The following is a 56,660-nucleotide window of genomic DNA, read 5'->3' on the forward strand; positions in this document are numbered from 1 at the left end:
GACGTTTTTGGGGCGGTAAGGGGAGAGGGTCAGCGAACCGTCGCTTTTGGTGCAATGCCACCTACCCTCGGCAATTGTCTCCACCCCGGCGAACGTCGGGGTCCAGTTAGGTGACCGGCGTGGGTCCCACGACGGCTTTCGCAACTGGGCCCCGGCGTTCGCCGGGGCGACGTAGTAGGTAAGCCCGACGTGAACTTAGCGCCTCTTCTCGTTCGCCCCTCACTTCAGCGGGACGATCACCTCGTCGGGATGCGCGACGTTGAGTTCCTTGCGCACCAGCTCGTCGACCATGTCGGGATTGGCGTGGCGCGGGTCGAGCAGCGCGACGCGATTGCGCAGCATCTCGCGGCGCGCGTCGAGCGCGGAGAACTGCCGCTCGCGCGCCGCCAGCTGGCGCTTGTAATCGCCCAGCGCGAGCACGCCGTTCGGCCCCAGGATCGCATAGGCGCCGAAGAACAGCATGATCGTCACCGCCAGCGCGGGCAGCGCGGCGGAGCGGAGCGTGGTCCGGAGACGATCGGGTTTGCGGGCGGGCATGGCGGCGCGATCCTCGCGCGCCGACACGTCCTTGGCAAGCCCCCTCAGCGCAGGCGGAGCACGTCGCGTCCGGCGTAGCGCGCCACGTCGCCCAGCTCCTCCTCGATGCGGATCAGCTGGTTGTACTTGGCGAGCCGGTCCGACCGGGCGAGGCTGCCGGTCTTGATCTGGCCGCAGTTGGTGGCGACGGCGAGATCGGCGATGGTCGAATCCTCGGTCTCGCCCGAGCGGTGCGACATCACCGCGGTATAGCCGGCGCGCTCGGCGACGCGGATCGCCTCCAGCGTCTCGCTCAACGTGCCGATCTGGTTGACCTTCACCAGCAGCGAGTTGGCCAGGCCCTGGCGGATGCCGTCGCGCAGCCGCTTCGGGTTGGTGACGAACAGATCGTCGCCGACCAGCTGCACCTTCTTGCCGATCGCGTCGGTCAGCGCCTTCCAGCCCTCGAAATCGTCCTCGGCCATGCCGTCCTCGATCGAGAAGATCGGGTAGCGCGCGGCGAGATCGGCGAGATAGTCCGCCATCGCGCCCGGCTCGAGCGTGAGGTTCTCACCCGAGATGACGTACTTGCCGTCCTTGAAGAACTCGGTCGCGGCGCAGTCGAGCGCCAGCATCACGTCCTCGCCCGGCGTGTAGCCGGCGCGCTCGATCGACGTCATGATGAAGTCGAGCGCGTCGGTGGTGCTGGCGAGGTTCGGCGCGAAGCCGCCCTCGTCGCCGACCGCGGTGGCGAGGCCCTTCTCGCTCAGCCCCTTCTTGAGCGTGTGGAAGATCTCCGAGCCGCAGCGCACCGCCTCGGCCAGCGACTCCGCGCCGACCGGCACGACCATGAACTCCTGGAAGTCGATCGGATTGTCGGCATGCTCGCCGCCGTTGATGATGTTCATCATCGGCACTGGCAGCACGTGCGCCGCGACACCGCCGACATAGCGATAGAGCGGCAATCCGCGCGCGTCCGCGGCCGCCTTGGCGACCGCGAGGCTGACGCCGAGGATCGCGTTGGCGCCGAGCCGGCCCTTGTTCTCGGTCCCGTCCAGCTCGATCATGGCGTGATCGACCTCGAGCTGGTCCTCGGCGTCGAGCCCGACGATCGCCTCGGCGATCTCGCCGTTGATCGCCTCGATCGCGCGCTCCACGCCCTTGCCCGACCAGCGCGCCGTGTCGCCGTCGCGCTTCTCCACCGCCTCGTGCGCGCCGGTCGAAGCGCCCGAGGGCACCGCGGCACGGCCGAAGCTGCCGTCGTCGAGCAGGACGTCGACCTCCACGGTCGGGTTGCCGCGGCTGTCGATGATCTGGCGGCCGTGCAGGTCGATGATTGCGGTCACGTAACGATCCTCTTAGCTTGCTGCCCCAACGGCGACGCCGCCGCGTGTAGCGATCACCGCGGCGGGCTGCAACGCGAGGGAACCCTCGGCCACCGGCGCCGGTTGTTCGACCTCGACCAGGGAAGGATGAATCATGGCCGACCAGCAGGACCGCGACACCGCGCAGCCGATCAGCGACGGCGATATCACGCCGCCGCCCGCCAACGCGAGCTTCACCCCCGCCGCGCCGCTCAAGGACGCCGGCGTCGACTTCTCGCCCGAGAGCGGCGCGGGCGGCGACACCGGCAGCACCGTCGCTGGCGCCAAGCAGGCGTTGCGCGACAATGTCGCCAAGGGCCGCGAGCAGGCCGCCGACAAGGCGCGCCTCTTCGCCGAGGACGGCAAGGCCAAGGCGAGCGACGCGCTCGGCCAGCTTTCGCAGCTGCTGCGCGACGCCGCGCAGCAGGTCGATGACAAGCTCGGTGAGCAGTATGGTCAATACGCCCGCGGCGCCGCCGATCGCGTGCAAGGCTTCACCAGCGCGATCGACGAGAAGAGCGTCGACGACCTGCTCGCCGACGCGCGCGAGCTGGTCCGCAAGAGCCCGGCAGCGGCGGTGGGCGTCGCCGCGGGCGTCGGCTTCGTCGTCGCGCGACTACTGAGCGCGGGCCTCGATCAGCGCGACGCCTGACCCGATGGACCTACGTGAACCGGTGATCGGGGAGCCAAGCATCCCCCATCTCGTTGCGCGGCTCACGCACGACGCGCGCGACGTGGCGCGGGCCGAGATCGCGCTGGCCAAGGCCAAGGCCGGCGCCGCCGCGACGCGCTACAAGAAAGCGGCGGTGCTGTTCGCCGTGGCAGGCGTGCTCGCACTCGCCGCTCTGATCACGTTGCTCATCGGGCTGGTGCTGACGTTGGCGACCCTGATCGGGCCCGGTCTCGCTACCGCCGCGGTGGTGGGCGCCGTGCTGGTCGTCTCGCTCGTGCTCGCGCTCGCGGGGCGCTCGCGCCTCACCGCGAGGCCCGGCGCATGAGCGGCGCCGACGTCACCGCCGCCGAGGCGCGGGCCGCCGAGGCACGCGCTCGGCTCAACGGCACGGTCGAGGCGTTACAGGCCGAGCTCGAGCCACGCCGGCTCGTCACGGTCGCCAAGGCCGAGGTGCTCGGCGGCGGCAATCGCGCCGCACGCGCCGGTCTCGAGGCGGCGCGGCGCAATCCCGCCACCGTCGCCGGCGCCGGCGCGCTGCTGCTCGCTTTCCTCAACCGGAAGCGGATCGCGCGCGTGCTGAGCAGGAAGAAATCGTGACATCAATGTCGTCCGCCAGGCCGAGAGGATAGAGACCATGACCGACCATCAGCAGCATGATCATGACGACACCCACGGCCGTCTGCGCGACGGCGTGGACCAGGCGCGCGACGCCGCGTCGCACGCTTACGAGAGCGCGCGCCACCGCGCCAGCGACGCGGCGCATGCCACCGCCGAGACGCTCGAGGCCAACCCGCTCGGGCTCGTCGTCGGCGGGCTCGCGCTCGGCGCGCTCGTCGCGGCAGTGATCCCGCGCGGCCAGCGGGAGCGCGAGTTGCTCGCGCCGGTGGGCAAGAAGGTCAGCGCCGCCGCGACCGCCGCCTTCGCCGCCGCCAAGGAGGCGGGGCGCAGCGAGATCGAGCAGCTCGGCCTCACCCCGGACGCCGCACGCGGTCAGGCGAAGTCGCTGTTCCAGGGCGTCGTCAAGGCGGCGGCGAGCGCGGGCACCGCTGCCGCCAAGGCGGGCAAGGAGCAGGTGAAGACCGCGAGCTGACCCCTTCTATCGCGCGGCAGGTGGCGCTAAGGCCGGTCTCACAACAGGTGATCGGCACCGCGGCACCGACAGCGCACGGGAATCAGGAGAGCAGTCGGGCGCACCGCGCCGGCTGCTCTCGCCTGTTCGGGTCACGTGGCGGCAACCGGTCACCGCTCACCCTCTCAGGAGCCGCCCCATGAGCAAGCTGCACCTCGTCTTCGGTGGACGCGTGACCGATCCGCGCACGCTCGACTTCGCCGACCTCTCCTCGATCGACATCGTCGGCGTGTTCCCCGATTATGCCAGCGCCGAGAAGGCGTGGCGCGCCGCCGCGCAGCGCACCGTCGACGACGCCGAGATGAAATATGTGGTGGTGCACCTGCATCGCCTGTTGGAGCCTGACCTGACGGCGTGAGAGCGATGCCGCGGGGCGTCGGATTGCTTGTCGCTCGCCGACCGTAGCTTACCCGCTTCGAAACGCCGCAGCAAAGGCGCGATCTTGGCGCCCCACCAATGTCGTCGCGGCCTTGTTCTGGAGTCGCAGAGCCACGCCTACGAAACAGGCGACTAACACGTCGCCTCCGCGACGGCCCACTTAGATCCTCTCCTGCAAGGGGAAGTGGCAGCGCGAAGCGCTGACAGAGGGGTGTTCCCGGTAATGAGTTACCCATACTCGCCCGCGGCGACACCCCTCCGTCGCGCTGCGGCGCCACCTCCCCTTGCAGGGGAGGTTCGGTAAGATGTCGTGCGGCTTGACCGCCCCCCTGCGCCTCAGCCCTTGCCCGGGAACAAGAGGAAACGTCACAGGAGATTCTTGGTACGGGCGGTCGGACTCGAACCGACAAGGATTGCTCCGGCGGATTTTGAGTCCGCTGCGTCTACCATTCCGCCACGCCCGCGTGACCGGCGCGCCTTGGCACGACCGATGCCCCCGCGTCTAGAGTGTGATCGACCGAGGCTGGTTCGTGCTCCTACGTAGCCGGAGCTCAGCGATGGGGAGCAAGCCGATAACGCTGACCTCCTGCTCGCGCGGGAGCGCGCGGCGCGCCGGACGAGCGCGCTGACCAGCTAATCGCTCGTCCGCTACGTCAGTGATGGATGATCGCGGCGGGGTCGATCAGCTCGTCGAACGCGATGCCCGCGCGACGGTCGATCTGCCACGCGATCCGCCCTGTCACCCAGCCCAGCCCCGCGAGCTCGATCTCGACCGCGCTGTCGGGCGCTAGCGGGTGCGGCAGCTCGGCCATCAACCCTCCGCCCGACACGTTGCGCACACTGACGTCGAACCCGTCCGCCTGCCCCGCGAGCCGCAGCCGCGCGAACATCGTGACCTCGTCACGGCCGCGCAGGTCACGGCGCTTGTCGGGCTGGCTGCCCAGCGCCCGGATGTCGTCGTCTCGCCCGCTCATACCACCCACCGTCGCCAGTCGCCCGAAATGCTCCATCCTGCCCACCGCCTGCTGAACCCCGCCGAGCCTAGCCGGCAAATAGTTAAGCAGGTATTAGCGCGCCGGGCCGAGCTGCGCGGTTCAATCGTCGCGCGAGACCTTCTCGTTGCGCTCGTGGCGCTCCTGCGCCTCGACCGTCATCGTCGCGATCGGGCGTGCCTCGAGCCGGCCGAGGCTGATCGGCTCGCCGGTGACCTCGCAATAGCCGTATTCGCCCTCGTCGATGCGACGCAGCGCGGCCTCGATCTTGGAGATCAGCTTGCGCTGCCGGTCGCGCGTGCGCAGTTCGAGCGACCAGTCGGTCTCGCTCGCGGCACGGTCGGTGAGATCGGCCTCGCGCAGCGAGTCCAGCTGCAGCTGCGACAGCGTGCCGAGCGATTCCCGCAGGATCGCGTCCTTCCAGTCGAGGAGCTTGCGGCGGAAATACGCCTGCTGCCGCGGGTTCATGAACGGTTCGTCGGGGCTCGGGCGATAGCCGTCGCTCGCCCCTCCGACATCAGCCTCGTCATTCGCCGCCGCCAGTTTGCCGGGCCCTTCACCGAAACGATTGATCGCCGTCGCCATCGACTTACTCCCGCTGCGCCCAGGATGTCGTTAGCACCGCTGTGCGCCCCCTCCGGGGCGCCTATAGTCGCGCGGGCCGGTCACCACAAGCGAACACGCGCGCCTAGCCGCTCCGCCCTGTCCTCGTCATGAACAGTTCGGCACGGCGTATGTGCGAGGATGGGACCACGCCGCGTCCGACGCCGGCCTGATCAGGCAGAGAGCAGCGCCTGTTCGATGTCCGGAATGGTGTGCCCGGTCAGGTCCTTGCTCAGCTCGCCGGTGAGCCGCTGGCTGACCTCCTTGTGATAATGTTTACGCAGCTCGCCCAGCGTCTTGGGCGGCGCGACCACGATCAGCGACTCGAAATCGTTGGCGAGCGCGCGGCGCTTGAGCAGGTCGGCGGCGTCGGCGGCGAACCGATCCTCCTCGAGCTGGTGGAAGTCGGTCTCCTCCATGCTGCCGCGCGACGGTGCGAACTGCGCGCCACCGCCCTGTGCGTGACCCGACCCGCCCTGCGCGACGCGCGGCGCGCCCGCGCCGCTCTGCGTCGACGAGCTGCCGCCCGCGGCGTCGGTCTTCTGATCACGGTTGGCGGGATTGGCGCGCTCCTCGGCGTGCTCGACCGTCAGATTGGGGTGAACATCGTCACCCTCGTTGCGCAGGAACAGCAGCTTGCGCCCGTCCGCCACCAGCACCACCGAGTCATGGGGTACCTGCATCGCTCATTCTCCTCTGTCCGTGCGGGTGTGGGGCGTGAACGCAGCGGACGTGCGCCGGGTTGCCTCGCCGCGGCGCCCCGGCCATAGCGCGGCGCATGCACGACATCCGCCTGATCCGCGACGCCCCCGACGCCTTCGACGCCGCGCTGGCGCGGCGCGGTGCCGCTCCCTCGGCCGCCGCGATCGTCGCGCTCGACAAGCGCCGGCGCGAGCTGATCACCGAGGCGCAAGGAGCGCAGGCGCGCCGCAACGAGGCGTCCAAGGCGATCGGCGCCGCTAAGGCGAGCCGCGACGAGGCGGCGGCGCAAGCGCTGATGGCCGAGGTGGCCACGCTGAAGCAGCGGCTGCCCGAGCTGGAAGCCGAGGAGGCGCGGCTCGGTACCGAGCTCGACACCGTGCTCGCGGCGCTGCCCAACCTGCCCTACGCGGACGTGCCCGACGGCGCCGACGAGGACGACAACCAGCTGGTGCACGAGCGCGGCACGCGCCCCGACCTCGGCTTCGCGGCGCGCGAGCATGACGCGATCGGCCCGGCGCTCGGGCTCGACTTCGAGACGGGAGCGGCGATCGCGGGCTCGCGCTTCACGCTGGTGCGCGGCCCCGCGGCGCGGCTGCAGCGCGCGCTCGGCCAGTTCATGCTCGATCGGCTGACGCGCGAGTACGGCTATGAGGAGGTCGCGCCGCCGCTGCTGGTGCGCGACGAGGCGGTGTTCGGCACGGGCCAGCTGCCCAAGTTCGCCGAGGACCTGTTCCGCACCACCGACGGGCGCTGGCTGATCCCCACCGCCGAGGTGTCGCTGACCAACATCGTGCGCGAGCAGATCCTGAGCGAGGAGGTGCTGCCGCTGCGCTTCGCCGCGCTCACGCCGTGCTTCCGCTCCGAGGCGGGCGCGGCGGGTCGCGACACGCGCGGCTATATCCGCCAGCACCAGTTCGACAAGGTCGAGATGGTGTCGATCGTCGCGCCCGAGGCGAGCGAGGCCGAGCACGAGCGGATGACCGCCTGTGCCGAGGGCGTGCTCGACGCGCTCGGACTGGCCTATCGGCGGATGAAATTGTGCTCGGGCGATATGGGCTTCACCGCGGCGCGGACGTATGACCTGGAGGTGTGGCTGCCGGGCCAGGCGCGCTACCGCGAGATCTCGAGTTGCTCGACCTGCACCGACTTCCAGGCGCGGCGGATGAACGCGCGCTATCGGCCGGAAGGCGAGAAGTTGACGCGTTTCGTCCACACGCTCAACGGCTCGGGGCTGGCGGTCGGACGGACGCTGGTGGCGGTGCTGGAGAATTACCAGCAGGAGAGCGGTGCGGTGGCGGTGCCCGAGGTGCTGCGGCCGTATCTCGGCGGGCTGACGCTGCTGGAGCCGCAGGCGTGAGGATAGCGCCGGGCGAACTTCTCCCCGCTCGAGGGCAGGATCTGAGCTGATGCGCGTCCTCCTCAGCAACGACGACGGCTATCACGCCCCCGGCCTCGCCGTGCTCGAGCGTATCGCCGCTCAGCTCTCCGACGACGTCTGGGTGTGCGCGCCCGCCGACGAACAGTCCGGCACCGGCCGCTCGCTCTCGCTCACCAAGCCGCTGCGCGTGCGGCGCTTCGACGCGCGCCGCTACGCCGTCGGCGGCACGCCGACCGACGCGGTGATGTTCGCGCTGGCCGAGGTGATGCGCGAGACGCCGCCCGACCTCATCCTCTCCGGGGTCAACCGCGGCGGCAATCTCGCCGAGGACGTGATGTACTCGGGCACCGTCGCGGCCGCGATGGAGGGCGCGCTCGCGGGGATCCGCTCGGTCGCGCTGAGCCAGAAATATGGCGTGCTCGCGCCGGGCGAGGACGTCTCCTTCGCCGCCGCGGAGGCATGGGGCGAGCGCGTACTGCGCCCGCTGCTCGACAGCGACTGGGCGCCGCGCTCGATGGTCAACGTCAACTTCCCCGCGCCGGACGTCGGTCCGGTGCGCGGCATCCGCATCGTGCCGCAGGGACTGCGCGACTACGGCCGCGCGCGCTTCGAGACGCGCACCGACCCGCGCGGCCACGACTATCACTGGCTCGCGCTCGGCAAGGTCGCCGTCGCGGCGCCAGGCGAGAGCGACCTCGCCTCGGTGGCGGAAGGCTGGATCACGGTGACCCCGCTCCAGCTCGACCTCACCCGCCACGCGTCGCTCGAGCCGCTCGCCCGCGCTTATGGCTGAGCCGGGTGCGTGACGCGGGCGTGACTCGCGCGGCGGCACTGGCGCTGCTGCTCGCGGGCTGCATCCCCGCCGTCGAGCGCCCCTCGCCCGCGCCGCCGGTTGACGCGCCCACTCCCGTCCCCGCGGATGAGCCCGCGCCCGAGCCGGCGTCACGCCCCGAGGATCAGGTGGCGTCCCCCACCGGCGCCAACCGCGACGTCGCCCAGCTCCCCGCGCCGCGCCCCGCCTGGGAGGCACGCCCGGTCGCACCCGACGCGCGCGCGGTCGCGGCGCAGCGCTACACCGTCCGCGCCGGCGACACGCTCGGCGCGATCGCGGCGCGCACCGGAGCGGGAGTCGACGCGATCGCGCGCGCCAACGCGTTGACCCCGCCCTACCCCGTCCGCGCCGGCCAGTCGCTCGCCATCCCCGGCGGGCGCTACCACCTCGTCCGCGCCGGTCAGACCGGCATCGCGATCGCGCGCGCCTATGGCGTACCGTGGAGCGAGGTGATCGCCGCCAACGCGTTGAACGAACCCTATCTGCTCCGCGCCGGCCAGCGCGTGCTGATCCCGCGCGCACCGGGCGCTCCGGTCAGCGCGGCCGAGCGCGCCGCCGCCTTCACGCTCGACGTCGACACGATCCTCACCGGCGGCGAGCCCGCGGTGGTGGCCGGTCAGGCGCCCGCGACACCGGTGGCGAGCGCGCGTCGCGTGCTGGCGCCGAGCGCCGCGACGGTGGCCCCTGCCGCGCTGCCCGGCCGCTTCGTCTGGCCGGTCGACGGCACGATCGTGCGCCGCTTCGGCCCCGGCGCGACCGGCGAGCGCAACGACGGGATCAAGATCGCGATCCCGCTCGACACGCCGGTGCGCGCGATCGCCGACGGCACGGTCGCTTACGTCGGCTCGGAGGTGCCCGCGCTCGGCGGGTTGGTCATCGTGCGCCACGGCGGGGGCTGGACCTCGGTCTACGGCCACGCCGGCACCTTGCTCGTCCAGCGCGGCCAGGCGGTGAGGAAGGGACAGGTGATCGCGCGGAGCGGCGAGAGCGGCTATGCCGACCGCCCAGAGCTCCACTTCGAGCTGCGCCGCGGCCGCACCCCGGTCGACCCGACGACGCAATTGCCGCACCGCTGACGCGCGTGTAACGCCCGCGGCACCATGACCGACTATCAGTCCGACCTGCTCCGCCTGCTGTCCGCGCGCGGCTATCTCCACCAGCTCACCGACGCCGCCGCGCTGGACGCGCTGGCGCGGCACGCGGTGGTGCCGGGCTATATCGGCTTCGACCCCACCGCGCCCTCGCTCCACGTCGGCAGCCTGGTGCAGATCATGCTGCTCCGCCGGCTCCAGCAGACAGGGCACAAGCCGGTGGTGCTGATGGGCGGCGGCACGGGCAAGATCGGCGACCCCAGCTTCAAGGACGAGGCGCGCAAGCTCGCCGGCGAGGACGTGATCGCCGCCAATATCGCGGGCATCCAGCGCATCTTCGAACGCTTCCTGAGGTTCGGCGACGGGCCGAGCGACGCGGTGATGGTCAACAATGCCGAGTGGCTCGACCGGCTCGAATACATCCCCTTCCTGCGCGAGGTGGGGCAGCATTTCAGCGTCAACCGCATGCTCAGCTTCGACTCGGTCAAGCTGCGGCTGGATCGCGAACAGTCGCTCAGCTTTCTCGAATTCAACTACATGATCCTGCAGGGCTATGACTTCCGCGAGCTGGCGCGGCGGCAGGGCGTGCGGCTGCAGATGGGCGGCAGCGACCAGTGGGGCAACATCGTCAACGGCGTCGAGCTGGCGCGGCGGATGGACGGCACCGAGGTCTATGGCGTCACCACGCCGCTGCTCACCACCGCCGACGGGCAGAAGATGGGCAAGACCGTGGCGGGCGCGGTGTGGCTCCACGAGGACCAGCTGCCGCACTTCGATTACTGGCAGTTCTGGCGCAACACCGACGACCGCGACGTCGGGCGCTTCCTGCGGCTGTTCACCGATCTGCCGCTCGACGAGATCGCCCGGCTGGAGGCACTGGAGGGCGCCGAGATCAACGAGGCCAAGAAGGTGCTCGCCAACGAGGCCACCGCGATGTGCCGCGGCCGCGCCGCCGCGGAGGAGGCCGCCGAGACCGCGCGCCGCACCTTCGAGGAGGGTGCGAGCGGCGCTGCTCTGCCGTCGATCAGCGCGAGCGGCACGCTGCCGCTGGTCGACGCGCTGATGGCGCTGGGGTTCGCCGCTTCCAAGGGCGAGGCGCGGCGGCTGATCAAGGGTGGCGGCGCCCGGGTTGACGGCGAGAAGGTCGGCGACGAGGCCGCGGTGATCGCGCTCGCGGGCGCGCCGGTACGGGTCTCGGCGGGCAAGAAGCACCACGGCATAGTGAATCCGAGCTAACCACGTTCCTTCGGTCCCCGCTCATCCGGCATTAACCGCCCGCCGATAAACCGCGACGCTGGTAGAGCGGGAGAAGCCGGATGGTCGCGCGTGCAGCGATGATGGCCTATGAGGATCGCGTCGAGCCGCGTGATGAGACGTTGTGCCGCACCTGGCTGTTCGACGCCGCGGGCGCACGCCACGCGGTGACGGTCGTGAACCTCTCGCTCAACGGTTTCATGGCGCGGACCGACGCGCCGCTGGTGGGGGGCGAACGGGTGGTGCTCACGCTGCCCGTGGTCGGCGACCGCACCGCCGAGATCCGCTGGTCGCTGGGCGGACGCGTCGGCGCGAAATTCGCGCAGGAGCTGCCCGCCGCGCTCTACCCCTGCGCCCTCGCGGCGATGCGCTGAGCTAGGCGGTTCGGCCCGCCGCATCTGCAGCGCGCGGCGAGCACCAGCGGGTCAGCGTCGGACCGCGCGGTGACAGCGGCTGCTGCCGAGCAGAGCCAGCCGAAAGGATCGGTCACCAACGCGGTGACGAGCGGGTGCGCGATCGCGATCGTGAGCGTTGCGGGCCAGAGCGTTGCGAACGCCAGCGCAGCGAGCAACGCCGCGCCGTAGCCACCACTGAGGCCCCCAACACGATCCGTCGCGCGAGGCACCGCGCGACGTCCGATCCGTCGCCCTTGCCACCGTCGGCGGCACCTTCACCGCAGTGTCATAAGACCTGAGCACGGCATCATGGGCTGGCTGTGTCGACATCCCGACACCAGCGCGGATGACGAGCGGGAACGGCAACGGACACCGCCTCCACCCAGAAGTCGCTACCCAAAGCGGCGAGCTTCCATTCGCACGCATTCGCGCGATAGATCATGTATTTACTCACGCGCCGGCGGCGAAGGGATAATACATATTGACACGATATCACTGCCTTACCTGATCTTTCCAAACACATCATCCTCATACGCGACCGCGCGCTTCGAACATACACACTTCTATATTGGAGCGGAGATTACTGGTATATCGCAAGGGAGAACGAAATGTGTGACGCCATTTACCGGCGGGGTCACCTGCGGACGCTCACGAGCCGCGGCAGCGCTCTCGCATTGATGGTGGCGCTTGCAGGCACGACACAGGCTCAGGCACAGGAATCCAACCCGCCGGCTTCGGCGCCCGCCGTGGACTCCCTCGGCAATCGCGGCGACATCACCTTCTCGAATGACGAGGACATCACGGTCGATCACGGCAAAGCGATCGTGCTTGGCACCACCGCCGGACAGATCACCGCCCGAAATGCCGGTACCGTGACGGGAGACGTTGGCTTTCAATCTTATACTGGCGAGGGCGACGCGGCCACCCATCCGGTGGGCGTGACGTTCGAGAATGTCGGATCGATCTCCAGTTCGTCGGACGAGATCGTCGACGTATCGGTGGGCGATCGAACGGGCGCGCCGGCCGTCCTCAATGTCACGAACAGCGGGTCCATCACCGCCTCTGCCGCCCGCGCGACGGCTTTGCACATCGAATATCCGTTCGAGGAAAGCGACACGGTTCCGAAAGACAGCCGCTTCATCAACATCAGCAACAGCGGGCGGATCAGCAGCAACTTTGGCGGCGAGGACGCCAGTAAGAATGGTAACGACGACAAGATCTCGTCGGCGATCAGGATCAACTCGGGCAGAGACTACACCGCCACTATCGATAACTCGCCCAGCGGCGTGATCGAGGCTACCGGCGATCGATCATCCGCCATCGTGTCGGGTGCGACCTTACGCCTGTCGAACGAAGGAACAATCCGCGGCAGCGCGGGAGGGCGCATTTGGCTCGACGAGGAAGAACGCCGTGCGCAAGGTGCTGACTATAACGACCTGCCCGGCGCCATTCTCGGCCTCGACGGAGACGACCAGATCGTCAACATCGGCAGCATCATCGGCGCGATCGATCTGCGCGGCGGTGACAATCGCATCGACAATGCCGGCCTGATCGACGGCGACGTCACGTTCGGCAAAGGCGACGACACCTTCACTGCCACGGGGCCGGGTCGCGTCACCGGGCTGATCGACGGCGGCGCCGGCACCAACCAGTTCCTCGTCAGCGGCGGCACCGCGGACGCGCCCGCCGCGCTTACCGCGGTCCAGAACTTCCAGTCGTTCGTGGTGAGCCAAGGCTTCGCGACGATCGCGCAGCGCGCGGACGTCGGACGGATCGAGCTCACCGGCGGTCGCCTCGTCGGCCTGTCGGGGTCGACGATCACCGCCAACGAGATCCTGGTCGGCAAGGACGCCACATTCGGCTCGGCCGGCGTGGTCAACGCCAACATCACCGTCGCTGGCACGCTCAGCCCGGGCGCCTCACCCGGCACGATGGTCGTGAACGGCGATGTCGCGCTCGGCAACGGCTCGGTCTCGCTGTTCGAGCTCGGGCCGGTCTCGGACAAGCTCCTGGTCAACGGCAAATTGTCGATCGTGCCGGGCGCGACGCTGAAGCTCGTCGCGGTGGGGCCGGTACGCCCCGGCCGCACTCTCGAGCTGATCAACGCGTCGGGCGGCACCACCGGCAGCTTTACCACGATCGACAAGGCCGCCGACGTCCCTGGCGCGCTGGTCCTCGGCCCGCAGGGGCTGGAACTGGTGACGCTGTTCCAGGCACCCAAGGGCGCGAGCCGTGCGGTGGGCGGCACGGTAGGTTACCTGAACGACCTGCTGGCGGATGGGGCAAGCGATGCTCTGCTCGATGGTATCTCGAAGCTGCTGACCGCGTCGGGCGAAGCGGATGCGGACGCGCTCGCGCGGCTCACTCCCGAACCCTACGCACAGGCGACGCAGATCGGCACCGACGACGCGCTGCTGCTGAGCCAGACGACGCGCGGCGCGGCGTTCGCGCCGTACGGCGGCGACGCTGGCCTGTTCACCTTCGGCCAGGCGATCGGCCAATGGCACACGCTGCGCGGCTACGCCCCGGCGGGTAGCGCCAATGCGGTGGGCCAAGCCTATGGCACGATCGGCGGGCTCGGCTTCGCCGACCATGGCTGGGTGATCGGCGCTTTCGGCGGCAATCTGACCAACCGCCAGCATGTCGTCGGTCGCGGCGCGCAGACGCGCGTCGAGAGCCTGATCACCGGCATCCACGGCCGCTATGCCAGCACGCAGGGCCTCGGCTTCTCCGCCGCGCTGGTCTTCGACGGGGGTCGTGCTCGCACCCATCGCTGGCTGCCCGACGATCGGCAGGTGTGGAGCCGGTACAAGCTCAATAGCATGACCAGCGACCTGTCCGCCTTCTACGCCGCCGACGTGGGGCATGACTGGACGCTCACTCCGCGCGTCGGTCTCACCTACGTCCGCACCGCGCGGGGCGCGCTGAAGGAGGACGGGGGAAGCGTCTTCGCGCTCGATGTCGCGCGCGAGCGTCACGTCGCCGGCTTCGCGGACGGCGCTCTCAGCTTCGCCCGGAGTGAGCGCTCGAACGAGGCGTGGCGCCCCTATGTGACGCTGGGCGCGCGCTATCAGTTGCAGGGGCAGCGCGTGCGAGCGGTCGGCGCGTTCGACGGGGGCGATCTTGACCTGATCGGCGTCGGCGCCAGCCGCGCCGCGCTGGTTGGCACCGCAAGCGCCGGGGTCGGCTATCGCCCGAGCGACGCGATCGAGATCTTCGCGGGCGCCACGGCGCAGACCGGGCGCGACGATCATCAGGAGTCGATCACCGCGGGGGTGCGGGCTCGCTTCTGAGCCGTCGCGGCGCGCGCGCGCGCGATAGCGCGCGCCCGCCCTTCCCACCTGACGGTACGTACACCTTACTTCTCGGAAAGACGCGATGTTGGCCGCGGCTCTCCATGAAGGACCATCAACAGCGCCTCGACCATCGGGCGACAAGGTCATTGCCTCGCGGAGATAATCGATTGGCTGCGATCACATCAGTCGACGCACTCGCCCCCTCACCCCGATCGCAGCAGCGCCACCCCCGCCTCGCGCTCGAACAGATAGAGGGCCACCCGCGCCGCCTGCCCCCTCGCCCCCTCCAATCCGCCGTCTCGGTCGATCAGCAGGCGCGCGTCGTCGGTCGCGGCGGGGAGCAGCTCGCCGAGCAGCTCGGGCGTGGCGAGGCGGAACATCGCCTCGCCCGACTGGCGCGTGCCGAGCAGCTCGCCCGCGCCGCGTAAGCGCAGGTCCTCCTCGGCGATGCGGAAGCCGTCGTTGCTCTCGCGCATCAGCGCCAGCCGCGCGCGCGACGTCTCGCTGAGCGACCCGCCGCGCAGCAGCAGGCACACCGAGCGCCCGCCACCGCGCCCGACCCGCCCGCGCAGCTGGTGGAGCTGCGCCAGCCCGAAGCGATCCGCGTGCTCGATCACGATCAGCGTCGCGTTGGGCACGTCGACGCCCACCTCGATCACGGTCGTCGCCACCAACACGCCCGCCTCGTTCGCGGAGAAGCGCGCCATCACCGCGTCCTTCTCGGCGCCGCGCATGCGGCCGTGGACCAGCGCGACGCGGTCGCCGAAACGCGCCTGCAACGAGGCCGCGCGCGCCTCGGCCGCCTGCAGGTCGCTGGTTGCACTCTCCTCCACCAGCGGGCAGACCCAATAGGCCTGCTTCCCTTCCGCGAGATGGCGGCCGAGCGCGTTGACCACCTCGTCGATCCGCTCCTCCGAGACGACGCGGGTCTCGATCAGCTCGCGCCCGGGCGGCATCTCGTCGAGCCGGCTCTGGTCCATCTCGCCGTGGAGCGCGAGCGTCAGCGTGCGCGGGATCGGGGTCGCGGTCATCGCCAGCACGTGCGGCGGGGTCTGGCCCTTGGCTTGGAGCAGCATCCGCTCCGCCACGCCGAAGCGATGCTGCTCGTCCACCACCACCAGCCCGAGGTCGCGGTAGCGCACCGCCTCCTGGAAGATCGCGTGGGTGCCGATCAGCAGCTGGATCGAGCCGTCCGCCAGACCCATCAGCGTCGCCTCGCGTGCGCGGCCCTTGTCGCGCCCCGTCAGCACCGCGATCTCGACCGGAAGCCCGGCGAGCAGCCGCCGCAGCGTGTCGTGATGCTGGCGCGCGAGGATCTCGGTCGGCGCGAGCAAGGCGCCCTGCGCGCCCGCCTCGATCGCGATCAGCAGCGCCATCGCCGCCACCAGCGTCTTGCCCGCGCCCACGTCGCCCTGGAGCAGCCGCAGCATCGGCGCGCTCTGCGCCAGGTCGCCCTCGATCTCGCGCACGCTGCGTGCCTGCGCGCCGGTGAGCCGATAGGGTAGCCGCAGCAGGTCGCGCAGCCTTCCGTCGCCCTGCAACGCGCGCCCGCGGCGCTTGCGCGTGTCGGCGCGGACCAACGACAGCGCGAGCTGGTTGGCGAAGAGCTCGTCATAGGCGAGCCGCGCGCGCGCGACGGCGTCGGCCGGGTCGGCGTGGATGCGCTCGACCGCGCTGCGCCAATCGGGCCAGTCGTGGCGCGCCTTGAGGCTGGGCTCGATCCACTCGTCCAGCACCGGCGCGCGCGCCAGCGACTGCTCGACCAACGCGGCCAGCCGGCGCGAGGTCAGCCCCTCGCTGAGCGGATAGATCGCCTCGCGCGCGCGGAAGCCCTCCTCCTCGCCGCCGATCTCGGGATGGACGATCTGGAGCGCGTCGCCGTAGCGGTCGAGCCGGCCCGAGACTCGCTTGGGCTCGCCCAGCGGCAATTGCTTGCGCGCCCAGCCCGAGCCGCCGCCGAAGAACACCAGGCTCGCGTGATTGCCCGCCGCGTCGGTGGCCTGCACGCGGGTCGGCGCGCGCGGGCTCGAGCCGCTGCGATAGTCGCGCGGGGTAAGCGTGATCGCGATCGTGCGGCCGACGTCGGCCGCGTCGAGCTCGTCGCGCGCCACCCGGTCGACCCAGCCGGAGGGCAGATGGAATAGCAGATCGACCGCGCGAGCGATGCCGAGCCGATCAAGCGGCTTGGCCAGCGCCGGGCCGACGCCCTTGAGCGCGGCCACCTCGGCGAACAGCGGATTGAGGATCTCGGGTCGCATGACTATGTAGCGCCCGACTATTCTGCCTCCCGCCGCCGCGCCAGCGAAAGCTTGCGGCGGCGTCGTGGCAGCGCTCCGCTATGGCATGGACGGGCCGCGCGCGGCCGACGGGAGATCACGTGGACCAGGACATCCGGCTCAAGCGCCTCCGTTTCCGCGCCTGGCATCGCGGCACCCGCGAGGCCGATCTGATGATTGGCGGCTTCTTCGACACTCACGCCGCGAGCTGGACGCCCGAGCAGCTCGACTGGTTCGAGCGGCTCTTGGAGGAGCAGGACGTCGACATCATGGGATGGGCGATCGGCTCGCTGCCCTGCCCGCCCGAGTGGGAGGGTGAGATGATGCAGGTGATGCGCCGGGTGGATTTCGTGACGATCCCGTGAGGGGAGCGCTGGTGACTCCTCGCCGCCCTGCCCATGCGCCATCCCGGATCTGTTCCGGGATCCACCGGGCCACAAGCGCCGCAGCCACCAGGGATGCGGAAGGGTAGGCCCCGGAACAAGTCCGGGGTGACGGCGTGGTGGTGGAGGAGGAATTGGTCCTCGCCACTGTGACCGCCATGCGCACCCGCGAACTTTTCAGCCAAGGACCCGAATGCCCGACCTCAGCAAGATCCTCCGCGCGACCACCCCGCTGACGCTCGCGGGCGTGCCCGCAGGCTTCCTGCCCGCGCTGCTCGCGGATCTGGCGCGCGCGGCGCCCTTGCGCGCGGTGTTCGTCGCCGCCGACGAGGCGCAGATGCGCGGGCTCGCCGCCACCGCGCCTTTCTTCGCGCCCGAGCTCGAGGTCGTACAGCTGCCCGCCTGGGACTGCCTGCCCTATGACCGCGCCTCGCCGACGCTGCGCGTGATGGCAGAGCGGATCGGCGCGCTCCACCGCCTCCAGCAGAAGCCTCGCGCGCCGCAGCTCGTGCTCACCACGGTCAACGCGCTGACGCAGCGCACGCTTACCCCGTTCCGCCTCCGCCAGCTCGTCGCCGAGCTCAAGCCGGGCGCGCGGATCGATCGTGACCGGCTCGCCGCTTTGCTCCAGGCCAACGGCTATGTCCGCACCGACACCGTCCACGACCAGGGCGAATATGCGGTGCGCGGCGGCATCGTCGATCTCTTCCCCAGCGGTGAGGAGCAGGCGCTGCGGCTCGACTTCTTCGGCGACGAGATCGAGAGCGTGCGCAGCTTCGATCCCGCCGACCAGCGCACCACCGGGCGGCTCGACGGCTTCGTGCTGCTCCCCGCCTCCGAGGCGCTGCTCGACGACGACAGCGTCAAGCGCTTCCGCACCCGCTACCGCGAGACCTTCGGCGCCACCGCGACGGGCGACCCGCTCTACCAGGCGGTGAGCGAGCGCCGCCGCCTCGCCGGCATGGAACATTGGCTGCCGCTGTTCGAGGAGAAGCTGGCGACGGTCTGGGACCATCTCGGCGCCGACGCGGTGGTGGTGCGCGACAGCGGCACGCCCGCGGCGGCCGAGGGCCGGCTCGACGCGATCGCGGACTATTATGAGAACCGCAAGCGCGCCGAGGCGGCCGAGCCCGGCAGCTATCGCGCGCTGCCCGCCAAGACGCTCTACCTCGACGCCGACGAATGGGCGCGCGAGGTGGCGGCGATGCCGGCGCATCTCGCGACCGCCTTCCACGAGCCCGAGTCCGCCCATGTGCTCGACTTCCAGGTCGACGGCCCGCGCGACTTCGCGCCCGAGCGCGCCGCGCAGGCGAACGTCTACGAGGCGGTGGTCGCGCATGTCGCCAAGCTGCGCCGCGACGGACGCAAGCCGGTGCTCGCCAGCTACTCGGTCGGCGCGCGCGAGCGGCTGCGCTCGCTGCTGGAGGACCACGGCCTCACCGGCGCGCGGCTGACCGAGACGTGGCAGGAGTCGCTCGGCGCCGCCGACCGCGGCGTGGCGATGGCGGTGGTCGGGCTCGACCACGGCTTCACCGCGCCCGACGTAGCGGTGCTCACCGAGCAGGACATGCTGGGCGACCGGCTCGTGCGCCGCGCCAAGCGCCGCAAGTCGGCCGACGCTTTCCTGGCGGAGCTGGCGACGCTGTCACCGGGCGACCTCGTCGTCCACACCGATCACGGCATCGGCCGCTATGTCGGGTTGACGCAGGTGCCGGTCGCGCGCGCGCCGCACGACTGCGTCGCGCTCGAATATGCCGGGGGCGACAAGCTCTACATCCCGGTCGAGAATCTCGAGGTGCTGTCGCGCTACGGCTCGTCCGAGGAGGGCGCCGCGCTCGACCGGCTCGGCGGCGAAGCATGGCAGCGGCGCAAGTCGCGGATGAAGGAGCGGATCCGCGAGATCGCGGGCGAGCTGATCGCGGTCGCGGCCGAGCGCGCGCTGCGCCCGGGCGAGGTCGCCGAGCCCGACAGCGCGGGCTATCCCGCCTTCGTCGACCGCTTCCCGTACACCGAGACCGACGACCAGGACCGCGCGATCGAGGAGGTGCTGGCCGATCTGTCCGCGGGCAAGCCGATGGACCGGCTGATCGTCGGCGACGTCGGCTTCGGCAAGACCGAGGTCGCGCTGCGCGCCGCCTTCGTCGCCGCGATGGCGGGGATGCAGGTCGCGGTGGTCTGCCCGACCACCCTGCTGGCGCGCCAGCATTACCAGAACTTCTCGGCCCGCTTCGAGGGCTTCCCGATCAACATCGGGCGGCTGTCGCGGCTGGTCCCCGCCGCCGAGGCGAAGCGTGTCAAGGACGGGCTGGCGAGCGGCGGGATCGACGTCGTCGTCGGCACTCACGCGCTGCTCGCCAAGACGATCGACTTCAAGCGACTCGGGCTCGTCATCGTCGACGAGGAGCAGCGCTTCGGCGTGACGCACAAGGAGCGGCTCAAGACGCTGCGCGCCGACGTCCACATGCTGACGCTCACCGCCACGCCGATCCCGCGCACGCTGCAGATGGCGATGAGCGGGCTGCGCGAGCTGTCGGTGATACAGACCCCGCCGGTCGACCGGCTCGCGGTGCGCACCTATGTCATGCCGTGGGACCCGGTGGTGCTGCGCGAGGCGCTGCTGCGCGAACATTATCGCGGCGGACAGAGCTTCCTCGTCACTCCGCGTGTCGCCGATCTGCCCGACATCGAGGAATATCTGCGCCGCGAGGTGCCCGAGATCCGCTACGTCGTCGCGCACGGCCAGATGGCGCCGAGCGAGGTCGAGGAGCGGATGAGCGCCTTCTACGACAAGAAGTTCGAGGTGCTGGTCTCGACCACGATCATCGAGAGCGGGATCGACATCCCGTCCGCCAACACGATCATCGTCAACCGCGCGGACCGCTTCGGGCTGGCGCAGCTCTACCAGCTGCGCGGGCGCGTCGGCCGCTCCAAGACGCGCGCCTATGCCTATATGGTCGCACCGCCCGAGCGGCAGATGACCGATGCCGCGGAGAAGCGCCTCAAGGTGCTGAGCGACCTCGACTCGCTCGGCGCAGGCTTCCAGCTGGCGAGCCACGACCTCGACATCCGCGGCGCGGGCAACCTGCTCGGCGACGAGCAGTCCGGTCACATCAAGGAGGTCGGCTACGAGCTCTACCAGTCGATGCTGGAGGAGGCGATCATGGAGGCCAAGGCGGGTGGCCTGCGCGAACGCCAGCGCGACTTCTCGCCGCAGATCAGCGTCGACGCGCCGATCCTGATCCCGGAGGACTATGTCCCCGACCTCGACCTGCGCATGGGGCTGTACCGCCGTCTCAACGAGATCGATGAGGTCGGCGGGCTGGAGAGCTTCGCCGCGGAGATGATCGACCGCTTCGGCGCGCTGCCCGAGGCGACCGACAATCTGGTCAAGGTGATGGAGATCAAGCTCAACGCGCGCACCGCCTGCGTGGCCAAGCTCGACGTGGGACCGAAGGGCGCTCTGGTCACCTTCCACGACGACAAGCCGCCCAATGTCCTGGGGCTGCTCGCCTATGTCGACCGGCTCGGCGGCGTGGCCAAGCTACGGCCCGACAGCAAGCTGGCACTGTCGCGTGCCTGGGGCGATCCGAAGGCGCGGCTGCACGGCGCGCTGCAATTGTCGAAAGGGCTGGCCAAGGCGGCGGCGTGAGGGGCCGCGGCGGAGCGCCGCTCGCGACGACTCATTCCACGGCTTTGCCTGCCACCTCGGCGAACGCCGGGGTCCAGGTGGGAAGATCGCGGTGAATCCCGCGACCGTCACCCAACTGGAACTCGGCATCCGCCAGGGTGGTACGGTGTAGGTGTGGGCGGCGTTCGACTAACAAGCGGCGAGTATGAGCTGCGCGCCCTGACGTACTTCGTTCCCCAGCGAAGGCCGGGACTCAGCTGGGAAGGTCCTGGAGAGACTCATTGCCGTCGCCCAACTGGACCCCGGCCCTCGCCGGGGAACAGTATAGGTGAGCGACGCGACATCTCACCGATGCTGCCGCTCACCGCTCCCCTCAGCTGCTGTGGTCCGAGATGATCCGCCAACCCTCCTTGCGTCGCTCGAACAGCAAGGTCGTCAGCCCGCTCTGCGGCGTCGCGCCTCCCGTCGACGTCAACGTCCAGCGGGCGACATGGAGCAGGTGGACCGCGCTGAGCGGCCGCCACATCACCGGAGTGAAGCTCAGCCGCCCCCGAACATTGCCGCCGCCGACGAAGCTCTTGGAATAGCGCGCGGCGATCGCCTCTTTGCCGCGCGCCACCTCGCCGCCCGCAGCATAGACCGCGTCGGGCGCGTAGATCGCGGTGAAGCGCGCGAGATCGCCCGCGTTCCAACCGGCCGCGCTGTCCGCCATCACCGCCTCGACCTGCGCCTGCGGCGTCGCCGCCGCGGCCACGGCTGCCCAGATCAACATCGTCGCGCTCATCGTGCCACCTCCGCCTCGTCGCCGACCGCCTCGGTCAGTTCGTCCGCGTCGAACCGCTCGCGCGTCATGGTGAAGCTGCCGGCGTAGGTCGCGAACGACCAGTCGCCGCGCACCACGGTCCCGCGCGAGTCGACAGTCCCGCGATAGTCGACCGCGTGCACCAGCACCTCGCCGTCATATTGCTTGACGAAGGTCACCGCCGCGCCGTCGCGCCGGCCACTCACCGCCGCGCGCCGCACCGGCTCCAGCCCGAGATCGTCCGGCTCGCTGATCGTCCCGCTGAGCTGGCCGCCGCGCTCGGTCAGGCGCGCGATGAAGCTGTTGGGTCGACTGCCCCCGCCCTCGTAACGCCCGTACCAGGTGCCGCCCAGGTCGCGCGGGTCGCTCATGCCAGCCGCGCCTGCAGGGCCGCGTCGTCGAGCGGCCCGGCCCAAAGGAAGCCCTGGTAGAAGGTGCAGCCGCGCTGGGCCAGCAACGCGCGCTCCCGCTCGCTCTCGACCCCCTCCGCCACCGTCTCCAACCCCAAACCGGCGGCGATCGCGATCACACCCTCCACTACGACGCGGTCGCGCGCGTCGCCGGTGATCGTCTGCACCAGGCTGCGGTCTATCTTGAGATAATCGAGCGGCAGACGCGTGAGATAGGACAGGCTGGAATAGCCCGTGCCGAAATCGTCGAGCGCGACGCGGCAGCCAGCGGCGCGCAGCGCGGTGAGCGCGGTCGCGGCGCCGTCCAGGTCGTCGATCAGCCCGGTCTCGGTCACCTCGGCGGTGACTCGCTCGAACCCGACGCCCGAGGCGCGCACCCGCGCGAGGAAGCGCTCGACGAAGGGCGCGCGCGCCATGTCGGCGGCGGTGACGTTGACCGCGATCCGCAACGACCCCATCCGCGTCGGCCAGCGCGCGGCACGCTCGAGCGCCAGCGCCTGTACCTGGTCGGAGAGCGCCACGCCGAGATCGGCGCGATGCGCCGCGGCGAGCAGGGTCTCGGCGCCGAGCACGCCCAGCCGCGGGTGCTGCCACCGCGCCAGCGCCTCCACCCCGGTGACCGCGCCGTCGACGAGCCGCACCTGCGGCTGGAAGCGAACGTCGATCTCGCCGCGCTCGATCGCGCGGTGCAGGTCGGCGGCGAGCGCGGCGAGCGGCACGCCCTCGTGCTCGGCGGCGACTCGCGTGGTCGCGCCGTCGCTCGCGCGAGCCCGCGCCAGCGCCTCGGCGGCGCGCCGCAGCAGGTGCTCGGCGGGCTCGTCCTCGGTCATCCGCGCGACGCCGATGCGCGCGCCGACGTGGATCGTCTCGCCGTCGATCAGGAAGGGTCGCTCCAGCGCGCGCTCGACCCGGCTGACCGCGGCGTCGCCGGTCGCCGCGTCACCCGCGACCACGATCGTGAAGGTGGCGCCGCCGCGCACCGCCGCCATCTCGTGGCCGGCGAGTTCGTGCGCGAGCCGCTCCGCCATCGCCTCGACCAGCTGATCGCCCGCGGCGCGGCCGTAAGCGGTGTTGACGATCTCGAAGCTGGTCGGCGCGGCGACGATCGCGGTGACGCCGCGTGCCGCGTGCGCTTCGACCAGGCGCAGCTGCTCGGCGCTGGCCGCGCTCTCCCCCGGGCGCCGCCCGCCCCGCTGCATCGCCCGTGACCGCCGCTCCATCCCGCGCTTGGTAGGCGCGGGCGCGGCGCGCGGCAATCATCTTGCTCTGCCGTGAACGACTCCCTAGCTCTCTGCGTTGTGCCAGGCATGGATCTAGACCGCGCGCCCGCGCCCCTCGTCGACTCGTTCGGCCGCGTCATCCGCTATCTCCGCGTCTCGGTCACCGATCGCTGCGACCTGCGCTGCCGCTATTGCATGGCGGAGCACATGACCTTCCTGCCGCGCGACCAGATCGCCTCGCTCGAGGAGCTGGCGATCATCGCCGAGCGCTTCGTAGCGCGCGGGGTACGCAAGATCCGACTGTCGGGCGGCGAGCCGCTGGTGCGGCGCGACGTGATGATGCTGGTCGAGCGGCTCGGCCGCCACGTGGGCGGCGCGCTCGACGAGCTGACCATGACGACCAACGGCACGCGGCTGCGCCGCTACGCCGCCGACCTGGTCGCCGCCGGGGTGCGCCGAGTCAACGTCAGCCTCGACACGCTCGACCCCGAGCGCTTCCGCTACGTCACCCGCCACGGCGACGTCGCGGAGGTGCTCGACGGCATCGCCGCCGCGCGCGACGCCGGGCTCGCGGTCAAGATCAACATGGTCGCGCTCAAGGGCCTCAACGAGGACGATATCGCGCCGATGCTGCGCTGGTGCGTCGCGCAAGGCCACGATCTCACGCTGATCGAGACGATGCCGCTCGGCGCGATCGACGAGGACCGCACCGATCGCTTCCTGCCGCTCACCGTCGTGAAGGACCGGCTCGATCAGGCGTTTACGCTGACCCGCGACGCCGCGGTAACGGGAGGCCCCGCGCGCTACTGGCAGGTCGACGGCGGGCGCACGCGGCTGGGGCTGATCTCGCCGCTCACCGCCAATTTCTGCGACGGCTGCAACCGCGTGCGGCTGACCACCGAGGGGCGGCTCTACACTTGCCTCGGCCACGACGACCAGCGCGACCTGCGCGCGGCGCTGCGCGACGGCGGCGTGGGCGCGCTCGACGCCGCGATCGAGGACGCGCTGCTCACCAAGCCGCGCCGCCACGATTTCCGCATCGCGCGCGACGCCGCGCCCGCGGTGGCGCGGCACATGAGCGTCACCGGCGGATGAGCCGCTATCCGCGGCGGGCGCTGGTCGCCTCGCCCACCGCCCCGGCGCAGGCGGCGCGCGCCGAGCTGGCCGACACGTGGGACTGGTGTGCGCTCGACGAGGCGGACATGGTGGTCGCGCTCGGCGGCGACGGCTTCATGTTGCAGACGCTCCACAATTTGCTCGAGCGACGCCGCGCGATCGTGCCGGTGTTCGGCATGAACCTGGGCACGGTCGGCTTCCTGATGAACGAGTGGCGGCGCCACGACCTCGACGGGCGGATCGAGCGCGCGCGCGCCTTCCAGGTGACGCCGCTCACCGCCACCGCCACCGCGGTGGACGGGCGCGTCCACACGTTGCCCGCTATCAATGAGGTGTCGCTGCTGCGCGAGACGCGGCAGACCGCCAAGATCGAAGTCAAGATCAACGACCGCATCGTCATGGACGAACTGTCGTGCGACGGCGTGCTGGTCGCCACGCCGGCGGGCTCGACCGCGTACAATCTCTCGGCGCACGGCCCGATCCTGCCGCTCGGCTCGCAGATGCTGGCGTTGACGCCGATCAGCGCGTTCCGCCCGCGGCGCTGGCGGGGTGCGATCCTGCCCGACCGCACGCGCGTGTCGCTGCGCGTGCTCGACTCGAACAAGCGCCCCGTCTCGGCCGTGGCCGATCAGCGCGAAGTGCGCGACGTGGCGCAGGTGGACATCGCGATGGATCGCGCGCGCGAGCTGACGCTGCTGTTCGACCCCGAGCATGCGCTCGACGACAGGATCGCGATGGAGCAGTTCGTCGCCTGATCGCCGATCCGGCACAAAGGGTATTGCGCCGCGCGAATCCACGGCTATAGACGCCCTCCACAGCGTTCCCCGATAGCTCAGCGGTAGAGCTCTCGACTGTTAATCGAGCGGCCGTTGGTTCGAATCCAACTCGGGGAGCCACTCTCTCACATCGATGTTCAAGCGCCGGGCCGATGGTCTGCGAGCAGGCACGTGTCTTTGCGCGAAGGCTGCGACGTAATCGTACGCTGCGGTAACGCTACCAATAAAGAGAGCGCTGTGAGAGCGACGCTGACCGCTGTGCGAATAGTCGCAAGCTCATATGGGCGCACAGCAGTGTTACTGCCATAAAATCCTTGTCGCGTCAGTAGCTTACACCGACTTCGTTCAATCCTCATTACGGGGCGAGCACATCGCGAGCTTTCGCTTACCTCGGCGAGAAAGCGGTTACACGAAGACGCTGCTCCAAGTGTCAGAAGTTTCACATTGATCGGACAAGGCACCGCAGCTACAAGCCCCGTGGTAGCGCTCATCAAGGCGCACCATTATGGCCCGTCGCCCAGCGGCGGATTAGGGGGGATGATGGAAGACCGGCTTCGACTCGCGCGCCCTGTTAACGTTCACCGGCGCTCACTGCGCGCCGGCGCCTCGCTCGCGGCGCTGCTCGCGCTCGGGCTGAGCGGCGCGGCGTGGGCACAGGCCGAGGTGCAGCCGATCGCCCCCGACGCCAGCCAGGCCGCCGTCCCCGGCCAGGATCAGGGTGAGCCCGGCGCCAGTGACACGGGCGACGTGGTCGTGACCGGCCGCCGCGCCGCGCTCCAGGCCGCCGACGACCGCAAGCGCCGCAGCGAGACCATCATCGACTCGGTCGTCGCCGACGACGCCGGCAAGCTGCCCGACAACTCGATCACCGAGGTGCTCCAGCGCGTCTCGGGCGTGTCGATCGTCCGCTTCGCGGCGCTCGGCGACCCCGATCACTATTCGGTGCAGGGCTCGGGCGTGCAGGTGCGCGGCCTGACCGGTGTCGCCTCGCGCCTCAACGGCCGCGAGATCTTCAGCGCCAATAACGGCCGCGCCATCCTGTGGAGCGACGTCACCCCCGAGCTGATGGCCGCGGTCGACGTCTACAAAGCCTCCACCGCCGACCTGATCGAGGGCGGCACCGGCGGCCAGATCGACCTGCGCACCAAGCTGCCGTTCGACTTCGACGGCGGCTTCCATGTCGCCGGCACCGGCGAGCTGGCGCTGGGCGACATGGCCAACAAGGCCGACCCGACCGGCTCGTTCCTCGTCACGAAGAGCTTCGACACGGGCATCGGCCGCATCGGCGTGCTCGCCGACCTCGCTTTCAGCCAGTTCAGCTCGCTCTCGCAGTTCCTCCGCACCAGCCCGTATTTCCTCACCAAGCTGAGCGACGGCACCGAGAAGTACGTGCCGAGCGGCTTCGCCTACGGTGACGAGGCGTTCCAGTATCGCCGCTACGGTATCTACGGCGCGGTGCAATGGGCACCGAGCGACTCGCTGACCTTCACTGGCACCTTCTTCCAGTCGCGCTACAAGAGCCAGTCGAGCGACTACGGCACTCAGCTGGACTCGCAGACGCTGACCGTCAATCCGGCGACCAGCAGCTTCGACAGCGACGGCCTGCTGCTGTCGACCGACGCGCTCTACAACCGCAACACCGATACGTTCGCGCCCACCAACGCGGCGATCACCAGCAGCGGCAACAAGGGCTTCGTCCAGAGTAATACCGTAACGCGCGACTATTCGCTGTCGTTCGCCTATGCGCCCGACGGCGGCCCGTTCTCGATCAAGGGCGCGATCCAGCGGGTCGACTCGCATCAGGTCTACGACCGGATCGATATCTTCCGCGAGGTCGGCTTCGGAAACAGCTATGGCATCGACCTGACCGGCGACCTTCCGCTGATCAGCGTCGGCGCTGACACCCGCGCGGCCTTCGCCGACCCGTCGAACTATTTCTGGTCGGCGTCGATGCCGCACAACGAGAACAACAAGGGCCGCCTCGACAGCGCCCAGGTCGACGCCGAATATACGTTCGACGACAGCTTCTTCCGCTCGGTGAAGGTCGGCGCGCGTGCGGCCGAGCGCAAAGAACGCGACTTCGCCAACGGCTACAACTGGACCGCGCTGGGCCGCGGCTGGAACGGCGACCCGCAGCTCACCTACGCCAACGCGGTGCCGGGCGACGTCGCGGTCCACACCTTCGACGACTTCTTCCGCGGCAATACCGCGCTGCCGGGCAACCTGATGTTCCCCACGCAGGCGCTGGCGTCGCGCTACAACCGCGATCGTACCGGACTGGTCCAGTCGCCGCCGGCGGGTTTTTGCCCGGCAGGGACCGAGTTCAACTGCTCGGCGTCCGGCCCGCTGCCCGTAGGCAGCGGCTATGGTGGCGCCTCGGGCATCCGCCCCGTCGGCTTCGTGCTGCCGGGCGACCAGGTCGACAACCGCACCCGCAACATCGCGGGCTACGCGTTGCTGCGCTTCGGGCCGCAGGACAATATGCCCGGCGTCGCGGGCAACATCGGCCTGCGCGTCGTCAACATCCGCAACGAGGGCAGCGGCTACGTCCAGCAGAACGGCGGCACCGTCTATCTGCGCGACGGCGTGCCGCAAACGCTGGCCAACACCTTCGTGCCGCGCGGCGGCGAGGCCGAGTTCACGCGCTTCCTACCCTCGATCAACCTCGAGTTCTCGCCCAGCGCCAAGGTCAAGCTGCGCGGCAGCTACAACGTGACACTCGACCTGCCGAGCTTCACCGCGCTGCGCTCCTCAGGATCGGTCGGGGTCGCCACGATCAGCAACCCGGGCGGAGCCGGGCTGACGCCGCTGTTCGCCAACTTCACCGCGGACACGGGCAACCCGCTGCTCAAGCCGACGCTGTCGCACAATTTCGACATCTCGATGGAATATTACGCCCGCGCCGGCACGTCCTTCCACATCGCGCCCTTCTACAAGCGCCTCAAGAACTTGCCGATCTTTTCGATCACCGAGCGGCAGGTGAACGTGGTCTTCACCGACGGCGCGACCGAGACCGTCACCGCGACCGCCTCGGACTATATCAACTCCAGCAAGGCCGCGACGGTGAAGGGCGTCGAGGTCGGTGGCCGCTTCTTCCTCGACATGCTGCCCGGCTTCCTCAGCGGCTTCGGCTTCGAGGGCAATTACACCTTCATCGACAGCAGCAACCCGGGCGACCTGTACCGCGACATCCGCGGCACGATCCGCAACGACGCGCCGCTCGTCGGTCTGTCGAAGCACAACGCCAACGCCACGCTGCTGTACGAGCGCAATCCTTTCTCGCTTCGGGTCGCTTACTCGTGGCGTTCCAGGTACCTGTTGTCGACCAACAGCAACGGCACCAACGGCACGTACAATTATTACAGCGCGCCCGGCGTGCTGACCGACCTGGACGGCGGCACCAACACCAGCACGCAGATCGCGCTGCCGATCTACGGCGGCAACTACGGCTCGCTCGACGCCGGTATCCGCTTCAAGGTGACGGATAACTTCTCCTTCGGCGTGCAGGGTACCAACCTCACCGCCTCGACCCAGCGGACGCTGATGGGCGGCTACCCCAACGGCCGGCTCGTCGGCCGCAGCTGGTTCCAGTCGGACCGTCGTATCAGCACGGGCATCAACCTCTCGTTCTGATAGGATGAGCTGCCCCGCCGAACCGCGGCGGGGCAGCGGGAGGACGGCCATGAGAAAGCGCGTGCTGATCGTCGGCGGGGGTACCGCCGGATGGCTCACGGCCGGCTATCTCGCCAAGCGGCTCGGCGCCGATCTCGCCGACGGCGTCGCGATCACCTTGGTCGAGTCCAGGGACATCGGCGTGCTCGGCGTCGGCGAGGGCACCTTCCCGACGATCCGGCGCACGCTCGCCACGATCGGCGTCGACGAAGCCGAGCTGGTGCGCCGCTGCGGCGCCACGTTCAAACAGGGCGCCCGCTTCGTCCATTGGCAGCGCGCGCCGGGCACGCCCGGCCGCGACCATTACATGCACCCGTTCCAGGTCGCCGAGGCGCCGGGCGGGCTCGAGCTGCTGCCCTATTGGCTCAGCGGCGCCGCGGGCGACGCCGAGTGGGACGAGGTCTCTACCCCGCAGAAGGCCGCCGCCGACGCGGCGCGCGCACCCAAGCTGCCGACCCACCCCGATTATCTCGGGCCGCTCAACTACGCCTTCCACTTCGACGCGGTCGCGCTCGCCGGGCTGCTGCGCGAGCGCGCGGTGGCGAACGGCGTCACCCATCTGATCGACACCGTCACCCATGTCGCGCTCGCCGACAGCGGCGCGATCGAGCGGGTCGACACCGAGCGCCACGGCACGCTCACCGCCGACCTCTACGTCGATTGCACCGGCTTTCGCGCCGAGCTGATCGGCAAGGCGATGGGCGTGCCGTTTCGCTCGTGCCGCGACGTGCTGTTCTGCGATCGCGCGCTCGCGGCGCAGCTGCCGTACGAGACGGCGGATGCGCCGATCGCCTCGCAGACGATCTCCACCGCGCAGGAAGCGGGCTGGATCTGGGACATCGGCCTCGATCGGCGCCGTGGCATCGGCCATGTCTACTCGTCCAACCACAGCGACGACACGGCCGCAGAGCGCGCACTGCGACGCTATCTCGGCCCGCGCGGCAAGCAGGCGGAGGTGCGCCGCTTCCGCTTCGAGGCCGGTTTCCGCGAGGTCAACTGGCGGCGCAACTGCGTCGCGGTGGGGCTGTCGAGCGGCTTCTTCGAGCCGCTCGAGGCGACCGGCATCGCCTTCGCCGAGGTGTCCGCGGCGATGATCGCCAACCTCTTCCCGTGGAGCGGCGATCACGAGACCTCGGCGCGCCAGTTCAACGCCAACCTGCTGCGCCGCTACGAACGCGCGCTCGACTTCATCAAGCTGCATTACTGCCTGTCCGAGCGGCGCGACACCGACTTCTGGCGCGACAATGTCGCCGATACCTCGAACACCGCCAGCCTGCTCGAGCTGCTCGACCGCTGGCGCCACCGCTGGCCCAACGAGCTCGACATCGACCCGCAGGTCGACATCTTCACCGAGGCGAGCTGGCAGTACGTCCTCTATGGCATGGGCTGGCGTACCGACCTGAGCGCGCGCGCCGGCGCGCTGCGCTACCGCGACGACGCGCGGCGCGCGTTCGGCGAGGTGCGGCGCCAGGTCGGCGTCGCGCTCGCCAACCTGCCGACGCACCGCGCCTTGGTCGAGGCGGCGCAGCGGCGCGGCTTCGGCAGCGCCGCCGCCTGAGCCGGCGCTAGAAGCGCACCCCCGCGGTGCGCATCGCCGCCTCGGCAGCATCGACGCTGCTGCCGCCCGGCGCGGGCATCGCGATCGCGCGCGTGTAGTGGGTGAGAACGAGCGCGGCGAAGCCGTCGCGTCGCGCGTCGAGCGCAGACCAAGCGACGCAGAAATCATACGCGAGTCCGACGATCACGCAGCGCCGCACGCCCTTGTCGCGTAGATATCCGGCGAGGCCGGTCGGCGTCACTTTGTCGTTCTCGTAGAAGGCCGAGTAGGAGTCGACCGCCGGATTGGCACCCTTGCGCAGGATCAGCCCGGCGCGCGCGACCGCGCCGGCCACCTCAGGGTGGAAGGCCGCGCCCGCACTGCCCTGGACGCAATGGTCGGGCCACAGCACCTGCTCGCCGTACGGCAGGCATATGGTGTCGAACGCCCGTCGGCCGGGATGGCTGCTCGCGAAGGACGAGTGACCCGCCGGATGCCAGTCCTGGGTGACGACGACGTGGTGGAAGCGCTCGGCCAGCGCGGCGATCGGTGCCATGATCGCGTCGCCCTCGGCGACGGCGAGCCGTCCGGCGGGGCAGAAGTCGACTTGCGGATCGATCACGATCAGCGCGTCCTCTTCGGTGTAGTCGTCGCCGTCGTCCATCCGCGGTTCTCCCTCGTCTCTCCAAGAGAACGATCATCGAATTCATCAAGCCCTCCCCTCCAGGTGAGGGCTGGTTGGGGCGCCTCCGCTGGCGTCACCATTGCGGCAGCGCCCTACCCTAGCCCCTCCCCTGCAAGTGGAGGTGGGGTCCGGGCGACGCCGTGCTGCTCTGGCCGCTCCGCTGCACCGTCTGGAGCATGCTCACCTCCACTCCCGCCGGCGGTCAGCGCGCTCCGCCGCGCCCTTGGCAAGCGGAGCGTTTCCGTTCATCGCACGTTCCACTCGCCTCGGCTACACGACGCCAGTCGTGCCGCCCTGGTGCGATTGGAGTGACTCGCCATGTTGAAGAAATGGGGCCGCACCGCCGCTGTCGTGGCGCTGGCGGCCAGCACCACGTTGGTCGCGGCGTGCGCGACCGAGACAGCCTATCGCCCGGCGACCGGATCGGGCTTCTATCGCACCGGCTACAGCGACACCCGCATCGAGCCCAACCGCTTCCGCGTCACCTTCGCGGGCAACACCGTCACCGACCGCGACGTGGTCGAGCGCTACCTGCTCTTTCGCTCGGCCGAGCTGACACTGCAGAACGGCTATGACTACTTCGTGATGGCGGATCGCGACACCGATCGCCAGGCGCGCACCTACTCGACGCCGGGCTACGGCGGCTTCGGCCCCGGCTTCGGCGCCTTCGGCGGCGGGCTGTGGGGGCCGCGCTGGGGCTTCTACGGTCGCGGCTTCGGCTATCGCGCGTGGGATCCGTTCTGGGGCGGCCCGTGGGGCGGCTGGGGCGGCGGCGCCGACATCCGCACCGTCGACCGCTACGAGGCCTCGGCCGAGATCGTGATGTTCAAGGGCTCGCCCGAGCCGGGCAACGTCCGCGCCTTCAACGCGCGCCAGGTGGTGGAGACGATCGGCCCGTCGATCAGGCTGCCCAAGGCGTCCTGATCCGTCGATCGTTGATGGCGCAAGGGCCGCGACCGGCGAGGTCGCGGCCCTTCTCACGTCTGGAACCGTACGCCGAGCTCCTCGCCGCGGCCGCCTCAGTCGCGCAGCAGCTCGTTGATGCTCGTCTTGCTCCGCGTCTGCGCGTCGACCCGCTTGACGATAACGGCGCAGTAGAGCGCCGGCTTGCCCTCACCGCCGCCGATCGAGCCGGGCACCACCACCGCATAGGGCGGCACCTCGCCGCGGAAGGTCTCGCCGGTCTCGCGGTCGACGATCTTGGTCGAAGCGCCGAGATACACGCCCATCGACAGCACCGCGCCCTCGCCGACGCGGACGCCTTCCGCCACCTCGGCGCGCGCGCCGATGAAGGCGCCGTCGCCGATGATCACGGGATCGGCCTGGAGCGGCTCGAGCACGCCGCCGATCCCCGCCCCGCCCGAGAGATGGACGTTGCGCCCGATCTGCGCGCAGCTGCCGACCGTCGCCCAGGTGTCGACCATCGTTCCTTCGCCGACATAGGCGCCGATGTTGACGAAGCTGGGCATCAGGATCGCACCCCTGCCGACGAAGGCGCCGCGCCGCACCACGCTGCCCGGCACCGCGCGGAAGCCTGCGCCGCGGAACTCGTCCTCGCTCCAGCCCGAGAACTTGCTGGGCACTTTGTCGTACCAATGGCCAGCGCCCGGACCGTTATCGATCAACGCATTGTCGTTGAGACGGAAGCTCAGCAGCACCGCCTTCTTGAGCCACTGGTTGACGCGCCAGCCGCCCGCCTCATCGGGCTCCGCGACGCGCGCCTCGCCGGCGTCGAGCAGCGCCAGCGCGCGGTCGACCGCGACGCGGACCTCGCCCGCGGTGGCCAGGCCGAGCTCGGCACGCTGCTCCCAGGCGGCGTCGATGGTGGCGGCGAGGTCGGTCGTCATGGGGTCTCCAACAGGGTCTCGAGCCAGGCGGTGAGATCGGTCACGCGGATATCGACATAGGAGCGGTCGGCGTCGTGGTCCTGCTCGGACCCGTTGTCGACCCACACCGTCGCCATGCCGATCGCCTTGGCGGGTCTGAGGTTGCGCGCCATGTCCTCGACGAACAAGGCGCGGGCGGCATCGATGCCGAAGGCGTCGCACAGCCCCTGATAGGCGGCGGGCGCTGGCTTGGGCACCAGGTTCATCGCGGTGATATCGTGCACCGCCTCGAAGCTGGCGCCGAGGCCGAGCCGATCGAGCACCTTGAGCGCATAGGGCTTGTCGCCGTTGGTGAAGACCAGTTTGCGCCCGGGCAGCCGCGCCAGCGCGGCGGCGAGCGGGGCGTTCTCCTCCAGCGCGTCCATCTCGATGTCGTGGACATAAGCGAGGAACGCGGCGGGATCGATCTCATGGTTCGCCATCAGCCCGGCCAGCGTGGTGCCGTGGCCGAGGAAATAGTCCTTCTGCACCCGCCGCGCTTCCACCGGATCGAGCCCAAGCAGGTCGCCGACGAAGGCGGTCATGCGCCGATCGATCAGCGCGAACAGGTCCGCGCTGGCCGGATAGAGCGTGTTGTCGAGATCGAAGATCCAGGTGTCGATGTGCGCGAGCGCTGGCAGCATGGCGCGGGGCTGTAGTGGCTTTGCCGCGGCGCGTCATCCCTTACGCGGTGCTCGTAGAGACAGGATTTTCGCTCCGACATTCCCAACTCCACCATCTCATCCTCACCCCCAGCCCGCCCAAGCCACGCTTCGCCCGCGCCAAGCCACATTCGTCTGGCGAAGCGCCTCGTGCCTCCCCACCTCTCACCCATGACGCTCTACTCGCTCCTCGATCTCGTCCCCGTCACCGAGTCCGGCTCGGTCGCGGAGTCGCTCCGCAACGCCGCCGATCTCGCGCGCCACGCCGAGGCGCTCGGCTACAACCGTTACTGGGTGGCGGAGCATCACGGCATGACCGGCATCGCCTCGGCCGCGACCGCGGTGGTGATCGCGCATGTCGGCCAGGCGACCAGCACGATCCGCGTCGGCGCGGGCGGGATCATGCTGCCCAATTCGGCGCCGCTCCAGATCGCCGAGCAGTTCGGCACGCTCGACGCGCTCTTCCCCGGGCGGATCGACCTCGGCCTCGGTCGCGCGCCCGGCTCCGACCAGCGCGTCGCGCACGCGCTGCGCCGCAATCTCAGCAGCGACGCCAACGAGTTCCCGCGCGACGTGGTCGAGCTGCAGAGCTATTTCGCCGACGACGGCCGCACCGGCATCACCGCCACGCCGGGCGCGGGCGCGAAGCCGCGGATGTGGATCCTCGGCTCCAGCCTGTTCGGCGCGCAGCTCGCCGCGATGCTCGGCCTGCCCTATGCCTTCGCCTCGCATTTCGCGCCCGACGCGCTCGACCAGGCGCTGGCGATCTACCGCCGCGATTTCCGGCCGTCCGCGACGCTCGAGCGGCCCTACGCGATGGCGGGCTTCAACGTCTTCGCCGCGGACACCCACGACGAGGCCGAGCTGATCGCCAGCTCGCAGCAGCAGCAGTTCGTCGCGCTGCGCACCGGCAATCCCGGGCGGATGAAGCCGCCCGTGCCGGGGTATCGCGCCTCGCTGCCGCCGCAGCATGCCGCGATCCTCGACCATGCGCTGTCGGCGAGCGCGATCGGCACGCGCGACGAGGTCGCGCGCGGCATCGCCGCTTTCGTCGCGCGCACCGGCGTGGACGAGCTGATGATCACCAGCGCGGTGTACGACCATCAGGCGCGCCGCCGCTCGATCGCGCTGGCGGCGGACGCGATGCAGGAGCTCAAGCTCGCGGCGTGATTCGCCGGTTCCTCGACCATTCGCGCCCTTGCCGCGCCGCCGTCGCGCCGCTAACCGCACGCGATGGCGCGCGTCGGCATCATCATGGGATCCACCTCCGACTGGGAGACGATGCGGCACGCGAGCGAGACGCTCGACGCGCTCGGCGTCGCGCATGAGACCAAGGTCGTCTCGGCGCATCGCACCCCGCAGCGGCTCTATGAGTACGCCAGCGGCGCGGCGGAGCGCGGGCTCCAGGTGATCGTCGCGGGCGCCGGCGGCGCGGCGCATCTGCCCGGCATGGCGGCCTCGATGACGCATCTGCCGGTTCTCGGCGTGCCGGTCGAGTCCAAGGCGCTCAAGGGCATGGATAGCCTGCTCTCGATCGTGCAGATGCCCGGCGGTGTCCCCGTCGGCACGCTCGCGATCGGCAAAGCGGGCGCGATCAACGCCGGCCTGCTCGCGGCCGCGATTCTCGCGCTCGGTGACGAAGATCTGTCGGCGCGGCTCCAGGCGTGGCGCGAGCGGCAGACCGAGTCGGTCGCGGTCGACCCCGCATGAGCGAGGGGCCGATCCCGCCGGGCAGCACGATCGGCATCCTCGGGGGAGGCCAGCTCGGGCGCATGATCGCCAGCGCCGCGGCGGATCTCGGCTATCGCACCCACGTTCTCGCACCCGATCGCGAGAGCGTCGCGGCGCAGACCGCCTCCTCGCTTACCCGCGCCGATTATCACAACAAGGTCGTGCTCGCCGACTTCGCCGCGCAGGTCGACGTCGTGACCTATGAGTTCGAGAATGTCGCCGCCGGCCCGGTCGAGTGGCTGGCCGAGCGCGTCCCCGTCTATCCCGGACCGAAGAGCCTCGCGGTGGCGCAGGACCGGGTCAAGGAGAAGAGCTTCGTCGAGCAGGTCGGCGGCCGTCCGGCACGCTGGCAGGCGGTGACCTCGCGCGAGGAGCTCGACGCCGCGATCGCCGCGATCGGCTGCCCGGCGGTGCTCAAGACGACGCGCTTCGGCTATGACGGCAAGGGCCAGGCGCGGCTCGCCTCGCCTACCGACGCCGACGCCGCCTGGGAGGCGATCGGCGGGCCGGCGGTGCTCGAGGCCTTCGTCGAGTTCAGCCACGAATTCTCGATCGTGCTGGTGCGCGGCCGCGACGGCGCGATGACGAGCTACCCGCCGCCGTGGAACGAGCATCGCGACGGCATCCTCCACCGCTCCACCCTCCCCGCCCCGCCCGAGATCGCGCGGCAGTGGACCGAGGCGGCCGCGCTCACCGGGCGCATCGCCGACGCGCTCGACCATGTCGGCGTGCTCACCTGCGAGTATTTCGCGAGCGCCGACGGCCCCGTGTTCAACGAGATGGCGCCGCGCGTCCACAACAGCGGCCATTGGACGATCGAAGGTGCGGCGACCTCGCAGTTTGCCAACCACGTCCGCGCGATCTGCGGCCTGCCGCTGGGCGACACCGGGCTCACCGCGGCGCAGGTGGCGATGGAGAATCTGATCGGCGACGAGTGGGAGCGCTGGCCCGAGATCGTCGCCGAGCCGGACGCCTACCTCCACCTCTACGGCAAGCGCGAGAGCCGCGCCGGGCGCAAGATGGGGCATGTCACGCGCGTGACGCGCTGAGCCGGGCATCGCCGGCTCAGTAGAGATCCTTCCTCACCGCTTCCTGGTAGTCGGCGTCCAGCCGCGCGGCGTCGGCGGCCGACCCGCCGCTGAGCATCGCCTTCATCGCGCCGATCGACGACCGCGTCGCGCGCGAGCTGCGCGTCGGGCGACCAGAGCCGCGCCCGGTTGATCGCCTTGCCGCAGTGGAACAGCACCTGCTCGACCGCCACGACGATGGCGGTCTTGGGTCGCTTGCCGCTCTCGTTCAGATGCTCGAGCAAAGCCGCGTCGTCGCTGATGCGACCGCGCCCGTTAATCCGGAGGAAGACGTCGAGACCGGGGAAGAGGAAGAGCAGCGCCAGCCGATCGTCCTCGACGAGATTATGCAGCGTCTCGATCCGGTTGTTGCCGGGCCAGTCGGCGAAGGCGACGTGCGCGGGATCGACCACGCGGACGAAGCCGGGTGGGCCGCCGCGCGGCGACACGTCGAGCCCCTCGTCACGCCCGCTGGCGAGACAGAAGAAGCTGGCCTGCTTGACATAGGCCTCGTGGAAATCGATCAGCCGCGGCAGCACCGCGCGCTGGATCGTCTCGGCCGGCGGCGCATAGAGGCGGTCGAGGTCGGCGGCGGTGAGATCAGGCATCGACGTTTCCGATGGATCATCGGGCTATAGTCTCTGGCACAGCGCTGCCCACAGGCGCGCTGACCCGGAACGGCGTTCGCAAGAGAGTCCGATCCACCCATATAGAATGGTGCTCCCGCGAACGCAGGAGTCCAGTGCTGCCGACGTGACGCTCGTGGCTCTGGGCTCCTGCCTCCGCAGGAGCACGCGGCTGGTTCACACCAGATGGATCGCACGCTAGCGCACCGGCGCGCGCGGGAGCAAAGCCGCCCGCGGCGGGTTGCCATCGCGTAACGATCTTCTTCCCACCGAGGCTCACCGAATGACGATCCCGCGGCGCCGTGTCGAGAACGGCGGCTTGCTCCTGTTCCTGCTGCTCATCAGCGTCGCGCTGGTGGCGGTAGTGTCCACTTTCCTCGGCGCGCTACTCTGGGCCGCGCTGGCGGCACTGCTGTTCCAGCCGCTCTACCAGCGACTGCTCAAACGCTGGCCCGACCGGCGCAACATGGCCGCGGCGGTGACGCTGCTGATCATCACGGTCGCGGTGGTGATCCCGGCGCTGATCGTCGGCAGCCTCGTCGTCGACCAGGCGGCGGGTGTCTACACCCAGATCCGCGGCGGCCAGATCAATTTCGCGACCTATTTCCAGCAGGTCCACGACGCGCTGCCCGAGCGACTGCAACGGCTGGTGGACAGCTCGGGCTTCAACAGCTTCGAGCGCGCGCAGGCGCAGCTCAGCACGGCGGTGAGCAACAGCGCGAGCACGCTGACGCGCCGCGCGCTGTCGATAGGCGCCAACGCCGCCGCCTTCCTGCTGGCGTTCGGCGTCGGGCTGTACGTCACCTTCTTCCTGCTGCGTGACGGCGACCGGATCGGTCCGGCGGTGGTGCGCGCGCTGCCGCTCGAGCCCGCGGTGGCCGCCAAGCTGGCGGACAAGTTCGTCGCGGTGGTGCGCGCCACGATCAAGGGGTCGGGCGTGGTCGCGATCGTGCAGGGGGCGCTCGGCGCGGTGACCTTCTGGATCGTCGGCCTGCCCGCGGCGCTGCTGTGGGGCATCCTGATGGCGATCGCGGCGCTGCTCCCCGCGGTCGGGCCGGCGATCATCTGGGCGCCGGTCGCGCTCTACCTCTTCGCCACCGGGGCGATCTGGCAGGCGGTGGTGGTGATCCTGTCGGGCGTGCTGGTGATCGGCTTGGCCGACAATATCCTCCGCCCGATCCTGGTGGGCCGCGACACCGGCATCCCCGACTGGCTGGTGCTGGTGACGACGCTGGGCGGGATCGACCTGGTCGGGCTCAGCGGCATCGTGGTCGGGCCGCTGGTCGGCGCATTGTTCATCACCGGCTGGCAGGTGCTGACGGAGCAGCGCGCGGCGCAGCGGAGTGTAGACGACACTCCCTCCCCTTCAGGGGAGGGTCGGGGTGGGGCGTCGCCGTCTCATCGAGACCAGCGCGCCTGAGGAGACGCCCCACCCCAACCCCTCCTCTGAAGAGGAGGGGCTAAGAGCTCACCCCACGCGCGTGCCCGACAGCGGGAAGCTGCCGAACGCGCCCGCGCCGACGCTGCCGGTGATCGTGTCGCCGTCGACCGTCGCGGAAATGTCGAGCGTCATCGGCATCGGCGAGGTCATCTGCTGCTTCCACGCCAGCGTGTCGCCGTTCACCGAACCCTGCACGTCCGAGGCGCCCATCGCCCCCGAGGCCTGACCGGTGAAGCTGTCGCCCTGCGACGTCACCGTCAGCGTCAGCTTCTGATCGCCCAGCGGCGACTTCACGGTGCAATCGTAGGTTCCGTCGACTCCGGCCATCACGCTCTCCTCATTTCGTGGCGGCAGCAGGCGTCGCCGCGGGCGGCGTGCCCGCGACCGCGGATGCCGCCATGACCTCCACCGGCAACCCCAAGGAGTCAAGCTGCGGCTTCACCTTTGCGGCCTCGCCCACGACCACCCAGACGAAGCGCGCCGGGTCGATCGCGGCCTTGGTCGCCGCGGTCACCTGCGGCAGCGTCAGCGCGCGGTACTTCTGCGGGAGCGTCGCGTAATAATCGTCGGGCCGGCGGTAGAGGTCGTTCGACTGCATCGCGTCGAGCACGTTGTCCGACGTCTCGAACTCGCCCGAGAGCGAGCGCGTGCCGCCGTTGATCGCGCGCTCGAACTCGGCCTGCGTCATCGGCTGCGACGTGAGGTACTGCGCGATGTCGCCGCGCAGCGCCGCGACCGCCGGTCCGGTCTGGTCGGCCTGCACCGGCGCCGACACCACATAGGGCGCGGCGAAGGCGTTGCGGCTGAAGTTGCCGCCGACGCCGTAGGACCAATGCTTGCTCTCGCGCAGGTCCATGTTGAGCCGGCCGAGGAAGCTGCCGCCCAGCGCGTCGTTGCCGACCTCGACCGGCAGCAGGTCGTCGGTGCCCCTGAGCCCCGTCTGCACGCCGCCCGCGATCAGCGACTGCGGGCTGTCCGGGCGATCAATCAAGACGATGCGCGGGCTGGCCGAGGTGACCCGCGCCGGGAAGGTCTTGGTCCCCGCGGCGCCGTCGGCACGCCAGTCGCCGAAGCGAGCCTCCATCACGCGCTGCACCTCGGCGAGCGGGCGATCGGAGACGACGAAGATCTTCGCCTTGTCGGGACGCAGCCAGGCCTGGCGGAAGGCGAGCAGGTCGGCGCGGGTCAGCGCCGCGACCGCGGCCGGATCACCCGACCCCTGCGCCTTGGCATAAGGCGAGCCGGGCGAGACCAGCTTGGGCAGCACGCGCCGCGCCAGTCCGTTGGGGCTGGTCAGCTCCTGCGCGATCGCGGTGAGCTGCTGCGTCTTGACGCGCCCCAGCTCGGCCTCGGCGAAGGAAGGCTCGCGCGCGATGCTCGCCCACAGCGCGGCGCCGGCGTCGAGATTGGCGCTGGGCACGCGCAGCCCCAGCGAGGTGCGGTCGGCGCTGCTGCCGCTCGAGATCGATGCGCCGAGCCGCTCGCGCGCCTCCGCGATCTGGATCGAGTTCAGCTCGCGCGTGCCCTCGTCCATCATCGCCAGCGTCAGCTGCTGCGTGCCCAGCTTGTCGGCGACGTCGGCGGCGACGCCCGCGTCGAAGCTGAGCACCGCCTGGGTGACCGGCACCGCGCCGCGCTGCGCGTAGACCAGCTCGATCCCGTTCGACAGCCGCGCGCGCTCCACCTTGGGGAAGCTGAGCGCGCCGATCGGGCCGACGTCGGGCAGCGGCCCGCGCGTGCCCTTGGGCGGCTGCTCGGGCGCCTCCTTCACCGGCGCGGGCGGCGGCACCTTGCTCTCGGCGTAGGCGTCGCGCTGGCCGTTCACGATCTGGAGCGAATAGGCCGGGCGCGTCAGCCATTTGGCCGCGGCGGCGCGGACGCTCGCGGGGGTCTGCGCGGCGAGTGCGGCGAGCTGCTTCTTGTAGAAGCCGGGATCGTCCGAGTAGAGCGCGCCCTCGGCGAGCGCCACCGCCTTGCCGCCGAAGCCGCCGACCGCCTCGAGCCCGCCGATCCGCGCCGCGACCGTGCTGGTGACGTAGCGCGCGACCTCGTCGGCGCTGGGGCCGTCCTTGATGAAGTCGGCGACGAGCTGGTCCATCCGCGCCTGCACCTGCGCCGCGTCGACGCCGGGCCGGACCATGGCGATCAGCTGGAAGGTGCCGACCTGCGCGAAGCTCTCATATTCCGCCGACGCCTGCACCGCGAGCTTCTCGCCCTTGACGAGCACGTTGTCGAAGCGCGAGCTGGCCAGCCCGCCGAGCACGCCGGCGGCGACCTCCAGCGCGGGCGCGTCACGGTCGTTGAGGCCGGGCACCGCCCATTCCTTCATCACCAATGTCGCGGCGACGCGGTCCTTCATGATCTCGCTGGCCTTGCCCGGCAGCGACGAGGGCACCGGCGCGGGCGGCGCGACGCTCTTCGGCCCCGCCGCGATCGCGCCGAAATATTTCTCCACCTTGGCGCGGGCGGTGGCGAGGTCGACGTCGCCGGCGAGCACGAGGACGGCGTTGTTGGGGCCGTAGTGACTGCGGAACCACTCCTTCACGTCGGCGAGGCTGGCGGCGTCGAGGTCGGCCATCGAGCCGATCGTGGTGTGGCCATACGGATGGCTCGCGGGGAACAACCCTTCGGTCGCCTTGTAGCGCAGCAGACCATAGGGCTGGTTGTCGCCCTGGCGCTTCTCGTTCTGGACGACGCCGCGCTGCTCGTCGAGCACGCTCTGGGTGATCGCGCCGGTGAGATAGCCCATCCGATCAGATTCGAGGAACAAGGCGCGGTCGAGCGCGGCGGTCGGCACCGTCTCAAAGTAATTCGTGCGGTCGAAATAGGTCGTGCCGTTGAAGTCGGTCGCGCCGACCTGCTGGAGCGGCTCGAAGAAGTCGCCCGGCGCGTTCTCGCTGCCGTTGAACATCAGGTGCTCGAACAGGTGCGCGAAGCCGGTCTTGCCCTGCGGCTCGTGCTTCGACCCGACGTCGTACCAGACGCTGACCGCGACGATCGGCGCCTTGCGATCGGTATGGACGATCACGCGGAGGCCGTTCTTGAGCGTGAACTGCTGGTAGGGAATGTCGATCGCCTTCACCAGCTCGGACACCGGGGCGGCGGCGGGCAGCGGGGCGGGCGCCTGCGCCCCGACGACGGCGGGAGCGGCGACCAACGCGAGCGCGGAGCCGCTCACCAACAACACACGACGGACCAACATCCAAGCTCCAAACGACGAAAAGCGGAGCACCAACCTTAGCGAACCGCGCCACCGTCACAAGCGCGCGTGTCCCGGCACCAGAAACATTGCGCAATATGGGCTACACAATCGTTGACTGCCGATGCAACCATTGCCAATGCACCGATATGGCTTTCTACGACTCAGCGAGTTTCGAGCGCGACCGCGCGATCGGCTATCTGCTCCGCGTGTGCAGCCAGCACGGGATGGCGCAGCTCGATCGCGCCTTCGCGGACGAGGATCTCACCGCGATGCACTGGGCCACGATGCTGAGCATCGCGCTCGACCGCGACGCCACCTGCGCGATCGTGGCGCGCGACATGGCCTATGACAAAGGCGCGATGTCGCGGATGATCGACGTGCTCGAGGCGCGCGGGCTGGTCCGGCGCGAGCGCAACAGCGACGATCGCCGCTGCAACAACCTGACGCTCACGCCCGAAGGCGCGGCGCTGACCGAACGCTGCCGCCTGATCGCGCTCGCGCTCTGGAACGAGTGGCTGGAGGGCTGGTCAGACGAGGAAGTCACCCTGTTCATCGCGCAGCTGCAACGGCTGCACCGCACCATGGAGGCCGCTGGCCCATGCGCCGCCTGATCCCGCTCTCCGCCGCGCTGCTCGCCAGCGCCTGCGCGGTTCCCGGCTCGCCGCCGGTAACCGTCGCAAAGACCGCGCCCGACCTCGCGCTCGCCGGCCCCTCGGTGACGCTCGCGCCCGACTGGTGGAGCGCGATCGGCGACCCGCAGCTCGACCGCCTCGTCGCCGACGCGCTGGCGGGCAACCCCTCGCTCGACGCCGCCGCGGCGCGCGTGCGCCAGGCCGAGGCGGCGCTGGCGCGCCAGGACGCCGAGCTGCGCCCCGACGCCGCGCTCGACGTCAACGTCCAGGGCCAGCGGCTGTCGAGCAACTATATCATTCCCCCGCCCTTCGCCGGCACGGTGCGCGCGCTCGGCACTGGTCAGGCGGGGCTCAACTGGAACCTCGACCTGTTCGGCCGGCAGAAGGCCGCGATCGCGGGTGCCGCGGCGCAGCTCCAGGCGGCCGAATATGACCGGGCCGCCGCGCGGCTGATGCTCGCTGGCGCAGTGGTGCAGAGCTATGTCGAGCTGGCGCGCGCCGAGCGCCAGGCGGCGATCGCCGAGCGCACCATCGCGACTCGGCAGCAGTCGCTCGGGCTGGTCCAGGTGCGCGAGCGCAACCGGCTCGCCAGCCGCATCGACATCACCGCGGCGCAGACGCTCGTGTCGCAGGCGCAGCTCGCTTTGGTGCAGGCGCAGGGCGCGCGCGCGCTTGCCGCCGACGCGCTCGCCGCGCTGGCGGGGCGCGGCGGCGACTATGCCCGCGCGCTCCAGCCGACTCGGCTCGCCGCCGACGCCGCGCTGCCGGTGCCGGCGACGCTGCCGGCCGACCTGCTCGCGCGCCGCCCCGACGTCGCTGCCGCACAGGCGCGCATCGCCGCCGCCGCGGCGCAGCGCCAGGTCGCGCGCCGCGCCTTCTATCCCAACATCAACCTCTCGGCGCTCGTTGGGCTGCAGGCGATCGGCTTCGGCAATTTCGTCGATCTGTCGTCCGGGATCGCGGGGGGTGGCGCAGCGATCCATCTGCCGCTCTTCGACAGCGGGCGGCGGACCGCTGAGCTGCGCGGCGCCACCGCCGCGGTCGACGTCGCCACCGCGCAGTACAATGAGTCGGTCGTCGCCGCCGCGCGCGACGCCGCCGATGCGATCGCGCGCGTCCAGGCCTCCGACGCCGCGCGCGTGCGCCAGCGCGAGGTGGTGACCGGGCTGGCCGAGACCAACCGGCTCAACGGCGTGCGCGTGCAGAGCGGGCTGTCGAGCCGGCTCGACCTGGTCAACACCGACATCCGCCTGCTCGACGCAGAGCTGGCCGACGCCAACCTCGCGATCGACTCACTGGCGGCGCGCGCGCAGCTCGCCACCGCGCTCGGCGGCGGCTTCGCGCCGCCGACGTCCGCCACCCCCCTTTCCGCCACCGGCGCCCAGGACCTGTCCCGATGACCGACACCGCCGCCCCCACGCCGTCGCCCGCTCCCGCCCTGACGCCCACGCCCACGGGTAAACCGAGGGCACGCCGCCGCGCCTTCCTGATCCTCGGCGCGGTGCTGGCGGTGGTGCTGATCATCTGGGCGATCATGCACTTCTTCTTCGCGCCGCCGGAGGAGGAGACCGACGACGCCTATGTCGCGGGCGACGTCGTCGCGATCACCGCGCGCGACCCCGGCACGGTGACGCAGCTCCACGCCGACAACACCCAGTCGGTCACCGCCGGCCAGCCGCTGATCGATCTCGATCCCACCACCGCCGACGTCAACGTCGCCGCAGCGGCGGCCGAGCTGGCGCGCGCGGTGCGCTCGACCCGCGCCGACTTCACGCGCGTGGGCCAGTCCGACGCCGCTATCGTCCAGGCCGAGGCCGAGCTCAACCGCGCGCGCGACGATTACGCGCGCCGCCGCGGCGCCGCCCAGCAGGGCGCGATCTCGGGCGAGGAGCTGAGCCACGCCGCCGATGCGGTGAAGGTAGCGACCGCCAACCTGCGGCTCGCGCGCGAGCAGCGCCGCCAGGCGCAGAGCGCGGTGCAGGGCACCGACGTCAACACCAACCCCGCGGTGCTCGCCGCCATCGCCAACTATCGCCGCGCCGCGGTGGCGCGCGGGCACATGCACGTGATCGCGCCGATCGCGGGCGTGGTGGCGCAGCGCACGGTGCAGGTCGGCCAGCAGGTCAACGCGGGGACGCCGCTGATGGCGATCGTGCCGCTCGACCGACTGTGGGTCGACGCCAATTTCCGTGAGACTCAGCTCAAGGACCTGCGCATCGGTCAGCCGGTCAAGATCACCGCGGACATGTACGGCGGCGACATCGTCTATCACGGCCGGGTGATCGGACTCGCCGCGGGCAGCGGCAACGCTTTCGCGCTGCTGCCGCCGCAGAACGCCAGCGGCAATTGGATCAAGATCGTCCAGCGCGTGCCGGTGCGGATCGCGCTCGATTCTCGCGAGCTGCGCTCCAACCCGCTGCGCGTCGGCCTCTCCGTGACGACGACGGTCGACACCGCCGACCAGCGCGGCGCGCGGCTCGCGCAGGCCGCGGCGGCGCCCTACCGCGGCGACACCAACGTCGGCACCGACCCTAAGGTCGAGGCGGAGATCCGCCGCATCGTGGCGGCCAACCGGTGAGCGGCGTCGCGGAGCGTCTTGCGGCGGTGACCGCGCTGCTCTTCCCCCATTCCTCCACCCCGGCGAACGCCGGGGTCGAGGTGGGGGACCTCGCCGAGACTCGCCGGCTTCACCCAATTGGACCTCGGCGGCCGTCGGGGTGGCAGGGGTATACAGAGGTCCTCCTTTGCACCTCGCAGGCGGACCTTCACCATGGCTAGCGGCGCGCCGCAGGAACAGGCGCCGCTCACCGGCGTCCAGCTCGGCGTCACCGCCTTCGCGCTGGCGCTCGGCACCTTCATGATGGTGCTCGACAGCACCATCGCCAACGTCTCGCTGCCGACGATCGCGGGCAACCTCGGCGTGTCGAGCGACAACTCCACCTGGGTGGTCACCGCCTTCGCGGTCGCCAACGGCGTCGCGGTGCCGCTGACCGGCTGGCTGATGCGCCGCTTCGGCGTGGTGCGCGTGTTCTGCACCTCGGTGGTGCTGTTCACAATCGCCTCGTTCCTGTGCGGCGTGGCGTGGGACCTGCCCTCGCTGATCCTCTTCCGCGTGCTCCAGGGCGCTGTGTCGGGGCCGATGATGCCGGGCAGCCAGGCGCTGCTGATCTCGATCTTCCCGCACGACAAGCGCTCCACCGCGCTCGGCATCTGGTCAATGACCACGCTGGTCGCCCCGATCATGGGGCCGATCCTCGGCGGCTACATCTCCGACAACTATCACTGGTCCTGGATCTTCCTGATCAACGTGCCGTTCGGCGTCGTCACCGCTCTGGTGTGCTGGTTCAACCTGCGCAGCCGCGAGACGCCGACGATGAAGCTGCCGATCGACACGGTCGGGCTCGGGCTGCTGGTGCTATGGGTCGGCTCGCTCCAGGTCATGCTGGACCTCGGCAAGAACGCGGACTGGTTCAACGACCCGCTGATCGTGGTCCTGACGCTCACCGCGGCGATCGCCTTCGTCGCCTGGGTGATCTGGGAGCTGACCGACGCGAACCCGACGGTGGACCTCACGTTGTTCGCGCGTCGCAACTTCTGGATCGGCAATCTCTGCTTCTCGCTCGGCTATGCGGTGTTCTTCGCCAACATCCTGATCCTGCCTTTGTGGCTCCAGACCCAGCTGGGCTATACCGCGACCTGGGCGGGGCTGGTGGCGGCGCCGAGCGGCGTCGTGGCGGTGATACTGACTCCGCTGGTGGCGCGAATGTCGGGCAAGGTCGACGCGCGCCTGATCGCGACGATTGCCTTCGCCGGTTTCGCGATCAGCTACTGGATGCGATCGGGCTACACCGCGCAGGCGACCTTCGGCGACCTCGTGCTGCCGCTGCTCGTCCAAGGCGTGTCGATGAGCACCTTCTTCCTGGCGATGCTCACGATCTCGCTCGACAAGATCCCGCCGCAGCGGCTGCCCTCGGCGACCGGCATCTCGAACTTCTGCCGCATCACCGCGGGCGGGTTCGCCGCCTCGCTGATCTCGACCGCGTGGGACCGCCGCGAGGCGCTCCACCAGAGCCGGCTCGCCGAGGCGATCGGCAACGGCATGCCCTATCAGCTGGCGGCCGAGCAGATGCAGCGCCTGGGGATGAGCGCGCAGCAGGCCGCCGCCGCGGTAACACGGCAGATGGTGGGGCAGGCCTATCTGCTCGCCTCGGTCGACCTGTTCCGCCTGTCGGCATGGCTCGCAGCGGGGCTGATCCTGCTGGTGTGGACCTGTCGCCGGCCGAGCGCGCCGTCGGGTCCGGTCGCGGCGGACTGAGGAGCGTCCGTGCCCCGGCGGAGGCCAGGGCCCAGTCGGAAGACGTTGGTGAGGCCCCCGACCGCCGGCCCAGCTGGGCCCCGGCCTTCGCCGGGGAACGATGTGGCGATGAGCCGATGGGGCGTGCTGAGATCGGACCCCCCTCTTTCCCACGTGCCACCCCGGCGGACGTCGGGGTCCAGTTGGGAAAGCCGTCGTGACACGTACCATCGTCCCCCACCTGGGCCCCAACGTCCGCCGGGGTGGCAGCGAGCGCGGAGAGGTGGCGAAAACGTCGCGGTGCCGAGAATGAGTGCCGCCGACCGCCGAGCGATGCCGAGCGCGTCGCGATTGGCCCGCCCCCTCCCGCGCGCTAAGACGCGGACATGACCGACTTCGCCGCCACCCGCGCGCTGTTCCACCTGCCGCCGGGCGTGATCTACCTCGACGGCAACTCGCTCGGCCCGCTGCCGCGCGCGGCCGAGGCGCGCGCCGCCGCGGTGATCCGCGAGCAATGGGGCGAGCGGCTGATCCGCGGCTGGAACGACTGCGAGTGGATGGCGCTGCCGACGCGCGTCGGCGACCGTATCGCGCGGCTGGTCGGCGCGCCCGCGGGCAGCGTCATCACCGGCGACACGCTCTCGATCAAGCTGTTCCAGGCGCTCGCCGCCGCAATCGCGCTGCGCCCCGACCGCCGCGTGGTGCTGAGCGACAGCGGCAATTTCCCGAGCGACCTCTACATCGCCCAATCGCTGCTCGACTCGCTCGGCCAAGGTCACGAACTGCGGGTCGTCGCCCCCGAGGCGGTGGCCGACGCGATCGACGACAGCGTCGCGGTGACGATGCTGACCGAGGTCGACTATCGCACCGGCCGCCTCCACGACATGCGCGCGCTCACCGCAAGCGCGCACGCCGCCGGCGCGATCGCTTTGTGGGACCTGGCGCATTCCGCCGGCGCGCTGCCGGTCGACCTCGCCGGCGCGGACGCCGACTTCGCGGTCGGCTGCACCTACAAGTACCTCAACGGCGGCCCCGGCGCCCCTGCCTTCCTCTACCTCGCGCCGCGCCACGCCGAGACCGCGCGCCCGATCCTGAGCGGCTGGCTCGGCCATCGCGCGCCCTTCGCGTTCGAGCGCGACTATGCCCCCGCGCCCGGGGTCGAGCGCATGCGCGTCGGCACGCCGCCGGTGATCGCGCTGTCGGTGCTCGACGCCGCGCTCGACGTCTGGGACGGGGTCGACATGGCCGACGTGCGGGCCGCCTCGATCGGCCTGTCGCAGCGCTTCATCGCCGAGGTGGAGACGCGCTGCCCGCAGCTCACGCTCACCTCGCCGCGCGACCCGCACGCGCGCGGCAGCCAGGTGAGCGTCGCGCACCCCCAGGCCTATGCGGTGATGCAGGCGCTGATCGCGCGCGGCGTGATCGGTGACGTGCGCGCGCCCGACCTGCTGCGCTTCGGCTTCACGCCTTTGTACCTGTGCGAGGAGGAGGTGGTGCGCGCGGTCGCCATCCTCGCCGACGTCCTCGCGACCGGGTCGTGGGACCGCCCCGAGCACCACGCCCGCGCCGCGGTGACGTGATGAGCGAGCATCACGACGCCGAGCTGAACTTCGCCGGGCGCATGGGCTATGGCGATTATCTCGCGCTCGATCGCGTGCTCGACGCGCAGCACCCGCTGAGCGACGCGCACGACGAGCTGCTGTTCATCATCCAGCACCAGACCAGCGAATTGTGGATGAAGCTGGCGGTGCACGAGCTGGAAAGCGCGCGCGACGCGATCCTGGCCGATCGCCTGCCGCAGGCGTTCAAGCTGCTGGCGCGAGTGGCGCGGATCCTGGAGCAGCTCAACGGCGCCTGGGACGTGCTGCGCACGATGACGCCGTCCGACTATACCACATTCCGCGACGCGCTGGGGCAATCGTCGGGGTTCCAGTCGTGGCAGTATCGCGCGGTGGAATATCTGTGCGGCAACCGCGTCTCGGCGACGCTGGGGCCGCACCGCCACCGCGCGCCGACGCTGGCGCGGCTGGAGGCGATCCTCGACGCGCCGAGCATCTACGACGCAGCGCTGGTCCGGCTCCACGCCGCCGGGCTGCTCGCCGACCCGGCGCGCGACTGGCGCGCGCCGCACGTCGCGAGCGAGGCGGTGGTGGGCGCGTGGGAGCAGGTGTATCGCGCGCCCGAGACGCACTGGCCGCTCTACGAGCTGGCGGAGAAGCTCGTCGACCTGGAGGATTATTTTCGGCGCTGGCGCTTCAACCACGTCACCACGGTGGAGCGCGTGATCGGGCTCAAGCGCGGCACCGGCGGCACCGCGGGTGTGTCGTACCTGCGCAAGATGCTCGAGGTCGAGCTGTTCCCCGAGCTGTGGCAGGTGCGCACGCGCTTGTGAGGGAGGCTCGCCATTTCTGCTACCACCCCGGCTCCTCTCCACCCCGGCGAACGCCGGAGTCCAGTTGGGGAACGCCGATGAGACGCACGACCGCCTTCCGACGGGCCCCGGCGTTCGCCGGAGTTATGAAAGAAGCGGGCTGACGAGCAGACCGGGGAAGCGCCGTCGCGGGGGATGCACTTCGGCCGGTTCCGTCCTAGGCCTGCGGCAACCAGAACGAAGGTCGCGCCCATGAGACTCCTGCTGCTCGCCTCCACCGCCCTCTTCCTCGCCGCGCCCGCACTGGCGCAGCAGGCCCCCGTCCCTGCCCCCGCGACCGCCACCCCCGGCCCGGTCCCGCTCGGCCAGCTCCCCGACACCGCGCGCCCGACCGCTTATCGCATCGATCTCACCGTCCGCCCCGAGCAGGAGCGCTTCACCGGCCACGCCGAGGTCGACGCCGAGCTCCGGCGCGCCACCCCCTCGCTCTACCTCCACGGCAACGGCCTCGCCGTCGCCACGGTTCTCGCGCGCGTCGGTGGCCGCACCGTCACCGCGCGCTACACGCAGGTCGACGCTTCGGGCGTGGCGCGGCTTGATTTCGCGACGCCGCTCCCCGCCGGCCGCGTCACGCTCGCCTTCGACTATGACGCGCCCTTCATGACCGGCGCCGAGGGGCTGTACCGCGCCAAGGTCGGCGACGACTGGTACGCCTGGACGCAGATGGAACCGATCGACGCGCGGCGCATGTTCCCCGGCTTCGACGAGCCCGGCTTCAAGACGCCCTTCACGCTCAGCGTCACCGCGGCGAGCGGGCAAAAGGTTTTCGCCAACACGCCCGAGACCGCCACCACCCCCGCGGGCGCGGGGCTGACCCGCCACGTCTTCGCGCCCTCCAAGCCGCTGCCGACCTATCTCGTCGCCATCGCGGTCGGGCCGTTCGACGTGGTGCCCGGCGACGCGCCCGCCAACGCGGTGCGAACGACGGCGCTGCCCTATCGCGCCATCGCCACCAAGGGCCAGGCCGAGCGGCTCCGGCTCGCCGCGACCGAGGGGCCGAAGATCCTCGCGCTGCACGAGCAATATTTCGGCATCCCCTATCCCTACGAGAAGCTCGACCAGATCGCCGGCCCGGTGATGAGCGGCGCGATGGAGAATGCCGGTCTCGTCAGCTATAACGACACCTTGCTGCTGCTCGACCCCGACGCGCCCGCGTCGCAGCGGCGCGGCTTCGGCACGGTGGTGGCGCACGAACTGGCGCACCAATGGTTCGGCGACCTCGTGACCCCGAAATGGTGGACCGACATCTGGCTCAACGAGAGCTTCGCCGAATGGGCGGGCAATCGCGTCGGCGAGATCTGGCAGCCGGGGCTCGGCACCGACGTCGCCCAACTCGCCGAGGCGTTCACCGCGATGGACACCGACAGCCGCGCAAGCGGTCGCCCGATCCGCCAGGAGATCACGCGCAACGACCAGATCGCCAGCGCCTTCGACTCGATCACCTATCAGAAGGGCGGCCAGGTGCTGACCATGGTGGAGCGCTATCTCGGCGCGGAGAAGTTCCGCCGCGGCGTGCAGTTCCATCTGAACCGCTTCCGCTACGCCAACGCCGCCGCGGACGATTTCTTCGAGTCGATGGCGACCGGGTCGGGCGATCCCGGCATCGTCCCGGTGTTCCGCAGCTTCGTGACGCAGACCGGCGTGCCGGTGATCCGCATCCGCGCCGACGGCGCCGGGCGGTGGCAGTTGAGCCAGCAGCGCTACCGCCCGATCGGCGTCGCCGCGCAACCCGCGCCGCAGACCTGGACGGTGCCGGTCTGCGCGCGCCAGGGCGAGACGCGCAGCTGCACCCTGCTCGGCAGCGCGACCGGCACGCTCGCTCTGCGCGGCAGCGGCATCGCGGTGCCCAACGCCGACGGCGCGGGCTATTGGCGTTACAGCCTCGACGACGCCGGCTGGGCCGGGCTGCTGGGGGGCGCCGACACGCTGCCCGCGCGCGAGGCGATGGCGGCGGCGGACAGCCTGTGGGCCGACTTCCTCGCGGGCAACGCCAGCTTCGCGCGCGTGATCGCGGGCGCGCGCGCCTTCGCCGCGCATCGCGAGCGCAGCGCGACGCTGCAACTGCCGCAGGCGATCGCCGAGGTCGAGCAGCTCGACCTCTCGCCCGCCGCGACGGCGGGGCTGCGCCGGCTCGCGGGCGAGCTGTCGTTGCCGCGGTTGCGTGCGCTCGGCGCGGTGTCGTTCGCACCAAGCGCCTATGCGGGCGAGGAGACCGGGCAAGCGCTGCTGCGGCAGAACCTCGTCGACTATGCCGCGCAGACCGCGCGCGACGCGGCGCTCCGTTCGCAGCTCGCCGATGCGGCCGAGGGCGCGCTCGCGGCCACGCCGCGCCCGGTCGATCCGTCCTATCGCGAGCTGGCGTTCGCGGTGGCGGTGGAGGATCGCGGCGTGGCCTTCATGAACCGGCTGCGCGACTCGCTGGCGGAGAGCGGTGATCCGCTGTTCCGCTCGCACGCGGTGCGCGCGCTGGGCCACGCCACCAGCGCCGCGGAGGTGGCGCGCGCGCTCGAGTTCACGCGGGATCCGGCGCTGCAATCGACCGAGCGGCTGACGCTGATGACCCGGCTCGCCTATCAGCCGCTCGGGCGCGACGCGCTGCTGGCGCTGTTCACGCGCGACTTCGACGGCGCGATCGCGGGGGTGCCCGCCTTCGCGCGCGCGCGTATCCCAACGCTGTTCGGCGGCTACTGCAGCGCGGACAAGGCCGACGCCGTCGAGGCGCTGTTCCGCCCGCGGCTGGCGATGCTGGGCGGCGGCGCGCTGGAACTGAGCCAGGCGCTCGGCGCGATCCGCCAGTGCGTCGCGCTGCGCACGGCCAAGCGCGCCGAGGTGGAGGCGGCGTTGCGGTGAGGGGTTGCTCGCGCAAGCAAGCACCGCGTACCATCCCACATGACGTCACCGCGGACTTGCTCCGTGGTCTACGGCGCCGCGCGCATCACCTGTCGTGAAGCGTGCGGACCGGTGGGTCCCCGGAACAAGTCCGGATGACGAGGTCATTTGGAGGGAGACGCTTTCTACGCTCCCCGCAGCATCCGGATGATACCGGAGAAATCCTCCCCACCATGCCCGCCCTCGCCGAACGCGCGGTACAGGTCGCGCGCGTTCTCGCCGAGCGGCAGCGTCGCGCCGCCGTCCGCCGCCGCGGCCATCGCCAGCTCGAGGTCCTTGAGCATCAGCGCGCCCGCGAAGCCGCCGCGATAGTCGTTGTCCGCGGGCGACTGAGGGCCGACCCCGGGCACCGGGCAGTAGCTCGTCATCGACCAGCTCTGCGCGGTCGCCTTGCTGGCGATGTCGTAGAACACCTGCGGGTCGAGCCCGAGCCGCTCGGCGAGAACGAAGCCCTCGCAGGTCGCGATCATCGTCGCGCCGAGGATCAGGTTGTTACACAGCTTGGCGGCCTGACCTGTGCCGCTCGCGCCGGCGTGGACCACCGCCTTACCCATGGCCTCGAGGTAAGGCCGGGCACGCTCGAACGATTCGGCCGGCCCGCCGACCATGAAGGTGAGCGTGCCCGCGGTCGCCGCCGCGATGCCGCCCGACACGGGCGAGTCGACCGCGGCGACACCGCGCGCGCGCGCCTGCTCGGCAACCGCGCGCGCGGTGGCGACGTCGATCGTCGAGCAGTCGATGAGGATCGCCGCGGCATCGACCAGCGACAGGATCTCGTCATAGACCTGCGCGACGTGGCGCCCCGCCGGCAGCATGGTGATCACCGCCTCGGCGCCATCGACCGCCGCCGCGGCGCTGTCGGTGGCGAGGCAGCCGGCGTCCTTGGCGCGTGCCAGCGCCTCGGCGGAGAGATCGAAGGCGCGCACATCGTGGCCGTGCTTCGCGAGGTTGGCGGCCATCCCGCCGCCCATATTGCCTAACCCGATGAACGCGACGCGTGCCAAATTGCCTCTCCTCGTTATCCTTACAGCGCCCGCCCCTCCTCCGTTCGCGCTGAGGAGAGGCTGAGTCCGTCGAAGCCTCGTCTCGAAGCGCTGCCACGACCGCGGCGCCGGATGCTTCGAGACGCCGCATCGACGAGCTCAGCGGCTCCTCAGCACGAACGGAGAGCGATCAGACGTCGCGTCACCGCCTCACCGCCCGCTCCACTGCCCGGCGCGCTTCTCCACGAACGCTGCCATGCCTTCCTTCTGGTCGGCGGTGCCGAACAACGCGTGGAACAACCGGCGCTCGAACTGGACCCCCTGCGCCAGCGTCGTCTCGAACGCGGCGTTGACCATCTCCTTGTTGGCCATCGCGGCGAGCGGCGCCATCTCGGCGATCGTCGCGGCGGTGCGCAGCGCCTCGTCGAGCAGCTCGGCGGCGGGTACGACGCGGCTGACCAGTCCGGCGCGCTCGGCTTCGTCGGCATCGATCATCCGGCCGGTGAGCACCATCTCCATCGCCTTGGCCTTGCCGACCGCGCGCGCCAGCCGCTGCGAGCCGCCCATGCCCGGCGACACGCCCAGCTTGATCTCGGGCTGGCCGAACTTGGCGGTGTCCGCCGCCAGGATGAAGTCGCACATCATCGCCAGCTCGCAGCCGCCGCCCAGTGCATAGCCCGCCACCGCCGCGATCAGCGGCTTGCGCGTGCGAGTCAGCTGCTCGTAGCCCGCGAAGAAATTGCCCGCATACATGTCGGCGAAGCCCTGCCCCGCCATCTCCTTGATGTCGGCGCCCGCGGCGAAGGCGCGCTCGCTGCCGGTGAGCACGGCGCAGCGCTGCGCGGGATCGGCGTCATAATCCGCCAGGGCGCGCAGCAGCTCGGCGAGCACCTGCGAGTTGAGCGCGTTGAGCGCCTGGGGGCGGTTGAGCGTCAGCAGCGTCACCGCGTCGCGTCGCTCGACCAGGATCGTCTCATAGTCGGCCATGGGTCAGTCCCTCAATCGTGCGGTGTCCAGGCCTCGGCCTCGGGCAGCGGGGCGAAGATCTGGTCGATGACATGGTCGCTGACGCCCTCGGGCGTGGCGGGTTCCCAGCGCGGGGCGTTGTCCTTGTCGACGATCACCGCGCGCACGCCCTCGAGGAAGTCGTGGCGCTGCACCACGCGCGTGGCGACCGCATATTCCTGCCGCATCTCGTCGGCGAAATCGGCCATGCCCGCGCCATGCTTCAGCAGCTTGAGCGAGACCTTCATCGTCTGCGGCGACTTGGTGCGCAGCGTCGCCAGCGTCGCGCGCGCGAACGCGCTGTCGTCCGCCTCCAGCGCGGCGAACACCGCCTCGACCTCGTCCGAGGCGAACAGCCGGTCGATCGCTTCGCGCTGGTCGAGCAGCGCGGCGTGGCCGGGATCGACATGCGCGGTGTCGAGCAAGGCGCGCAGCTCGGCGGGGCGGGCGGCGATGTCGCGCTTAAGCGCATCGAGCCGCGCGCTCTCGACATAATGCGTCGCCAGCCCGAGCGCGTGGCAGGCCGCGCCGTCGACGCGCGCGCCGGTGAGCGCGAGATACTGGCCGATCCGCCCCGGCAGGCGCGAGAGATACCAGCCGCCGCCGACGTCGGGGAACAGGCCGATGCCGGTCTCGGGCATCGCCAGCCTGGTGTTCTCGGTGGCGACACGGTAGCGGCACGGCTGCGACAGGCCGACGCCGCCGCCCATCGTCACCCCGTCCATGAACGCGACCACGTCCTTGGCGTAGGTGAACAGCCGGTGGTTCATCCGATATTCGACGTGGAAGAACGCGCGCGCCGCGCTGCCGTCGCCCGCGCCGCTCTCCGCGAGCAGGCGGATGTCGCCGCCGGCGCAGAAGCCGCGGCCCTCGGCATGGTCGATCGTGACGCAGCGGATCGTGTGGTCGCCGCGCCAGCGCTCGAGCGCGTCGAGCACGGCGGCGCACATCTCAGCGGTGAGCGCATGGAGCGCCTTGGGACGGTTGAGCCGCAGCTTGGCGACGCCGCCCTCGGTCTCGGCGATGAGGTCAGCCATCAGATCCACCCTGCCACAGGTAGGGGGATGGCGATCCCTGCACCGCGCAACACCGTCATCCCGGCCTTGAGCCGGGATCCATGCTTCCGCAAGCGCAGCGCACGCGGCGCAGTGGATCCCGGGTCAATCTCGGGATGAAGGCGGAGCATGTAGCTAGCACCAGTTCGGGAAATCTGGCCTCCCCCCCTCATTGCCGGGTCAGCTCGCGGCCGACGATCATGCGCATCACCTGGTTGGTCCCCTCCAGGATCGAGTGGACGCGCAAGTCGCGCCAGAACCGCTCGATCGGATAGTCCTTGAGATAGCCGTAGCCGCCGTGCAGCTGCAGCGCGCGGTCGACGATCGACGAGCCGTTCTCGGTCGCCAGCCGCTTCGCCATCGCCGAGAAGCGCGACTTGTCGGGCGCGTCCGCGGTCACCTTGGCGGCGGCGAGGTAGAGCAGCGCCCGCGCCGCCTCCAGATCAGTCGCCATGTCCGCCAGCGTGAATTGCGTGTTCTGGAAGTCGGCGATCGGCTGGCCGAACTGCTGGCGCTCGCGCGCGTAGCGGATCGACTCGTCGAGGCAGCGCTGCGCCCCCCCGAGCGAGCAGGCGCCGATGTTGAGCCGCCCGCCGTCGAGCCCCGCCATCGCGATGCGGAACCCCTCGCCCTCCGTGCCGACCAGATTGGCGGCGGGCACGCGGCAGTCCTCGAAGATCACCTGCGCGGTCGGCGAGGCGTTCCAGCCGAGCTTGCGCTCGGGCGCGCCGAAGGACAGGCCGGGCGTGCCCTTCTCGACCACGATCGCGCTGATGCCGCGGCTCTTCTCCTCACCCGTTCGCACCATGCAGACGTACAGATCGTTATAGCCGGCGCCCGAGATGAACTGCTTGGTGCCGTTGAGCACGTAATCGTCGCCGTCGCGCCGCGCGCTCGTCTTCAGCGCCGCCGCGTCCGAGCCCGAGCCCGGCTCGGTGAGGCAGTAGCTGCCGATCGTCTCCATGGTGACGAGGCCGGGCAGGAAGCGATCCTTGATCGCCGCCGAGCCGAAGCGATCGATCATCCAGGCCACCATATTGTGGATCGAGATGAACGCGCTGGTGGCGGGGCAGCCATAGGCCATCGCCTCCATCACCAGCGCCGCCTCGAGCCGGCCAAGCGCGATCCCGCCCGACGCCTCGCTGACGTAGATCGCGCCGAAGCCGAGCTCGCCCGCCGCCTTCCACACGTCGACGGGATAGTGATGCGTCTCGTCCCACTCGGCCGCGTGCGGCGTGATGCGGTCGGCGGTGAAGCGGCGCGCGAGCTCCTGGATCTCGCGCTGGTCGTCAGTGAGGTCGAACTGGTCGGTCATGTCCTGCCTTGCGGTCAGCAGCGCCGGTAGCGCTGGACGTTGGGTGCCTCGGTGCGGACGAGGATGGTGCCGCCCTGCTCGAGCGTGAGGCGATCGCGCCGCTCCCATGTCGCGCCTTCGCCGCCATCGAAGCGGAGGTCCGCCACCACCTCATAGGGTGAGCGCTGCTCCAGCCGCTGCACGCGCGCCTTGGATTCATGGAAGCGGATCGTGTCGGCGTCGACGTTGATTCGCCCGGTCGCCTCGGTGTTGGCGAGCTGGCAGTCATCGTAGCTGACGCCCCAATAGCCGAGGAAGTCGGTCGGGAAGGCGCGGGCGCGCGCGGCGGTCTCAGTGGGGGCGGCGATCGGGACG

50 protein-coding genes and 2 tRNA genes (2 of these 52 cut by a window edge) are annotated in these 56,660 nt (G+C 70.5%); 31 read left to right on the forward strand and 21 right to left on the reverse strand.

Annotation, left to right across the window (positions count from 1 at the left end; all coding sequences use genetic code 11):
- Window positions 1-19: the final stretch of an alpha/beta fold hydrolase gene (locus tag KZ820_RS08415; protein ID WP_219748218.1), read on the forward strand. Its footprint begins 806 nt before the window's first position; 19 of the gene's 825 nt are visible here — the last part of the coding sequence; the start codon falls outside the window, past its left edge; it ends in the stop codon at window positions 17-19.
- A gap of 200 nt (window positions 20-219) precedes the next feature.
- Here KZ820_RS08415 and KZ820_RS08420 read toward each other — a convergent pair whose 3' ends face one another.
- Complete coding sequence (locus tag KZ820_RS08420) at window positions 220-537, reverse strand: FtsB family cell division protein (RefSeq protein WP_258047973.1); 318 nt, start codon at window positions 535-537, stop codon at window positions 220-222.
- A gap of 44 nt (window positions 538-581) precedes the next feature.
- Window positions 582-1,862 (reverse strand): phosphopyruvate hydratase, encoded by a 1,281-nt coding sequence (eno, locus tag KZ820_RS08425; RefSeq protein WP_219748219.1) that lies wholly within the window; start codon window positions 1,860-1,862, stop codon window positions 582-584.
- Window positions 1,863-1,995: 133 nt separating this feature from the next.
- On the opposite strand from eno, the gene KZ820_RS08430 reads away from it, so the two are divergent.
- The 5 genes from KZ820_RS08430 to KZ820_RS08450 all read left to right on the forward strand — a co-directional run bounded on the left by KZ820_RS08430 (window position 1,996) and on the right by KZ820_RS08450 (window position 4,040).
- Entirely contained in the window at window positions 1,996-2,532 is a 537-nt protein-coding gene (locus KZ820_RS08430; protein ID WP_219748220.1) for a hypothetical protein, read from the forward strand.
- A 4-nt stretch (window positions 2,533-2,536) separates the two neighbouring features.
- Window positions 2,537-2,878, forward strand: a complete 342-nt coding sequence (locus KZ820_RS08435) for a phage holin family protein (protein ID WP_219748221.1) — start codon at window positions 2,537-2,539, stop codon at window positions 2,876-2,878.
- Window positions 2,875-3,150: a DUF3618 domain-containing protein gene (locus KZ820_RS08440; RefSeq protein ID WP_219748222.1), complete on the forward strand. Its 276-nt coding sequence runs from the start codon at window positions 2,875-2,877 to the stop codon at window positions 3,148-3,150. Before KZ820_RS08435 ends, KZ820_RS08440 begins: the two co-directional genes overlap by 4 nt.
- Before the next feature lie 37 nt (window positions 3,151-3,187).
- Window positions 3,188-3,643 carry a hypothetical protein gene (locus tag KZ820_RS08445; RefSeq protein ID WP_219748223.1) on the forward strand — a complete coding sequence of 152 codons (456 nt, stop codon included), beginning with the start codon at window positions 3,188-3,190 and terminating at the stop codon, window positions 3,641-3,643.
- Between the two features lie 178 nt (window positions 3,644-3,821).
- A complete protein-coding gene (locus KZ820_RS08450) occupies window positions 3,822-4,040 on the forward strand; it encodes a DUF4170 domain-containing protein (protein ID WP_132907437.1) in 219 nt (72 codons plus the stop codon).
- Between the two features lie 400 nt (window positions 4,041-4,440).
- On the opposite strand, the gene KZ820_RS08455 is transcribed toward KZ820_RS08450, so the two are convergent.
- The 4 genes from KZ820_RS08455 to KZ820_RS08470 form a co-directional block, all read right to left on the reverse strand.
- Window positions 4,441-4,524, reverse strand: a tRNA-Leu gene (locus tag KZ820_RS08455).
- A gap of 189 nt (window positions 4,525-4,713) precedes the next feature.
- The gene (locus KZ820_RS08460; protein WP_219748224.1) at window positions 4,714-5,034 is read right to left on the reverse strand and encodes a PilZ domain-containing protein; all 321 of its coding nucleotides are present in this window, start codon (window positions 5,032-5,034) and stop codon (window positions 4,714-4,716) included.
- Between the two features lie 120 nt (window positions 5,035-5,154).
- Complete coding sequence (gene dksA, locus KZ820_RS08465; protein WP_219748225.1) at window positions 5,155-5,637, reverse strand: RNA polymerase-binding protein DksA; 483 nt, start codon at window positions 5,635-5,637, stop codon at window positions 5,155-5,157.
- A 191-nt stretch (window positions 5,638-5,828) separates the two neighbouring features.
- Window positions 5,829-6,338, reverse strand: a complete 510-nt coding sequence (locus tag KZ820_RS08470; protein WP_132909303.1) for a host attachment family protein — start codon at window positions 6,336-6,338, stop codon at window positions 5,829-5,831.
- Window positions 6,339-6,433: 95 nt separating this feature from the next.
- Between KZ820_RS08470 and serS the strand changes: the two genes are divergently transcribed.
- The 6 genes from serS (at window position 6,434) to KZ820_RS22170 (ending at window position 14,600) form a co-directional block, all read left to right on the forward strand.
- Window positions 6,434-7,714, forward strand: a complete 1,281-nt coding sequence (gene serS / locus KZ820_RS08475; RefSeq protein WP_219748226.1) for a serine--tRNA ligase — start codon at window positions 6,434-6,436, stop codon at window positions 7,712-7,714.
- A 49-nt stretch (window positions 7,715-7,763) separates the two neighbouring features.
- On the forward strand, window positions 7,764-8,528 hold the full coding sequence (surE, locus tag KZ820_RS08480; RefSeq protein ID WP_219748227.1) for a 5'/3'-nucleotidase SurE: 765 nt from the start codon (window positions 7,764-7,766) through the stop codon (window positions 8,526-8,528).
- 5 nt (window positions 8,529-8,533) lie between these two features.
- Window positions 8,534-9,643 (forward strand): peptidoglycan DD-metalloendopeptidase family protein, encoded by a 1,110-nt coding sequence (locus KZ820_RS08485; protein WP_219748228.1) that lies wholly within the window; start codon window positions 8,534-8,536, stop codon window positions 9,641-9,643.
- Window positions 9,644-9,667: 24 nt separating this feature from the next.
- Complete coding sequence (gene tyrS / locus KZ820_RS08490) at window positions 9,668-10,894, forward strand: tyrosine--tRNA ligase (RefSeq protein WP_219748229.1); 1,227 nt, start codon at window positions 9,668-9,670, stop codon at window positions 10,892-10,894.
- 80 nt (window positions 10,895-10,974) lie between these two features.
- On the forward strand, window positions 10,975-11,286 hold the full coding sequence (locus KZ820_RS08495) for a PilZ domain-containing protein (RefSeq protein WP_219748230.1): 312 nt from the start codon (window positions 10,975-10,977) through the stop codon (window positions 11,284-11,286).
- Window positions 11,287-12,053: 767 nt separating this feature from the next.
- Entirely contained in the window at window positions 12,054-14,600 is a 2,547-nt protein-coding gene (locus KZ820_RS22170) for an autotransporter domain-containing protein (RefSeq protein ID WP_219748231.1), read from the forward strand.
- A gap of 206 nt (window positions 14,601-14,806) precedes the next feature.
- Here the strand turns inward: KZ820_RS22170 and recG are convergent, their stop codons facing one another.
- Complete coding sequence (recG, locus tag KZ820_RS08505; protein ID WP_219748232.1) at window positions 14,807-16,861, reverse strand: ATP-dependent DNA helicase RecG; 2,055 nt, start codon at window positions 16,859-16,861, stop codon at window positions 14,807-14,809.
- Window positions 16,862-16,980: 119 nt separating this feature from the next.
- Between recG and KZ820_RS08510 the strand changes: the two genes are divergently transcribed.
- Entirely contained in the window at window positions 16,981-17,244 is a 264-nt protein-coding gene (locus KZ820_RS08510) for an FAD assembly factor SdhE (protein ID WP_219748233.1), read from the forward strand.
- A 211-nt stretch (window positions 17,245-17,455) separates the two neighbouring features.
- Complete coding sequence (gene mfd / locus KZ820_RS08515; protein WP_219748234.1) at window positions 17,456-20,911, forward strand: transcription-repair coupling factor; 3,456 nt, start codon at window positions 17,456-17,458, stop codon at window positions 20,909-20,911.
- 352 nt (window positions 20,912-21,263) lie between these two features.
- On the opposite strand, the gene KZ820_RS08520 is transcribed toward mfd, so the two are convergent.
- From KZ820_RS08520 to KZ820_RS08530, 3 genes are read right to left on the reverse strand one after another with little or no spacing between them, the layout of a single operon-like run.
- Window positions 21,264-21,674 carry a YybH family protein gene (locus KZ820_RS08520; RefSeq protein WP_219748235.1) on the reverse strand — a complete coding sequence of 137 codons (411 nt, stop codon included), beginning with the start codon at window positions 21,672-21,674 and terminating at the stop codon, window positions 21,264-21,266.
- The gene (locus tag KZ820_RS08525) at window positions 21,671-22,063 is read right to left on the reverse strand and encodes a hypothetical protein (RefSeq protein ID WP_219748236.1); all 393 of its coding nucleotides are present in this window, start codon (window positions 22,061-22,063) and stop codon (window positions 21,671-21,673) included. Before KZ820_RS08525 ends, KZ820_RS08520 begins: the two co-directional genes overlap by 4 nt.
- Entirely contained in the window at window positions 22,060-23,301 is a 1,242-nt protein-coding gene (locus KZ820_RS08530) for a GGDEF domain-containing phosphodiesterase (RefSeq protein WP_219748237.1), read from the reverse strand. Before KZ820_RS08530 ends, KZ820_RS08525 begins: the two co-directional genes overlap by 4 nt.
- Before the next feature lie 108 nt (window positions 23,302-23,409).
- Here KZ820_RS08530 and moaA point away from each other — a divergent pair, with 108 nt between their 5' ends.
- The 5 genes from moaA (at window position 23,410) to KZ820_RS08555 (ending at window position 30,444) form a co-directional block, all read left to right on the forward strand.
- A complete protein-coding gene (gene moaA / locus KZ820_RS08535; protein WP_219748238.1) occupies window positions 23,410-24,417 on the forward strand; it encodes a GTP 3',8-cyclase MoaA in 1,008 nt (335 codons plus the stop codon).
- Window positions 24,414-25,193 carry an NAD kinase gene (locus KZ820_RS08540; RefSeq protein ID WP_183925132.1) on the forward strand — a complete coding sequence of 260 codons (780 nt, stop codon included), beginning with the start codon at window positions 24,414-24,416 and terminating at the stop codon, window positions 25,191-25,193. The genes moaA and KZ820_RS08540 overlap by 4 nt, the downstream gene beginning before the upstream one ends.
- Window positions 25,194-25,259: 66 nt before the next feature.
- Window positions 25,260-25,334 (forward strand) — tRNA-Asn (locus tag KZ820_RS08545).
- 357 nt (window positions 25,335-25,691) lie between these two features.
- The gene (locus tag KZ820_RS08550) at window positions 25,692-28,847 is read left to right on the forward strand and encodes a TonB-dependent receptor (protein ID WP_219748239.1); all 3,156 of its coding nucleotides are present in this window, start codon (window positions 25,692-25,694) and stop codon (window positions 28,845-28,847) included.
- Between the two features lie 49 nt (window positions 28,848-28,896).
- Complete coding sequence (locus tag KZ820_RS08555; RefSeq protein WP_219748240.1) at window positions 28,897-30,444, forward strand: tryptophan halogenase family protein; 1,548 nt, start codon at window positions 28,897-28,899, stop codon at window positions 30,442-30,444.
- 7 nt (window positions 30,445-30,451) lie between these two features.
- On the opposite strand, the gene KZ820_RS08560 is transcribed toward KZ820_RS08555, so the two are convergent.
- A complete protein-coding gene (locus KZ820_RS08560) occupies window positions 30,452-31,087 on the reverse strand; it encodes a nicotinamidase (RefSeq protein WP_219748241.1) in 636 nt (211 codons plus the stop codon).
- Between the two features lie 339 nt (window positions 31,088-31,426).
- On the opposite strand from KZ820_RS08560, the gene KZ820_RS08565 reads away from it, so the two are divergent.
- The gene (locus KZ820_RS08565; RefSeq protein ID WP_183944272.1) at window positions 31,427-32,032 is read left to right on the forward strand and encodes a CC0125/CC1285 family lipoprotein; all 606 of its coding nucleotides are present in this window, start codon (window positions 31,427-31,429) and stop codon (window positions 32,030-32,032) included.
- Between the two features lie 95 nt (window positions 32,033-32,127).
- Here the strand turns inward: KZ820_RS08565 and dapD are convergent, their stop codons facing one another.
- Window positions 32,128-32,955 carry a 2,3,4,5-tetrahydropyridine-2,6-dicarboxylate N-succinyltransferase gene (gene dapD, locus KZ820_RS08570; protein ID WP_219748242.1) on the reverse strand — a complete coding sequence of 276 codons (828 nt, stop codon included), beginning with the start codon at window positions 32,953-32,955 and terminating at the stop codon, window positions 32,128-32,130.
- Window positions 32,952-33,617 carry a pyrimidine 5'-nucleotidase gene (locus KZ820_RS08575; RefSeq protein WP_219748243.1) on the reverse strand — a complete coding sequence of 222 codons (666 nt, stop codon included), beginning with the start codon at window positions 33,615-33,617 and terminating at the stop codon, window positions 32,952-32,954. Before KZ820_RS08575 ends, dapD begins: the two co-directional genes overlap by 4 nt.
- 189 nt (window positions 33,618-33,806) lie before the next feature.
- Here KZ820_RS08575 and KZ820_RS08580 point away from each other — a divergent pair, with 189 nt between their 5' ends.
- The 3 genes from KZ820_RS08580 (at window position 33,807) to KZ820_RS08590 (ending at window position 36,415) form a co-directional block, all read left to right on the forward strand.
- Window positions 33,807-34,805: an LLM class flavin-dependent oxidoreductase gene (locus KZ820_RS08580; protein WP_219748244.1), complete on the forward strand. Its 999-nt coding sequence runs from the start codon at window positions 33,807-33,809 to the stop codon at window positions 34,803-34,805.
- Between the two features lie 63 nt (window positions 34,806-34,868).
- Window positions 34,869-35,345: a 5-(carboxyamino)imidazole ribonucleotide mutase gene (gene purE, locus KZ820_RS08585; protein WP_219748245.1), complete on the forward strand. Its 477-nt coding sequence runs from the start codon at window positions 34,869-34,871 to the stop codon at window positions 35,343-35,345.
- A complete protein-coding gene (locus KZ820_RS08590; protein WP_219748246.1) occupies window positions 35,342-36,415 on the forward strand; it encodes a 5-(carboxyamino)imidazole ribonucleotide synthase in 1,074 nt (357 codons plus the stop codon). Before purE ends, KZ820_RS08590 begins: the two co-directional genes overlap by 4 nt.
- Here the strand turns inward: KZ820_RS08590 and KZ820_RS08595 are convergent.
- Window positions 36,352-37,041: a pyridoxamine 5'-phosphate oxidase family protein gene (locus KZ820_RS08595; RefSeq protein ID WP_219748247.1), complete on the reverse strand. Its 690-nt coding sequence runs from the start codon at window positions 37,039-37,041 to the stop codon at window positions 36,352-36,354. The genes KZ820_RS08590 and KZ820_RS08595 overlap by 64 nt on opposite strands.
- 301 nt (window positions 37,042-37,342) lie before the next feature.
- Between KZ820_RS08595 and KZ820_RS08600 the strand changes: the two genes are divergently transcribed.
- Window positions 37,343-38,479: an AI-2E family transporter gene (locus KZ820_RS08600; protein ID WP_219748248.1), complete on the forward strand. Its 1,137-nt coding sequence runs from the start codon at window positions 37,343-37,345 to the stop codon at window positions 38,477-38,479.
- 48 nt (window positions 38,480-38,527) lie between these two features.
- Here KZ820_RS08600 and KZ820_RS08605 read toward each other — a convergent pair whose 3' ends face one another.
- Together KZ820_RS08605 and KZ820_RS08610 are read right to left on the reverse strand one after the other, a co-directional pair.
- Window positions 38,528-38,827, reverse strand: coding sequence for a hypothetical protein (locus tag KZ820_RS08605; RefSeq protein WP_132910109.1), 300 nt, complete (start codon window positions 38,825-38,827; stop codon window positions 38,528-38,530).
- A 10-nt stretch (window positions 38,828-38,837) separates the two neighbouring features.
- Window positions 38,838-41,702: a M16 family metallopeptidase gene (locus KZ820_RS08610; protein ID WP_219748249.1), complete on the reverse strand. Its 2,865-nt coding sequence runs from the start codon at window positions 41,700-41,702 to the stop codon at window positions 38,838-38,840.
- Between the two features lie 146 nt (window positions 41,703-41,848).
- On the opposite strand from KZ820_RS08610, the gene KZ820_RS08615 reads away from it, so the two are divergent.
- From KZ820_RS08615 to KZ820_RS08645, 7 genes are all read left to right on the forward strand, one after another.
- Window positions 41,849-42,313: a MarR family winged helix-turn-helix transcriptional regulator gene (locus KZ820_RS08615; protein WP_219748250.1), complete on the forward strand. Its 465-nt coding sequence runs from the start codon at window positions 41,849-41,851 to the stop codon at window positions 42,311-42,313.
- The gene (locus tag KZ820_RS08620; RefSeq protein ID WP_219748251.1) at window positions 42,301-43,734 is read left to right on the forward strand and encodes an efflux transporter outer membrane subunit; all 1,434 of its coding nucleotides are present in this window, start codon (window positions 42,301-42,303) and stop codon (window positions 43,732-43,734) included. Before KZ820_RS08615 ends, KZ820_RS08620 begins: the two co-directional genes overlap by 13 nt.
- Window positions 43,731-44,912, forward strand: a complete 1,182-nt coding sequence (locus KZ820_RS08625) for an HlyD family secretion protein (RefSeq protein ID WP_219748252.1) — start codon at window positions 43,731-43,733, stop codon at window positions 44,910-44,912. The genes KZ820_RS08620 and KZ820_RS08625 overlap by 4 nt, the downstream gene beginning before the upstream one ends.
- 192 nt (window positions 44,913-45,104) lie before the next feature.
- A complete protein-coding gene (locus KZ820_RS08630) occupies window positions 45,105-46,649 on the forward strand; it encodes a DHA2 family efflux MFS transporter permease subunit (protein ID WP_219748253.1) in 1,545 nt (514 codons plus the stop codon).
- A 365-nt stretch (window positions 46,650-47,014) separates the two neighbouring features.
- Window positions 47,015-48,208, forward strand: coding sequence for a kynureninase (kynU, locus tag KZ820_RS08635; protein WP_219748254.1), 1,194 nt, complete (start codon window positions 47,015-47,017; stop codon window positions 48,206-48,208).
- Complete coding sequence (locus KZ820_RS08640; RefSeq protein ID WP_219748255.1) at window positions 48,208-49,020, forward strand: tryptophan 2,3-dioxygenase; 813 nt, start codon at window positions 48,208-48,210, stop codon at window positions 49,018-49,020. Before kynU ends, KZ820_RS08640 begins: the two co-directional genes overlap by 1 nt.
- A gap of 231 nt (window positions 49,021-49,251) precedes the next feature.
- On the forward strand, window positions 49,252-51,909 hold the full coding sequence (locus tag KZ820_RS08645) for a M1 family metallopeptidase (protein ID WP_219748256.1): 2,658 nt from the start codon (window positions 49,252-49,254) through the stop codon (window positions 51,907-51,909).
- Between the two features lie 164 nt (window positions 51,910-52,073).
- Here the strand turns inward: KZ820_RS08645 and mmsB are convergent, their stop codons facing one another.
- The 5 genes from mmsB to KZ820_RS08670 form a co-directional block, all read right to left on the reverse strand.
- Complete coding sequence (gene mmsB, locus KZ820_RS08650) at window positions 52,074-52,952, reverse strand: 3-hydroxyisobutyrate dehydrogenase (protein ID WP_219748257.1); 879 nt, start codon at window positions 52,950-52,952, stop codon at window positions 52,074-52,076.
- 189 nt (window positions 52,953-53,141) lie between these two features.
- Entirely contained in the window at window positions 53,142-53,918 is a 777-nt protein-coding gene (locus KZ820_RS08655) for an enoyl-CoA hydratase (RefSeq protein ID WP_219748258.1), read from the reverse strand.
- A gap of 11 nt (window positions 53,919-53,929) precedes the next feature.
- Window positions 53,930-54,973: an enoyl-CoA hydratase/isomerase family protein gene (locus KZ820_RS08660; RefSeq protein ID WP_219748259.1), complete on the reverse strand. Its 1,044-nt coding sequence runs from the start codon at window positions 54,971-54,973 to the stop codon at window positions 53,930-53,932.
- 187 nt (window positions 54,974-55,160) lie between these two features.
- Window positions 55,161-56,306 carry an acyl-CoA dehydrogenase family protein gene (locus tag KZ820_RS08665; RefSeq protein WP_219748260.1) on the reverse strand — a complete coding sequence of 382 codons (1,146 nt, stop codon included), beginning with the start codon at window positions 56,304-56,306 and terminating at the stop codon, window positions 55,161-55,163.
- Between the two features lie 14 nt (window positions 56,307-56,320).
- Window positions 56,321-56,660, reverse strand: the 3' portion of a protein-coding gene (locus tag KZ820_RS08670) for a hypothetical protein (RefSeq protein WP_219748261.1). 158 nt of this gene lie beyond the right edge of the window; only the last 340 of its 498 coding nucleotides appear in the window; its start codon lies off the right edge, out of view; its stop codon occupies window positions 56,321-56,323.

It is taken from the genome of Sphingomonas citri (assembly GCF_019429485.1).
Classification (GTDB): Bacteria; Pseudomonadota; Alphaproteobacteria; order Sphingomonadales; family Sphingomonadaceae; genus Sphingomonas; species Sphingomonas citri.

Bases quoted from the DNA above. Each gene is read 5' to 3' on its own strand.
- KZ820_RS08620 (WP_219748251.1), top strand. From the start codon at position 42,301: ATGCGCCGCCTGATCCCGCTCTCCGCCGCGCTGCTCGCCAGCGCCTGC.
- KZ820_RS08530 (WP_219748237.1), bottom strand. From the start codon at position 23,301: ATGCAGCGGGGCGGGCGGCGCCCGGGGGAGAGCGCGGCCAGCGCCGAG.
- KZ820_RS08525 (WP_219748236.1), bottom strand. From the start codon at position 22,063: ATGAGCGACCCGCGCGACCTGGGCGGCACCTGGTACGGGCGTTACGAG.
- KZ820_RS08590 (WP_219748246.1), top strand. From the start codon at position 35,342: ATGAGCGAGGGGCCGATCCCGCCGGGCAGCACGATCGGCATCCTCGGG.
- KZ820_RS08445 (WP_219748223.1), top strand. From the start codon at position 3,188: ATGACCGACCATCAGCAGCATGATCATGACGACACCCACGGCCGTCTG.
- KZ820_RS08665 (WP_219748260.1), bottom strand. From the start codon at position 56,306: ATGACCGACCAGTTCGACCTCACTGACGACCAGCGCGAGATCCAGGAG.
- KZ820_RS08470 (WP_132909303.1), bottom strand. From the start codon at position 6,338: ATGCAGGTACCCCATGACTCGGTGGTGCTGGTGGCGGACGGGCGCAAG.
- recG (WP_219748232.1), bottom strand. From the start codon at position 16,861: ATGCGACCCGAGATCCTCAATCCGCTGTTCGCCGAGGTGGCCGCGCTC.
- tyrS (WP_219748229.1), top strand. From the start codon at position 9,668: ATGACCGACTATCAGTCCGACCTGCTCCGCCTGCTGTCCGCGCGCGGC.
- KZ820_RS08540 (WP_183925132.1), top strand. From the start codon at position 24,414: ATGAGCCGCTATCCGCGGCGGGCGCTGGTCGCCTCGCCCACCGCCCCG.
- KZ820_RS08610 (WP_219748249.1), bottom strand. From the start codon at position 41,702: ATGTTGGTCCGTCGTGTGTTGTTGGTGAGCGGCTCCGCGCTCGCGTTG.
- KZ820_RS08600 (WP_219748248.1), top strand. From the start codon at position 37,343: ATGACGATCCCGCGGCGCCGTGTCGAGAACGGCGGCTTGCTCCTGTTC.
- KZ820_RS08420 (WP_258047973.1), bottom strand. From the start codon at position 537: ATGCCCGCCCGCAAACCCGATCGTCTCCGGACCACGCTCCGCTCCGCC.
- KZ820_RS08595 (WP_219748247.1), bottom strand. From the start codon at position 37,041: ATGCCTGATCTCACCGCCGCCGACCTCGACCGCCTCTATGCGCCGCCG.
- KZ820_RS08640 (WP_219748255.1), top strand. From the start codon at position 48,208: ATGAGCGAGCATCACGACGCCGAGCTGAACTTCGCCGGGCGCATGGGC.
- serS (WP_219748226.1), top strand. From the start codon at position 6,434: ATGCACGACATCCGCCTGATCCGCGACGCCCCCGACGCCTTCGACGCC.
- KZ820_RS08580 (WP_219748244.1), top strand. From the start codon at position 33,807: ATGACGCTCTACTCGCTCCTCGATCTCGTCCCCGTCACCGAGTCCGGC.
- kynU (WP_219748254.1), top strand. From the start codon at position 47,015: ATGACCGACTTCGCCGCCACCCGCGCGCTGTTCCACCTGCCGCCGGGC.
- KZ820_RS08520 (WP_219748235.1), bottom strand. From the start codon at position 21,674: ATGAGCGCGACGATGTTGATCTGGGCAGCCGTGGCCGCGGCGGCGACG.
- KZ820_RS08660 (WP_219748259.1), bottom strand. From the start codon at position 54,973: ATGGCTGACCTCATCGCCGAGACCGAGGGCGGCGTCGCCAAGCTGCGG.
- KZ820_RS08450 (WP_132907437.1), top strand. From the start codon at position 3,822: ATGAGCAAGCTGCACCTCGTCTTCGGTGGACGCGTGACCGATCCGCGC.
- KZ820_RS08555 (WP_219748240.1), top strand. From the start codon at position 28,897: ATGAGAAAGCGCGTGCTGATCGTCGGCGGGGGTACCGCCGGATGGCTC.
- KZ820_RS08605 (WP_132910109.1), bottom strand. From the start codon at position 38,827: ATGGCCGGAGTCGACGGAACCTACGATTGCACCGTGAAGTCGCCGCTG.
- dapD (WP_219748242.1), bottom strand. From the start codon at position 32,955: ATGACGACCGACCTCGCCGCCACCATCGACGCCGCCTGGGAGCAGCGT.
- KZ820_RS08495 (WP_219748230.1), top strand. From the start codon at position 10,975: ATGGTCGCGCGTGCAGCGATGATGGCCTATGAGGATCGCGTCGAGCCG.
- KZ820_RS08430 (WP_219748220.1), top strand. From the start codon at position 1,996: ATGGCCGACCAGCAGGACCGCGACACCGCGCAGCCGATCAGCGACGGC.
- mfd (WP_219748234.1), top strand. From the start codon at position 17,456: ATGCCCGACCTCAGCAAGATCCTCCGCGCGACCACCCCGCTGACGCTC.
- KZ820_RS08655 (WP_219748258.1), bottom strand. From the start codon at position 53,918: ATGGCCGACTATGAGACGATCCTGGTCGAGCGACGCGACGCGGTGACG.
- KZ820_RS08560 (WP_219748241.1), bottom strand. From the start codon at position 31,087: ATGGACGACGGCGACGACTACACCGAAGAGGACGCGCTGATCGTGATC.
- moaA (WP_219748238.1), top strand. From the start codon at position 23,410: ATGGATCTAGACCGCGCGCCCGCGCCCCTCGTCGACTCGTTCGGCCGC.
- KZ820_RS08565 (WP_183944272.1), top strand. From the start codon at position 31,427: ATGTTGAAGAAATGGGGCCGCACCGCCGCTGTCGTGGCGCTGGCGGCC.
- KZ820_RS08435 (WP_219748221.1), top strand. From the start codon at position 2,537: ATGGACCTACGTGAACCGGTGATCGGGGAGCCAAGCATCCCCCATCTC.
- KZ820_RS08460 (WP_219748224.1), bottom strand. From the start codon at position 5,034: ATGAGCGGGCGAGACGACGACATCCGGGCGCTGGGCAGCCAGCCCGAC.
- surE (WP_219748227.1), top strand. From the start codon at position 7,764: ATGCGCGTCCTCCTCAGCAACGACGACGGCTATCACGCCCCCGGCCTC.
- KZ820_RS08630 (WP_219748253.1), top strand. From the start codon at position 45,105: ATGGCTAGCGGCGCGCCGCAGGAACAGGCGCCGCTCACCGGCGTCCAG.
- KZ820_RS08615 (WP_219748250.1), top strand. From the start codon at position 41,849: ATGGCTTTCTACGACTCAGCGAGTTTCGAGCGCGACCGCGCGATCGGC.
- KZ820_RS08575 (WP_219748243.1), bottom strand. From the start codon at position 33,617: ATGCTGCCAGCGCTCGCGCACATCGACACCTGGATCTTCGATCTCGAC.
- KZ820_RS08625 (WP_219748252.1), top strand. From the start codon at position 43,731: ATGACCGACACCGCCGCCCCCACGCCGTCGCCCGCTCCCGCCCTGACG.
- purE (WP_219748245.1), top strand. From the start codon at position 34,869: ATGGCGCGCGTCGGCATCATCATGGGATCCACCTCCGACTGGGAGACG.
- KZ820_RS08645 (WP_219748256.1), top strand. From the start codon at position 49,252: ATGAGACTCCTGCTGCTCGCCTCCACCGCCCTCTTCCTCGCCGCGCCC.
- KZ820_RS08440 (WP_219748222.1), top strand. From the start codon at position 2,875: ATGAGCGGCGCCGACGTCACCGCCGCCGAGGCGCGGGCCGCCGAGGCA.
- dksA (WP_219748225.1), bottom strand. From the start codon at position 5,637: ATGGCGACGGCGATCAATCGTTTCGGTGAAGGGCCCGGCAAACTGGCG.